At 69.4% G+C, this 56,145-nt stretch carries 52 protein-coding genes, 6 tRNA genes and 1 pseudogene (2 of these 59 running past the window's edge); 22 read left to right on the top strand and 37 right to left on the bottom strand.

All coding sequences use genetic code 11. From position 1 onward, the window contains the following. From FLP10_RS16605 to pdxS, 5 genes are all read right to left on the bottom strand, one after another. Positions 1-299 carry the beginning of a YebC/PmpR family DNA-binding transcriptional regulator gene (locus FLP10_RS16605; RefSeq protein ID WP_149161868.1) on the bottom strand. It extends 457 nt beyond the left edge of the window, so the window shows 299 of its 756 coding nt (coding positions 1-299); the start codon lies at positions 297-299; its stop codon lies off the left edge, out of view. 132 nt (positions 300-431) lie between these two features. Beyond that, positions 432-956: a DUF1697 domain-containing protein gene (locus tag FLP10_RS16600; RefSeq protein ID WP_149161867.1), complete on the bottom strand. Its 525-nt coding sequence runs from the start codon at positions 954-956 to the stop codon at positions 432-434. A gap of 53 nt (positions 957-1,009) precedes the next feature. After that, positions 1,010-1,723: a hemerythrin domain-containing protein gene (locus FLP10_RS16595; RefSeq protein ID WP_210418432.1), complete on the bottom strand. Its 714-nt coding sequence runs from the start codon at positions 1,721-1,723 to the stop codon at positions 1,010-1,012. 66 nt (positions 1,724-1,789) lie between these two features. Beyond that, complete coding sequence (pdxT, locus tag FLP10_RS16590; protein ID WP_149161866.1) at positions 1,790-2,449, bottom strand: pyridoxal 5'-phosphate synthase glutaminase subunit PdxT; 660 nt, start codon at positions 2,447-2,449, stop codon at positions 1,790-1,792. Beyond that, complete coding sequence (pdxS, locus tag FLP10_RS16585; protein WP_149161865.1) at positions 2,446-3,336, bottom strand: pyridoxal 5'-phosphate synthase lyase subunit PdxS; 891 nt, start codon at positions 3,334-3,336, stop codon at positions 2,446-2,448. Before pdxS ends, pdxT begins: the two co-directional genes overlap by 4 nt. Before the next feature lie 109 nt (positions 3,337-3,445). Between pdxS and FLP10_RS16580 the strand changes: the two genes are divergently transcribed. Both FLP10_RS16580 and pdxY read left to right on the top strand, forming a co-directional pair. Continuing rightward, positions 3,446-4,807: an aminotransferase class I/II-fold pyridoxal phosphate-dependent enzyme gene (locus tag FLP10_RS16580; protein ID WP_149161864.1), complete on the top strand. Its 1,362-nt coding sequence runs from the start codon at positions 3,446-3,448 to the stop codon at positions 4,805-4,807. 7 nt (positions 4,808-4,814) lie between these two features. Next, on the top strand, positions 4,815-5,666 hold the full coding sequence (gene pdxY / locus FLP10_RS16575; RefSeq protein WP_149161863.1) for a pyridoxal kinase PdxY: 852 nt from the start codon (positions 4,815-4,817) through the stop codon (positions 5,664-5,666). Between the two features lie 48 nt (positions 5,667-5,714). Here pdxY and FLP10_RS16570 read toward each other — a convergent pair whose 3' ends face one another. Both FLP10_RS16570 and thrS read right to left on the bottom strand, forming a co-directional pair. Continuing rightward, positions 5,715-6,278, bottom strand: coding sequence for an HIT family protein (locus FLP10_RS16570; RefSeq protein ID WP_149161862.1), 564 nt, complete (start codon positions 6,276-6,278; stop codon positions 5,715-5,717). Further along, the gene (gene thrS / locus FLP10_RS16565) at positions 6,275-8,185 is read right to left on the bottom strand and encodes a threonine--tRNA ligase (RefSeq protein ID WP_246150438.1); all 1,911 of its coding nucleotides are present in this window, start codon (positions 8,183-8,185) and stop codon (positions 6,275-6,277) included. The genes FLP10_RS16570 and thrS overlap by 4 nt, the downstream gene beginning before the upstream one ends. Positions 8,186-8,513: 328 nt before the next feature. On the opposite strand from thrS, the gene FLP10_RS16560 reads away from it, so the two are divergent. Further along, positions 8,514-10,580 carry a glycosyl hydrolase family 28-related protein gene (locus tag FLP10_RS16560; RefSeq protein ID WP_149161860.1) on the top strand — a complete coding sequence of 689 codons (2,067 nt, stop codon included), beginning with the start codon at positions 8,514-8,516 and terminating at the stop codon, positions 10,578-10,580. A 129-nt stretch (positions 10,581-10,709) separates the two neighbouring features. Here the strand turns inward: FLP10_RS16560 and FLP10_RS16555 are convergent, their stop codons facing one another. Then, entirely contained in the window at positions 10,710-11,828 is a 1,119-nt protein-coding gene (locus tag FLP10_RS16555; protein ID WP_149161859.1) for an FAD-dependent monooxygenase, read from the bottom strand. Between the two features lie 366 nt (positions 11,829-12,194). Between FLP10_RS16555 and FLP10_RS17515 the strand changes: the two genes are divergently transcribed. From FLP10_RS17515 to FLP10_RS16540, 4 genes are all read left to right on the top strand, one after another. Beyond that, on the top strand, positions 12,195-12,350 hold the full coding sequence (locus FLP10_RS17515; RefSeq protein ID WP_168209224.1) for a hypothetical protein: 156 nt from the start codon (positions 12,195-12,197) through the stop codon (positions 12,348-12,350). Further along, positions 12,347-12,784 carry a hypothetical protein gene (locus FLP10_RS16545; RefSeq protein ID WP_149161858.1) on the top strand — a complete coding sequence of 146 codons (438 nt, stop codon included), beginning with the start codon at positions 12,347-12,349 and terminating at the stop codon, positions 12,782-12,784. The genes FLP10_RS17515 and FLP10_RS16545 overlap by 4 nt, the downstream gene beginning before the upstream one ends. A 225-nt stretch (positions 12,785-13,009) precedes the next feature. Further along, complete coding sequence (locus tag FLP10_RS17510; RefSeq protein WP_168209223.1) at positions 13,010-13,183, top strand: hypothetical protein; 174 nt, start codon at positions 13,010-13,012, stop codon at positions 13,181-13,183. A 434-nt stretch (positions 13,184-13,617) separates the two neighbouring features. After that, positions 13,618-14,367: a DUF3800 domain-containing protein gene (locus FLP10_RS16540; protein WP_149161857.1), complete on the top strand. Its 750-nt coding sequence runs from the start codon at positions 13,618-13,620 to the stop codon at positions 14,365-14,367. Between the two features lie 202 nt (positions 14,368-14,569). On the opposite strand, the gene FLP10_RS16535 is transcribed toward FLP10_RS16540, so the two are convergent. The 4 genes from FLP10_RS16535 to FLP10_RS16520 all read right to left on the bottom strand — a co-directional run bounded on the left by FLP10_RS16535 (position 14,570) and on the right by FLP10_RS16520 (position 15,889). Beyond that, the gene (locus FLP10_RS16535) at positions 14,570-15,466 is read right to left on the bottom strand and encodes a hypothetical protein (protein ID WP_149161856.1); all 897 of its coding nucleotides are present in this window, start codon (positions 15,464-15,466) and stop codon (positions 14,570-14,572) included. Positions 15,467-15,591: 125 nt separating this feature from the next. Beyond that, a tRNA-Val gene (locus FLP10_RS16530) sits at positions 15,592-15,666 on the bottom strand. 23 nt (positions 15,667-15,689) lie between these two features. Continuing rightward, a tRNA-Cys gene (locus FLP10_RS16525) sits at positions 15,690-15,763 on the bottom strand. 53 nt (positions 15,764-15,816) lie between these two features. Next, positions 15,817-15,889, bottom strand: a tRNA-Gly gene (locus FLP10_RS16520). Positions 15,890-16,208: 319 nt separating this feature from the next. Between FLP10_RS16520 and FLP10_RS16515 the strand changes: the two genes are divergently transcribed. Then, positions 16,209-16,284, top strand: a tRNA-Val gene (locus FLP10_RS16515). A 47-nt stretch (positions 16,285-16,331) separates the two neighbouring features. On the opposite strand, the gene FLP10_RS16510 is transcribed toward FLP10_RS16515, so the two are convergent. From FLP10_RS16510 to zapE, 4 genes are all read right to left on the bottom strand, one after another. Continuing rightward, positions 16,332-17,888 (bottom strand): PKD domain-containing protein, encoded by a 1,557-nt coding sequence (locus FLP10_RS16510; RefSeq protein WP_149161855.1) that lies wholly within the window; start codon positions 17,886-17,888, stop codon positions 16,332-16,334. Between the two features lie 93 nt (positions 17,889-17,981). Next, complete coding sequence (locus tag FLP10_RS16505) at positions 17,982-18,557, bottom strand: type II toxin-antitoxin system PemK/MazF family toxin (protein ID WP_212392672.1); 576 nt, start codon at positions 18,555-18,557, stop codon at positions 17,982-17,984. 42 nt (positions 18,558-18,599) lie between these two features. Further along, complete coding sequence (locus FLP10_RS16500; protein ID WP_149161854.1) at positions 18,600-19,820, bottom strand: ammonium transporter; 1,221 nt, start codon at positions 19,818-19,820, stop codon at positions 18,600-18,602. A 215-nt stretch (positions 19,821-20,035) separates the two neighbouring features. Beyond that, positions 20,036-21,091, bottom strand: coding sequence for a cell division protein ZapE (zapE, locus tag FLP10_RS16495; RefSeq protein WP_149161853.1), 1,056 nt, complete (start codon positions 21,089-21,091; stop codon positions 20,036-20,038). A gap of 139 nt (positions 21,092-21,230) precedes the next feature. Here zapE and FLP10_RS16490 point away from each other — a divergent pair, with 139 nt between their 5' ends. Both FLP10_RS16490 and FLP10_RS16485 read left to right on the top strand, forming a co-directional pair. Continuing rightward, positions 21,231-22,130, top strand: a complete 900-nt coding sequence (locus FLP10_RS16490) for a sulfurtransferase (RefSeq protein ID WP_149161852.1) — start codon at positions 21,231-21,233, stop codon at positions 22,128-22,130. 64 nt (positions 22,131-22,194) lie between these two features. Beyond that, positions 22,195-22,641 (top strand): SufE family protein, encoded by a 447-nt coding sequence (locus tag FLP10_RS16485; RefSeq protein WP_149161851.1) that lies wholly within the window; start codon positions 22,195-22,197, stop codon positions 22,639-22,641. 21 nt (positions 22,642-22,662) lie between these two features. Here the strand turns inward: FLP10_RS16485 and FLP10_RS16480 are convergent, their stop codons facing one another. Further along, a complete protein-coding gene (locus FLP10_RS16480; RefSeq protein ID WP_168209221.1) occupies positions 22,663-23,862 on the bottom strand; it encodes an alpha/beta hydrolase family protein in 1,200 nt (399 codons plus the stop codon). Between the two features lie 139 nt (positions 23,863-24,001). Here FLP10_RS16480 and FLP10_RS16475 point away from each other — a divergent pair, with 139 nt between their 5' ends. From FLP10_RS16475 to FLP10_RS16450, 6 genes are all read left to right on the top strand, one after another. After that, positions 24,002-24,589 carry a DUF3000 domain-containing protein gene (locus FLP10_RS16475; RefSeq protein ID WP_149161849.1) on the top strand — a complete coding sequence of 196 codons (588 nt, stop codon included), beginning with the start codon at positions 24,002-24,004 and terminating at the stop codon, positions 24,587-24,589. Next, a complete protein-coding gene (locus tag FLP10_RS16470) occupies positions 24,582-25,778 on the top strand; it encodes a ribonuclease D (protein WP_246150063.1) in 1,197 nt (398 codons plus the stop codon). Before FLP10_RS16475 ends, FLP10_RS16470 begins: the two co-directional genes overlap by 8 nt. 79 nt (positions 25,779-25,857) lie before the next feature. After that, a complete protein-coding gene (locus FLP10_RS16465; RefSeq protein ID WP_149161848.1) occupies positions 25,858-27,063 on the top strand; it encodes a thiolase family protein in 1,206 nt (401 codons plus the stop codon). Positions 27,064-27,068: 5 nt separating this feature from the next. After that, positions 27,069-29,213 carry a 3-hydroxyacyl-CoA dehydrogenase NAD-binding domain-containing protein gene (locus FLP10_RS16460; protein ID WP_149162319.1) on the top strand — a complete coding sequence of 715 codons (2,145 nt, stop codon included), beginning with the start codon at positions 27,069-27,071 and terminating at the stop codon, positions 29,211-29,213. Between the two features lie 84 nt (positions 29,214-29,297). Continuing rightward, complete coding sequence (locus FLP10_RS16455) at positions 29,298-29,978, top strand: TetR/AcrR family transcriptional regulator (protein ID WP_149161847.1); 681 nt, start codon at positions 29,298-29,300, stop codon at positions 29,976-29,978. Further along, a complete protein-coding gene (locus tag FLP10_RS16450) occupies positions 29,975-30,532 on the top strand; it encodes a hypothetical protein (RefSeq protein ID WP_149161846.1) in 558 nt (185 codons plus the stop codon). Before FLP10_RS16455 ends, FLP10_RS16450 begins: the two co-directional genes overlap by 4 nt. Before the next feature lie 3 nt (positions 30,533-30,535). Here FLP10_RS16450 and dxs read toward each other — a convergent pair whose 3' ends face one another. The 5 genes from dxs to dut form a co-directional block, all read right to left on the bottom strand. Continuing rightward, a complete protein-coding gene (gene dxs, locus FLP10_RS16445; protein WP_149161845.1) occupies positions 30,536-32,482 on the bottom strand; it encodes a 1-deoxy-D-xylulose-5-phosphate synthase in 1,947 nt (648 codons plus the stop codon). 108 nt (positions 32,483-32,590) lie between these two features. Continuing rightward, a complete protein-coding gene (gene acnA / locus FLP10_RS16440; RefSeq protein WP_149161844.1) occupies positions 32,591-35,425 on the bottom strand; it encodes an aconitate hydratase AcnA in 2,835 nt (944 codons plus the stop codon). Positions 35,426-35,582: 157 nt separating this feature from the next. After that, positions 35,583-36,368, bottom strand: a complete 786-nt coding sequence (locus FLP10_RS16435) for a DUF3159 domain-containing protein (RefSeq protein WP_149161843.1) — start codon at positions 36,366-36,368, stop codon at positions 35,583-35,585. Between the two features lie 9 nt (positions 36,369-36,377). Continuing rightward, entirely contained in the window at positions 36,378-37,004 is a 627-nt protein-coding gene (locus tag FLP10_RS16430) for a DUF3710 domain-containing protein (protein WP_210418431.1), read from the bottom strand. After that, complete coding sequence (gene dut / locus FLP10_RS16425; RefSeq protein WP_149161841.1) at positions 37,001-37,459, bottom strand: dUTP diphosphatase; 459 nt, start codon at positions 37,457-37,459, stop codon at positions 37,001-37,003. The genes FLP10_RS16430 and dut overlap by 4 nt, the downstream gene beginning before the upstream one ends. 38 nt (positions 37,460-37,497) lie before the next feature. On the opposite strand from dut, the gene FLP10_RS16420 reads away from it, so the two are divergent. After that, positions 37,498-37,962, top strand: coding sequence for a DUF3093 domain-containing protein (locus FLP10_RS16420; RefSeq protein ID WP_149161840.1), 465 nt, complete (start codon positions 37,498-37,500; stop codon positions 37,960-37,962). Here the strand turns inward: FLP10_RS16420 and FLP10_RS16415 are convergent. Beyond that, positions 37,959-38,252, bottom strand: a complete 294-nt coding sequence (locus tag FLP10_RS16415; protein ID WP_149161839.1) for a DUF4193 domain-containing protein — start codon at positions 38,250-38,252, stop codon at positions 37,959-37,961. The genes FLP10_RS16420 and FLP10_RS16415 overlap by 4 nt on opposite strands. 200 nt (positions 38,253-38,452) lie before the next feature. On the opposite strand from FLP10_RS16415, the gene sepH reads away from it, so the two are divergent. Together sepH and FLP10_RS16405 are read left to right on the top strand one after the other, a co-directional pair. Next, entirely contained in the window at positions 38,453-39,580 is a 1,128-nt protein-coding gene (sepH, locus tag FLP10_RS16410) for a septation protein SepH (RefSeq protein WP_149161838.1), read from the top strand. A 58-nt stretch (positions 39,581-39,638) separates the two neighbouring features. After that, the gene (locus FLP10_RS16405; RefSeq protein WP_149161837.1) at positions 39,639-39,923 is read left to right on the top strand and encodes a hypothetical protein; all 285 of its coding nucleotides are present in this window, start codon (positions 39,639-39,641) and stop codon (positions 39,921-39,923) included. A gap of 46 nt (positions 39,924-39,969) precedes the next feature. Here the strand turns inward: FLP10_RS16405 and clpX are convergent, their stop codons facing one another. The 6 genes from clpX to FLP10_RS16375 form a co-directional block, all read right to left on the bottom strand. After that, on the bottom strand, positions 39,970-41,244 hold the full coding sequence (gene clpX, locus FLP10_RS16400) for an ATP-dependent Clp protease ATP-binding subunit ClpX (protein ID WP_149161836.1): 1,275 nt from the start codon (positions 41,242-41,244) through the stop codon (positions 39,970-39,972). A 212-nt stretch (positions 41,245-41,456) separates the two neighbouring features. After that, positions 41,457-42,125 (bottom strand): ATP-dependent Clp protease proteolytic subunit, encoded by a 669-nt coding sequence (locus FLP10_RS16395; protein ID WP_149161835.1) that lies wholly within the window; start codon positions 42,123-42,125, stop codon positions 41,457-41,459. 17 nt (positions 42,126-42,142) lie between these two features. Then, a complete protein-coding gene (locus tag FLP10_RS16390) occupies positions 42,143-42,730 on the bottom strand; it encodes an ATP-dependent Clp protease proteolytic subunit (protein ID WP_149161834.1) in 588 nt (195 codons plus the stop codon). 74 nt (positions 42,731-42,804) lie between these two features. Then, positions 42,805-43,353, bottom strand: a complete 549-nt coding sequence (locus FLP10_RS16385; protein WP_149161833.1) for a tetratricopeptide repeat protein — start codon at positions 43,351-43,353, stop codon at positions 42,805-42,807. Between the two features lie 92 nt (positions 43,354-43,445). Beyond that, a complete protein-coding gene (gene tig, locus FLP10_RS16380; protein ID WP_149161832.1) occupies positions 43,446-44,858 on the bottom strand; it encodes a trigger factor in 1,413 nt (470 codons plus the stop codon). Between the two features lie 49 nt (positions 44,859-44,907). Then, positions 44,908-44,982, bottom strand: a tRNA-Pro gene (locus FLP10_RS16375). A gap of 197 nt (positions 44,983-45,179) precedes the next feature. On the opposite strand from FLP10_RS16375, the gene FLP10_RS16370 reads away from it, so the two are divergent. Then, positions 45,180-48,929, top strand: a complete 3,750-nt coding sequence (locus FLP10_RS16370) for an SCO7613 C-terminal domain-containing membrane protein (RefSeq protein WP_149161831.1) — start codon at positions 45,180-45,182, stop codon at positions 48,927-48,929. Between the two features lie 22 nt (positions 48,930-48,951). On the opposite strand, the gene FLP10_RS16365 is transcribed toward FLP10_RS16370, so the two are convergent. Then, positions 48,952-49,326 (bottom strand): nuclear transport factor 2 family protein, encoded by a 375-nt coding sequence (locus FLP10_RS16365; RefSeq protein ID WP_149161830.1) that lies wholly within the window; start codon positions 49,324-49,326, stop codon positions 48,952-48,954. Between the two features lie 100 nt (positions 49,327-49,426). On the opposite strand from FLP10_RS16365, the gene FLP10_RS16360 reads away from it, so the two are divergent. Beyond that, positions 49,427-49,497 (top strand) — tRNA-Gly (locus FLP10_RS16360). A gap of 76 nt (positions 49,498-49,573) precedes the next feature. Beyond that, positions 49,574-50,128: pseudogene (locus tag FLP10_RS17920) on the top strand (integrase core domain-containing protein); the annotation flags it as partial. 474 nt (positions 50,129-50,602) lie between these two features. Here the strand turns inward: FLP10_RS17920 and FLP10_RS16350 are convergent. The 7 genes from FLP10_RS16350 to FLP10_RS16320 form a co-directional block, all read right to left on the bottom strand. Further along, complete coding sequence (locus tag FLP10_RS16350) at positions 50,603-51,604, bottom strand: protein NO VEIN domain-containing protein (protein ID WP_149161829.1); 1,002 nt, start codon at positions 51,602-51,604, stop codon at positions 50,603-50,605. A 4-nt stretch (positions 51,605-51,608) separates the two neighbouring features. Continuing rightward, entirely contained in the window at positions 51,609-52,148 is a 540-nt protein-coding gene (locus FLP10_RS16345) for a hypothetical protein (protein WP_149161828.1), read from the bottom strand. Next, positions 52,123-52,791: a DUF5343 domain-containing protein gene (locus FLP10_RS16340; RefSeq protein ID WP_149161827.1), complete on the bottom strand. Its 669-nt coding sequence runs from the start codon at positions 52,789-52,791 to the stop codon at positions 52,123-52,125. The genes FLP10_RS16345 and FLP10_RS16340 overlap by 26 nt, the downstream gene beginning before the upstream one ends. Positions 52,792-53,527: 736 nt before the next feature. Then, a complete protein-coding gene (gene dhaK / locus FLP10_RS16335; RefSeq protein ID WP_149161826.1) occupies positions 53,528-54,523 on the bottom strand; it encodes a dihydroxyacetone kinase subunit DhaK in 996 nt (331 codons plus the stop codon). Then, complete coding sequence (dhaL, locus tag FLP10_RS16330; protein ID WP_149161825.1) at positions 54,523-55,164, bottom strand: dihydroxyacetone kinase subunit DhaL; 642 nt, start codon at positions 55,162-55,164, stop codon at positions 54,523-54,525. Before dhaL ends, dhaK begins: the two co-directional genes overlap by 1 nt. Next, on the bottom strand, positions 55,161-55,970 hold the full coding sequence (locus tag FLP10_RS16325) for an HAD-IA family hydrolase (RefSeq protein ID WP_149161824.1): 810 nt from the start codon (positions 55,968-55,970) through the stop codon (positions 55,161-55,163). The genes dhaL and FLP10_RS16325 overlap by 4 nt, the downstream gene beginning before the upstream one ends. A gap of 1 nt (position 55,971) precedes the next feature. Continuing rightward, positions 55,972-56,145 carry the 3' end of a class II fructose-bisphosphate aldolase gene (locus FLP10_RS16320; RefSeq protein WP_149161823.1) on the bottom strand. It continues 687 nt past the right edge of the window, so only the last 174 of its 861 coding nucleotides appear in the window; its start codon lies beyond the right edge, outside the window; its stop codon occupies positions 55,972-55,974.

The raw sequence follows: 56,145 nt of genomic DNA, 5'->3' as shown, positions 1-56,145 counted from the left end.
ACCATGAGAGCGACGCCGGCCGGGCCGTAGGCCTCGTAGGTGATCGACTGGTACTCGACCGCCTCGCCGCCGATGCCGGCGCCGCGCTTGATCGCACGGTCGATGTTGTCGTTCGGCACCGAGGTCTTCTTGGCCTTCTGCACCGCGTCGTACAAGGTCGGGTTGCCGTTCAGGTCGGCGCCGCCCATCTTCGCCGCGACCTCGATGTTCTTGATGAGCTTCGCGAACGACTTCGCGCGGCGCGCGTCGATGACGGCCTTCTTGTGCTTGGTCGTCGCCCACTTGGAATGCCCGGACATGCTGCTCCTGAATCCTGTCGTGGCGGGTGCACCCGCCGGCGACCCATTCTAGGGCAGGCCCCGCGCGGCGGTCGGGGCGGCGGGCGGTGCGGCGCCCGGGGCGAGGCGGCGAGGCGGCGCAGGCGGGCGGACTCAGCCGGCGAGCTTGGCCAGCGTGCGCAGGTTGCGATTCGTGGTCGTCGGCGTGAACCGGGCCCGCGACAGGAGCTTCGCGAACGGCGTGTCGGTGGTCGTGCCCTTCACCGGGTTCCAGTAGACGACGCCATCGCCGCGCGCGATCGGGTCGACGGCCGGGTCGAGGCCCTCGCCCCGCGCGAGTTCGTCGAGTACGGATGCCGCGGACGCGAACACCACCCACGGCTGACGCGACGCATCGGCGGCGTCGAACGGGAACGCGTCGATCACGGCGCGCACGTGCTCGGCCGTGGTGAGCACGATCCACGCGTCGTATCCGAACCGCTCGGCGAGCGCGGCCTCGATCTCGCGCTTCAGCGCGGCGGCATCCGCTCTGGGACTCTCGAACGCGACGTTCGCGCTCGCGAGCACCGTGCGCACCGCCTCGAATCCGAGCCCGTCGAACAGTTCGCGCAGCTCGGCCGACCGGATGGTGATGCCGCCGACGTTGACGCCGCGCAGGAGCGCGATGAACGAGGTCATGCGCCCAGCGTACGACCGGCCGTGCCGGCCGGGCCTCGGCCGCCGGCTCGTGCTCACACGAGTGCGGGCATGCCTGTCGGAAACGTCGCACGCTGCCAGGCCGTGTACTTGCGCTTGAGCAGCACGAGCCAGAGCAATCGCACCGGCGCCGGCAGGTTGCGTCGCGACCAGTCGTCGCGATCAGCGGCGGGCACCGCGTCGATCATGAGGCCGAGCTGGATGGGCACACGATCCTTCGGGAGGAGCGTGCGGCCGTGCTCGGCCATCTCGTCCCACTCGCGCTGACTGAGCTCCTCGGCGGCGACCGGCACGATGTCGGCCTCCTCCTGGCCGAGGTGCACACCGAGGGTCGCACCGATGTCATCGAGGGCGGCGGCCAGTCGTTCGCCCGATTCGATCGACGCATCCGCCCGCCAGGTCTCAACGAGCGGCGGCACCCGTTCGAGCAGCCCCGCGACGACCCGGTGCTGTTCGCGCATCAGGTCGACGGTGGCGCCGCACGCCGGCCGACGGTGCTCGAGGCGATCCCACATCGCCTCGTCCTCCCCCTCATGGTGCACGTGCAGGCCGAGGGTCATGAGGTCGACGGTGTCGGCCACGATCGCCGCACGCTCGGTGTCGCCGGGGCGCACCTCGCGCACGAGCCGCGGCGCTTCGCGGAACCCCCACCGGAAGATGCGGTGGATGATCAGGATGTCGGAGGTGTCGCAGCCGGCCGTCTCACCCGCGGGCAGCGGCCCCGAGGTGCTGGGCATTCGTGTCGTCATGACCGGTATCGAACCGGAGGCGGCACCCCGCGTCATCCGTGCTCGCCCTGAGCCCGCCGCTGGCCGTCATGCCCCGGCGTGCGATCGCACCATGCCGAGGAAGTACTCGTGGAACCGGTGCTCGCCGGTGATCTCGGGGTGAAAGCTCGTGCCCAGCAGGCTGCCCTGCTCGACCGCGACGACGCGCCCGTCGGGCAGGCTCGCGAGCGCAGTGGCGCGCCGGCCCACCGACTCGACGACCGGTCCGCGGATGAAGACCGCGTGCACCGGCCGCTCGCCGAGCTCGGGGATGTCGAGGTCGGTCTCGAACGACTGGTTCTGCGAGCCGAAGGCGTTGCGGCGCACCACGACGTCGAGTCCGCCGAGTGTCTGCTGCCCGTCGATCGCGTCGAGCACGGTGTCGGCGAGCATGATGAGGCCCGCGCACGTGCCGTAGACGGGCAGCCCGCCGGCGATCGCCGCCCGCAGGGGCTCAGCGAGTCCGTAGGCGCGGGCGAGCTTGCCCATCACGGTCGACTCGCCACCGGGGATGACCAGGCCGTCGATGCCGTCGAGATCCTGCGGTCGGCGCACCAGCGAGACATCCGCACCGAGGCCCGAGAGCACGTGCGCGTGCTCTCGGAAGTCGCCCTGCAGCGCGAGCACTCCGACGCGGGGGCCGCCGGCCGCGCGCGCGGCCGCCGACTCCCCCGCGTCGAGCGAGTCCTCGCGGAGGGTCGTGGTCACCAGCCGCGCTCGGCGAGCCGGTGCGGTGCCGCCAGGTCGCCGACGTTGATGCCGACCATGGCCTCGCCCAGCCCGCGCGACACCTCGGCGATCACGCTCGGGTCGTCGTGGAACGTGGTCGCCTTGACGATGGCCGCCGCCCGCTGTGCTGGATTGCCCGACTTGAAGATGCCCGAGCCCACGAACACGCCGTCGGCGCCGAGCTGCATCATCATCGCGGCATCCGCCGGGGTGGCGACGCCGCCCGCCGTGAAGAGCACGACCGGGAGCTTGCCGGTCTCGGCGACCTCGGCGACGAGCTCGTACGGGGCCTGCAGCTCCTTCGCGGCGACGTACAGCTCGTCCTTCGTCATCGAGCGCAGCGTGTTGATCTCGCTCGTGATCTTGCGGATGTGCTTGGTCGCCTCGGACACGTCGCCCGTACCGGCCTCGCCCTTCGAACGGATCATCGCGGCACCCTCGTTGATGCGGCGAAGCGCCTCGCCGAGGTTCGTCGCGCCGCACACGAACGGCGTGGTGAACTGCCACTTGTCGATGTGGTTGACGTAGTCGGCGGGCGAGAGCACCTCGGACTCGTCGATGTAGTCGACGTCGAGCGCCTGGAGCACCTGCGCCTCGACGAAGTGCCCGATGCGGGCCTTGGCCATGACCGGGATCGAGACCTCGGCGATGATCGCCTCGATCAGGTCGGGGTCGCTCATGCGGGCGACGCCGCCCTGCGCGCGGATGTCGGCCGGTACGCGCTCGAGGGCCATGACGGCGACGGCGCCGGCGTCCTCGGCGATGCGCGCCTGGTCGGGCGTGACGACGTCCATGATGACGCCGCCCTTCAGCATCTCGGCGAGGCCGCGCTTCACGCGGCTCGATCCGGTCTCGGCAGTGCTCATGTGGGATTCCTTCCGGAGGGGTCGTGGCGCGCGAGAAGGCGCGGAGACAACGGGGATGCTTGACCTAGGCCAAAATGTAGCATGGACCGGGCCTACACTCGGAGCTGCCATGGAACGTGATGTCACCCTCCAGATCTCGGGCCGATCGGCCGCCGAGATCGCCGCCAGCGTGCGCACCCTGATCGAGCGCGGCGAACTCGCTCCCGGTGAGCCGCTCCCGCCCGTGCGCTCCCTCGCCGAGACCCTCGGCGTCAACCGCAACACCGCCGTCGCCGCGTACCGGCAGCTCACGCTGGCCGGCATGGTCGTCACGCGCGGCCGCGGCGGCACGCACGTCGCCGACCCGTCCCCGGTCGCCCAGGAGGGCTTCGCCGCCGACAGCGTGCTGCGCGACGTCGCGACCGGCAACCCCGACCCCGACCTCATCCCCGACCCGTCGCGCGCACTCGCGAAGGTGGCCGGCCGGCCGGTGCTGTACGGGGAGCCGGTCGTCGACCCGGGTCTCGAACGGTGGGCCGCCTCGTGGATGCGCCCCGACCTCGCGCCGACCGATGTCCGGCTGACCATCACGAGCGGCGCGGCCGATGCCGTCGAACGGCTGCTCGCGCAGGCGCTCGTACGCGACGATGCGGTCGCGCTCGAGGACCCCTGCTTCCTGACCAGCATCCACACGGTCCGCGTCGGCGGGTACCGCGCGGTACCGGTGCCGGTCGACGACGAGGGCATGACGGTCGAGGGCCTGCGCTCGGCGCTCGAGCAGGGTGTGCGTGCGGTCGTGTGCACGCCGCGTGCGCAGAATCCGACCGGTGCGAGCCTCACCGAACGGCGGGCACGCGACCTGCGTGCCGTTCTTCGCGCCCACCCGTACGTGCTCGTCATCGAGGACGACCACTTCTCGATGCTGTCGCGCCGCCCGTTCCACTCGCTCATCGGCCCCGAGCACCGCCGGTTCGCGCTCGTGCGCTCGGTGTCGAAGTTCCTCGGCCCCGACATGTGCCTGGCGGTGACGGCCTCCGACCCCGAGACGGCCGACCGGCTCGCGATGCGATTGAGCCCCGGCACCACGTGGGTGAGCCATCTGCTGCAGCGACTCGTGCTCGCGCTCGTCACCGACCCCGAGGTCGTCGACGGCATCGAGACGGCCGGGGCGCACTACGCCGACCGCAATCACGCGTTCGCCGAGCGGCTCACCGCACTCGGCGTGCCGACCGACGCCGGCGATGGGCTCAACCTCTGGGTCGCGCTGCCAGTGCCGGCCCGCGACGTGTCCGAGCAACTCATGCGCCGCGGCTGGCTGGCCCGCGCGGGCGATGCGTTCGCGCTCGACGAAGCCACCGACGCACCCGCGGCCCGCCGGCTGCGGCTCACCGTGCACGACCTCGCCGGCCACGACGCCGATCGACTCGCCGCCGACATCGCCGCCGCGGTGCGCGCCGCGGGTGGACGGCTCGTCGCCGCCGGAGTGGGATGATCGATCGGTGAAGATCCTCTCGATCCAGTCGGCGGTCGCCTACGGGCACGTCGGCAACTCCGCGGCCGTGTTCCCCCTGCAGCGCATCGGCGTCGAGGTGCTGCCCGTCTACACCGTGAACTTCTCGAACCACACCGGCTACGGCGCGTGGCGCGGGCCGCTGATCAGCCCCGACGATGTGGCCGCGGTGATCACGGGCATCGAGGAGCGCGGCGTCTTCCCGCAGATCGACGTCGTGCTGAGCGGATACCAGGGCGGCGAGGGCATCGGCGACGTCATCCTCGACGCGGTCGCGCGTATCAAGGCGGCCAATCCGTCGGCCATCTACGCGTGCGACCCGGTGATGGGCAACGCGAAGAGCGGATGCTTCGTGGCGCCGGCGATCCCCGTACTGCTGCGCGACCGGGTCGTGCCCCAGGCCGACCTGATCACGCCGAACCAGTTCGAGCTGGGCTACCTGACCGACACCTCCCCCGACACGCTCGAGTCGACGCTCGCGTCGGTCGACCTGGTGCGCGCGTCCGGCCCTCGCACGGTGCTCGTCACGAGCGTCGAGCGCCCCGACCGCGAGGAGGGCACGATCGAGATGATCGCCGTCGACGACGCGGGCGCGTGGATCGTGCAGACGCCGCTGATCCCGATGAAGGCGAACGGCTCGGGGGATGTCACGGCCGCGCTGTTCACCGCGCACTACCGCCGCACGGGCGATGCCGCAGATGCGCTCGCCCGCACGACGTCGAGCGTGTTCGACCTGCTCGAGCGCACGCACGCCTCGGGCGAGCGCGAACTTCAGCTCGTCGAGTCGCAGGAGGCCTACGCCAACCCGCGCCTGCAGTTCACCGTGCACCAGGTGCGCTGAGCGCGACGGCTCGCGAGGTCTCGCGACACGTCGCCGTTCTGCTGCCGGCTATGCCGGCCAGGCCTCGGCGATCTCCTGCCTGACCTCGCCGAGCAGGCGCGGCAGCGCCTTCGTCTTCGCGATGATCGGGAAGAAGTTCGCGTCGAGCGCCCACCGGGGCACGATGTGCTGATGCAGGTGCTCGGCGATGCCGGCGCCCGCGATGCGCCCCTGGTTCATGCCGATGTTGAATCCGTCGCAGCGCGAGACGTCCTTGACGACCCGCATCGCCGTCTGCGTGAGCTCGCCGATCTCGGCGACCTCCTCGGGGGTCGCCTGGTCGTAGGTCGCGATGTGCCGGTACGGGCACACCAGCAGGTGGCCGCTGTTGTACGGGAACAGGTTCAGCAGCACGTACGCGTGCTCGCCGCGCGCCACGATGAGCGACTGCTCGTCGCTCAGCTCGGGCGCCCGGCAGAACGGGCAGGAGTGCTCGTCGGGCTGCTGCCCGTCCTGGATGTAGACCAGCCGGTGCGGGGTCCACAGTCGCTGGAAGGCGTCGGGCACGCCCGCGAGCTCTGACGAGACATCCGTCTGGATGCCCTCGAACTCATCGGCGCCGTAGCTGGTCATGCGAACAGGTCGTCCCGCGTGGTCACCTGGCGATGGTCGGCGATCGCCTCGCGGACCTTGGCGATCGCGTCCGCGATCGGCACGCCGTTCTCCTGCGTGCCGTCGCGGAAGCGGAAACTGACCGTCTCGGCGCTGCGGTCGTTCTCGCCCGCGATGAGCTGGAACGGCACCTTCTGGGTGGTGTGCGTGCGGATCTTCTTCTGCATGCGGTCATCACTGGTGTCGAGTTCGGCGCGCACGCCCGCACCCTTCAGCTGCTCGACGATCGCACCGAGGTACGGCGCGTACTCGTCGGCGACGGGGATGCCCACGACCTGCACCGGCGCGAGCCACACGGGGAACGCACCGGCGTAGTGCTCGGTGAGCACCCCGAAGAACCGCTCGATCGAGCCGAACTTCGCCGAGTGGATCATGACCGGCTGCTGGTGGGTGCCGTCGGCCGCGGTGTACTCGAGCCCGAAGCCCTCGGGCTGGTTGAAGTCGTACTGGATCGTCGACATCTGCCACGTGCGACCGATCGCGTCGCGCGCCTGCACCGAGATCTTCGGGCCGTAGAACGCGGCGCCCCCGGGGTCGGCGACGAGTTCGAGTCCGGACTCCTCGGCGACCTCGCGCAGCACGTTCGTCGCGACGTCCCACTGTTCGTCGGAGCCCTTGAACTTGTCGGAGTCCGCGTCGCGCGTCGACAGCTCGAGGTAGAAGTCGTCGAGTCCGAAGTCGCGCAGCAGGCTCAGGACGAAGTTCAGCAGGTGCTTGACCTCGCCCGGCGCCTGCTCGGCGGTGACGTAGCTGTGCGAGTCGTCCTGGGTGAGGCCGCGGACGCGGGTCAGGCCCTGCACGACACCCGACTTCTCGTAGCGGTAGACGGTGCCGAACTCGAAGAACCGCAGCGGCAGTTCGCGGTAGCTGCGCCCGCGCGACCGGTAGATGAGGTTCTGCATCGGGCAGTTCATCGCCTTGAGGTAGTACTCGCTGTTCTCGAGCTCCATCGGCGGGAACATCGTGTCGGCGTAGTACGGCAGGTGCCCGCTCGTCTCGAACACCCCCGACTTCGTGATGTGCGGGGTGGAGACGTACTGGAACCCCTCCTCGATGTGCCGACGGCGGACGTAGTCCTCCATCTCGCGCTTGATCACGCCGCCCTTCGGGTGGAAGACCGGCAGGCCCGAGCCGATCTCCTCGGGGAAGCTGAACAGGTCGAGCTCCGCGCCGAGCTTGCGGTGGTCGCGACGCGCGGCCTCCTCGAGCCGGTGCTGGTACGCGCGGAGCTCGTCCTTCGTGGGCCACGCGGTGCCGTAGATGCGCTGGAGCTGGGGGTTCTTCTCCGAGCCGCGCCAGTAGGCGGCGGCGACGCGCATGAGCGCCCAGCCATTGCCGATCATGCGGGTGTTCGGCAGGTGCGGCCCGCGGCAGAGGTCCTTCCAGACGGTCTCGCCGGTCTTGGGGTCGACGTTGTCGTAGATGGTGAGCTCGCCCGCACCGACCTCGACCGACTCGTGGTCGTCGCCCGTGCCCTCGCCGTGGCCGGCCGAGCCCTTCAGTCCGATGAGCTCGAGCTTGTAGGGCTCGGATGCCAGCTCGGCACGCGCCTCGTCGTCGGTGACGACCCGGCGCATGAACCGCTGCCCCGAGCGGACGATGCGCGCCATCTCTTTGTCGAGCGCCTTCAAGTCCTCGGGCGTGAACGGCTGCGCGACGTCGAAGTCGTAGTAGAACCCGTCGGTGACGGGCGGGCCGATGCCGAGCTTGGCCTCGGGGTTGATCGCCTGCACCGCCTGCGCGAGCACGTGCGCGGTCGAGTGCCGCAGGATGCTCAACCCGTCGGGCGAGTCGATCGTGACCGGCTCCACCACGTCGGCGTCCGTGACCGTCGTGGCCAGGTCCTTGAGCTCGCCGTTGACGCGCATCGCGACAACGGATCGGTCGGTGAAGAGCTCGAACCCGTCGGCCACCTGATCCACTCCTTGTTCGTGGGAAACAACCCTTCAACTGTAGTCCGCTGTGGCGGCACGGCTCGTCGTCGCATCGTCTTCCCGGCACCGGCTGCGAATCATCCGCTTGCACTGCGACTTGCGCCGCGCTTGCGCTCGCTTCCGCTCGCTTTCGCAAGAACTGAGCAATTCTCCGACAGTTCGCCACGAAGCCTTGTGGATGCCTCGAGCCCACCCCTACCGTCAGGTGCAATCGCGCTGGCGCGAGGCATCCACTGGTGCTGATCGAGAGGACCCGTCGACGATGACATCCCCGAACTCCGAGGCACGGCCCGGCCGCCGCCTCATCCCGCGACCGGCCGCGCTGGCCGTCGCCGTACTCGCGACGGGCGGCCTGCCGCTGCCCGCACTGCCCGCATCGGCGGCCCCCGCCGTACCCGCGCCGGTCGTCACCCGAGCCGCGATCGACCCGGCGTTCGTGGCCGGGCGCGGCGCCGACGTACCGTTCCTCGAACAGGAGGCCGAGCACGCCCGCACCAACGGCACCGTACTCGCGCCGAGCCGCGACGCCTACACGCTCGCGGCCGAGGCATCCGGTCGAAGCGCAGTCCAGCTCGCGCCCACCCAGTGGGTCGAGTTCACTCTGCCCGCGAAGACCAACGCCATCACGGTGCGCTACAGCATCCCCGACGCGCCGAACGGCGGCGGCATCACCTCGCCGCTCGAGGTGACCGTGAACGGCAAGGACAAGCGCACCATGACGCTCACGAGCGAGTATTCATGGCTGTACAACCAGTACCCGTTCACGAACGACCCGAACGCGGGCCTGCTGCACCCCGACTGGTGGCTCGCCGAGTGCGGCTGCGTACCGGGCGAGGGCTACGAGGTGCAGGCGCCGTTCCGGCCGATGCACTTCTACGATGAGCAGCGCCTGCTGCTGGTCAAGACGTATCAGCCGGGCGATGTCATCCGGCTCACCGTGCCGAGGGGCGCGAAGGCCGACCTGACCACGATCGACCTGCTCGATACCGAACAGGTGGGCCTCCCCCATGTGCGACTCCTCGCGGCGAACGTGCTGCTGTTCGGCGCCGACCCGCTCGGCAAGAAGGACTCGGCCAACGCGTTCGACAAGGCCATCGCCGCCGCGAAGAAGCTGAAGGTGCCCGTCTACGTGCCGCCGGGTGTGTACCAGGTGAACCGGCACGTCATCGTCGACAACGTCACGATCGAGGGGGCCGGCACGTGGTACACGGTCATCCGCGGCAAGGAGGTCGCGCTCGGCGAGCCCGCGCCCGACGGTTCGGTGCATACCGGCGTCGGCTTCTACGGCAAGTCGGCGGCCGAGGGCGGCAGCCGCAACGTGCGCCTGTCGGGCTTCACCATTCGCGGTGACGTGCGCGAGCGCATCGACACCGACCAGGTGAACGGCATCGGCGGCGCGATGAGCGACTCGGTCATCGAGGACCTCTACATCGAGCACACCAAGGTCGGGCTCTGGTTCGACGGACCGATGAACAACACCGTGGTGCGCAACCTGCGCGTGGTCGACCAGATCGCCGACGGCCTGAACTTCCACACCGGCGTGACGAACTCGCGCGTCGAGCACACCTTCGTGCGCAACACCGGCGACGACGGGCTCGCCATGTGGGCCGAGGGCGTGACCAATGCGGGCAACACCTTCAGCCGCAACACCGTGCAGACCCCCACGCTCGCGAACGGCATCGCCATCTACGGCGGCACCGACCTCACGGTGTCGGGCAACCTGGTCGCCGATCCGATCCGCGAGGGCAGCGGCATCCACCTCGGGTCGCGCTTCGGAGCCGAACCGTTCGCCGGTACCGTCTCGGTCGCCGACAACACCACGGTGCGCGCGAGCACGCTCGATCTGAACTGGAACATCGGCCTCGGCGCGATCTGGTTCTACGCGCTCGACCGGTCGATCGACGGCGCAGACATCCAGGTGACGGGCGACCACTTCCTCGACAGCACGTACAGTGCGATCATGCTGGTCACCGAGTGGGGCGTGAAGGACGCGTACCGCATCGAGAACGTGCACTTCCGCGACCTGCGCGTCGACGGCGCCGGAACCAATGTGGTGAGTGCTCGCACGGCCGGCTCCGCGACCTTCGAGAACGTCGACGTGCGCAATGTCGGCCACTGGGGCGTGAACAACTGCGGCGCCTTCAACTGGGACTGGGAGAACGGTTCCGAGTTCTCGCTGCAAGACCTGGGCGGCAATGACGGCGTCGACACGAACGAGTTCCATCTCGGCACGCCGTGGCTCGCGCCCTACCTGCCGAACCTCATCACCTGCAACGACCGGCCGCCGCTCACGGCTCCGCCGGCTCCGTCACCCTGGGTGCAGCCCTGAGCCGATCAGGACGGATGCATCGGTTCCGGATGCGTCGCTACCGGATGCGGCGCAGGTGACGGATGCCCCGGGCGGGCGTGTGCGGCTTCGGCCGCCGCGCCCGCCCGAGTCCGTCCGAGAGGCGGCGTGCTACGGCGCGGTCCACCGCTGGAGACGCCGTGTCGCTCGCCCCATGATCGCGGGCGGTGTCGCCCGCAGGAGCGCGTCCCGGACGCCCGCGGCGAGCGGCAGGGAGGCTTGGGCCACCTTCCCCATCTGACGCGACCGTCGCCAGATGGCTCGGGTCCGTTTCGTCCGCAGGTCGTCGTATCTGGACAGCGCCGCGTCCGGATCGCCACGCCGGAGCAGCAGTGTCAGGGTGGCGGCATCCTCGATGGCTTGCCCCGCGCCCTGCCCCAGATTGGGCGTCATGCCGTGGGCGGCGTCACCGAGCAGCACTGTACGGCCCTTGGTGAACGCGACGGGGAGCCGAGCGAGGTCGAAAATGTCGTGACGGAGCACCGCGTCTGCGGGCGTCGCGTCGATGCACGCCCGGATCGGCGCATGCCAGTGGCCGAAGCGCTCGCGCACCGCGGCCTGCTCATCGTCAGCGCGCCGGCCCGCGGGCGAGGATTCGGTGGCGAACCAGTAGACCCGATCGTCCGGCAGCGGCACGATACCGAATATGCGCCCCCGCCCCCAGGTCTCTCCGGCTTCGCCCTGGACGTCGACCCCCGAGGCCGTGATCCCGCGCCAGGCGGTGTACCCGGCGTAGCGAACGCCGCGGTCTAGACCGAGGTGCGCACGGGCCTCGCTGCGCAGCCCGTCGGCCGCGACCACCAGATCGAACCCCTGCTCGCGGTCGGCCACGGTCACCACCGGCCGGCCGTCTCCTGAGATCTCGGCGCGCTGCCCGAGGCGGAGACTCCCGGTGGGCAGGGCGGCCACGAGGACGCGATGCAACTCGGCTCGGTGCAGGCTGCGCAGCGTCGACACCGCCGAAGACGGCATCGACACGAGCCAGTCGCCTGACGGCGTGCGCTGCCCCGCCCGCATCCGAGCGATCGCATCGCTGCTGGCCTGACGCACCGTGTCGCCCAGCCCGATCGCAGCGAGCGCGCCGAAGGCATTGCCGAACAGGGTCAGCCCCGCCCCGACCGCGCCCGGCTCGTCGCGGCGCTCGTAGACGACGACCTCATGCCCGTCCGCGCTCAGCCCCGCCGCGACCGTCAGCCCACCGATTCCGGCACCGATCACCGCGACCCGCATCCGACTCCCCTGTTCTCCTGTTCGGCTCGAGTCTCCCAGACACCGGAACCTTCCGGAGGTCCGAGCGGTCGGGTAGGCGGGAACCGAGGCTATAGGCACGAAAGTGTGGATGGGATCTTGATCTGACCGCGGAATGACGGGTAAAACGGGGTTCGGTATGGTCCGCGACGCTTGGCACCTCTCCGGCTGGATCGGCGAGCACTGACACGCCCGAACTCGCGACGTGGTGCGCGCTCCGGTTCGGCGAGCTGACCGAGCTTCGCCGAGGAGACATCGAGCTGAAGAAGGGTGTGATCCACGTCCGCCGCGCCGTCGTTCTCGCAGGCGAGAGACGAACTCGCCCGCGCGGTCATCGAGGCCGACGCGATGCTCACGAACACGCCGTTCGAGGACGACGACGCGCAGCCTGGGAACGCTCGAGGCGATCATGTCGGCGCCGCCCTCAACCGGCTCACCGCCGCGGTCGAGACTCAGACCCGTCTGCTGCTCGCGCGGTTGGACCGATGGGAGGAACGTAGATGAGCGAGCGCGTGATGATCGACCACGAAGGCACGCTGCGCGGGCTGTACGGCCCCGAGAACTGGCGTCACGGGTGGGGGCTCATCTCGCCGGAGGAAGACGCGCACCGTCACCGCGTGATCACCGAGGGCACGCTGTGGCTGCCTGATGGGCAGAAGATGCCACTTGCCGCGGCCAAGCGCGTGAAGGCTCGTCTGATGCAGACTTCCTCGGATGGTTCCGAGCCCGGCCACACGCCCGGAGGGGAAAGCCGCTGCCTGATCCCCGACGTCTTGTGCTGGGATATACATCCCGATGCTCAGTGGGCAGCCGAGAGCAGGCAAGTCCACGCTCGTGGTCGACCTGATCGCGGCGATCCTCACGCCGGGGCGGAGCTTTCTCGACCACTGCCTCACGCCGACCTCGTGGTCGACGAACGGAACAGGTCGTCTGGCTGATGAACGCCGAGAATCCCGAGCCGGAGCTGCGTGAGCTGATCGAATCGGCCGGCCCTGAGTTCGACCAGTCGGTCACGAACGACGGAGGCGGGTACTTTCCACCGGGCGACTACGGAGGCCGGCTGATGGTCGACCACCCCCGAAGCGCTCGGCGGGGGCGTCGCTGTTCGACCTTCGAGTGCCGGAGAACTACGACATGTGGGCGGGCCGGATCATGGATCTGACGTGCGCAGTCTGCGACGGCCGCGACGAGGCTCCCCCGCTGGTGGTCACGGCCACACGCCCGGGTGCCCGGCGATCCTCGAGGGGGCAGACCTGCAGTGGTTCGCACCAGAGCCGACCGACACCGAGCCGACCGACACCGAGCCGACCAACACCGACACCGAGGAGTCCCGATGACCCTCACGATCAGCGCCCCTGCCCCGGCGCGCTCACTCTCGCCAACGGGCGGAGCAGCGCCGCCAGGTCACCGACGCCGCGCAGCGCCGCTCCGCCGCTCTCGGCGGCCACGCCGCCCGGACGCCAGTCGAGGGCTACCTGTGCCCGGTCTGCGACCGCGCCGTCGCGGACGCGGGCTCGATCGGGCCGAGCGCGATGGAGGCGAGCGTGCGCCGTCACCTCGGGGTCGCCCGACGCGGCGCGAGCGAGCTCGACGGCCCGATCGGCTGGGGTGCGCTGCCGTATGGAACAGCGCCCAACACGCGTCCGTGGGCGCACTTGGCGCTCGATCAGGTGGCTCTCCTCGCCGCAGGGTGATTCGAGACCGCGAGTGTCAGCACGACTTGCCAGACTCGATGGGAGGGCCGCGAGACCGTTCGACAGAGAGGTGAAACATGCGAGTTGCGTTCGGGGATGACACCAAACAGGCCGGTCTGCGAACCGGCATGGGGAAACTGCTTGGGTTGGGGGCGGTCATCTTCCCTGAGAGCCAGTTGCGGCCATTCAGCTCGTCCATGAAGGCGCTCCGCACGGAGCACGGCATCCCGGCGAACGTCGAGTTCAAATGGTCGATGCCCACGCCCAACTACTTCAAGCAGCGAAACGAGGCGGGGCTCCAAGACCTGGTCCGGCGCCGCATGATCGAGTTGGCGATCCAGCACGAGGCGAGCGCGGTGGTCGTCGTGTGGGACTTGGGCCGTACGACGCTGCAGGATGAGAAAGCCGAGGCAAAGGTTCTGGAGTACCTATACGAGCGGATCACCGGCGCACTCCGGAATGAACTCGGCATCCTCGTGTTCGACAAGCCGGGCGGCGGCCACCAGCAAGAGGACACGTGGATCGCGAGAACTCTCTCGATGACCAACTACGGAACGAGCTACGTAAAGCCCGACGCGATCGTGCTCCCGGTGCTCACTGCACCGTCACACCACCATGAACACCTTCAACTCGCTGACCTCGTGACGGGCGCGACCGTCGCCGCCGTCGCGGGGAACCGGTACGGCATGGAGCTGATCCCGATCCTGCGCGGCCTCTTCCACCGCAACTACTACGGCACTATCGGCGGAACCGGCCTCAAGCTCTCCCCGACGAACTCACGAATCTCTACCTTCACGTTCTCGGCGAGGATACCTTCACGAAGGTGATGCAGGCAGCTGGCTACCCGCTCCCCTTCCACCACTACCCCTACACGTCAGACGACGGGCTCAACCCACCTGCCGCGGGCGTCACCGCGTGAACACGGCTGAGATGCCGACGCCGGGCGCCTGACGATCTGGAGGGGGCGTTCGTCGTCTAATCAGCCGCTGGGGTCGCCGACACACTCGACGGTTGAGCCGCGGCTGCGGCTCACCCGCCCGCGGGCATCTCGCTTCCCGTACCGATCTTGTACAGCTCGGCCGATGTGAGTGTTCCGAGGCTTGTTCCGTCCACGAGTAAGGTCTCGACCGAGGTCACAGCAGTTCGGAGATGCTGGCCCTCGTCGTCCGCGAACGCGATGGGAGTTCCGGCGAACTCTGCGAGGTTGTCAAAGGGGCTGAGCGACTGGAACGTCGCCGTGTCAAGCCCTGCGAGAGCAGGGTCGAAGACGACGCGCACCACACCGGCGTCGAACGTCACACTCGACACGGCCTTCGCAATCACAACGCCAGCGCTTGCGCGCTCGCTGAGATAGCCCTGGAACGCACTTACGACCTCTTCGTTCGTAGCGACCACGGCGGCCGCGGGCGATGGCTCAGGAGCCGGCGATGCCGGCGATTCTGTCTCCGCTTCGCTCGCCTTTGGCGAGGGCGTCGGGGTGGAAGTTGCCGCCGGAGTTCCGTCACGGCCTCCGCCGAACGCGTATCCGATGACGCCGATGAGCAGGAAGACACCGATCGCCCACACCCACCACTTCATGTACCAGGGCTTCTGCGCGCCTGTAGTGGCTGCAGGAGGCTGGCTCGTCGACGATGGAGATGAGAGAGGACTCGCCTCCGGCCCGGCAGGCGGCACAGTCGCCGCCACTGCCGCGACGGGTTCGCCCGGCGGAAGCGTCGACGCAGACCTGGGCTGCGGACCGGTCCTGCTGGCTGAACCGACGTACTTCGGATTCGGACGCCGGAGCAAAGCCTTGTAGTCCGACCCCCAGACCCAGTTCTCTTTACCGGATGACTCGACCAGCTCCCACCCCTTCTCGAGGTACCGCTGAAGATCTTTCATCCTCCGAACGGTCTGATACTCGAACTCGTCCTTCTTGCTCACCATGATTGCCCCCAGGGCCGAGTCTGGCAGCGATGCGCGGAGATGGAAAGCCGTGCAAGACGTGCACATAGTGGGCACAAATGAAAAAGGGTCAGGCCGGGAAACCCGGCCTGACCTGCATTTTCTCGTGGTGGGCGATACTGGGATCGAACCAGTGACCTCTTCCGTGTCAGGGAAGCGCGCTACCGCTGCGCCAATCGCCCAAAACCGACTGCGAGGATCGGTTTGGAGGTGGATACGGGATTCGAACCCGTGTATACGGCTTTGCAGGCCGCTGCCTCGCCTCTCGGCCAATCCACCGCGTTAGGGTTCACCACCAACGAACAGAAGGGGCTTACGCCCCTGCTGATCAGAGCGGATGACGAGACTCGAACTCGCGACCCTCACCTTGGCAAGGTGATGCGCTACCAACTGCGCCACATCCGCGTTGTCGCTCGCTTGCGACGTAGTGACTCTAACGGATTCGGCGCACGAATCACAAACCGAGGCCGACTCATCGGGTCTTCCGCCCGGTCATCCGAGCTTTCGCCCCAATCACCCGGGCGTGTCGCCCGGCACGCAATTCAAGTCCGGAGGCGTGTCGGGCGGATGCGCGGCACCGACAGCGGCCGACACGCCGTGCGCGGCCCTGAATTGCGTACCTCGTCGGGACCGCAGGACGCGAGGCTCCCTCGATGTGCATTCGGCCCTCGCGATCGGCTACGATCGTTCAGGCGGCCGACGCGAGTCGGCCGCGAATCCTGATGGGCGATTGGCGCAGCTGGTAGCGCGCTTCCTTCACACGGAAGAGGTCGTCGGTTCGAGCCCGGCATCGCCCACCATCACGAAGGCCCCGGCATCACGCCGGGGCCTTCGTGTTCCGTCCGGTTCAGCGACGTGCGCGCCGGCGCTGCGTCGCGACCAACGCGATCGCACCGATGAACAGCAGCGCTGCGGCCACCGCCGCGATCCACGCACCGTCGAATCCGGTCGCCGGCAGCGTGCGCGGCACCGTCACGACGACCGTTGCGATCGCCGACGGGTCGCCGTTGCGCAGCAACTGCTGCCCGGTGAAGACATCCTCGGTCGAGGTGCCGCCCGAGCTCGTCAGCCGCACCGTCGCCGTGTACTGCCCGGCCGACGCGTACTCGTGCTGCACCACGGGGGTCGACGTGACGGTGGTCGTGCCGTCGCCGAAGTCCCAGGCGTACTCGGCGATGGTTCCGAACTCGACCGACGACGCCGACGCATCGAAGGTCACCGGCGAATGCGGTTCGCTGGCGGTGAGCCGCGCGACGGGGGCCTGATCCGGCGTGACGGCCACGTGCACCCCGATCCCGTCGAGGGGCGTCTCCGCGAGCCCGGCCAACGAACCTGCGTCTCGGGTCGAGATCCCGCTGATCGGTGTCCCCTCCACCTGCTCGTACGTCACGGCGTGGATGCGAGCGCCGTCGGGGGTGACGACCGGATTCGCGTCGTAGTTGGCGAATGCGGACGAGACCGGGATGGTCATCGCCGCGACGTCGATCGCGTGCAGGGCTCCCGCGCCGGGTTCGGCGTGGGGAGCCACCGCGTCGGGCAGCGCGATCACGCTCGGGTTCGGCTCCGCGGCGGGGAGTTCGCTCGCAGTGCCGACGTACGCCCGCGTGCCGTCGGGCGAGATGGAGATCGTGCCGTCGGTGTGCTGGTCGAGCGCGGTGAGTTCGCCGGTGGCGAGCTCGACGCGCACGACCTGTTGCGAGGGCCATCTCGCCGACCCGGCGAGCACCGCCGTCGCACCGTCCGGGGTGATCGCGATCGCCGCCACGTCGGCGGAGGGAATCTGCATCGACCCAACGAGTTCGAGCGTCGCCACATCGAACGCCCGCAATTCCGCACCCGAAGGAGTTCCCGGTGCCGCGCAGACGAACCATGCCGTGCGACCGTCGGGCGTGATCGCCACCCCCGACGCGATCGACTCGGCGCAGGCCGAGAACCGCTCGACCGCCTGCGTGGCGAGGTCGATCCTGGCTTCGCCCCTCCCGGTCGTCATGGCGAGGGCGCCGTCGGGGGTCAGCGCGACGCTCATGTACCACGACGCAGCCTCGCCCGCTTCTCCTGGGATCGTGGCCCAGAGCAGCTCACCCGTCGACGCATCGTGGGCGGCGAAGACCCCCGGTCCGCCGCGGCCGACCGAGAAGCCGACGGTGTAGAGCGTGCGCGCGTCGGGCGCGTACGCGATGCCGTACGGCAGGTAGTCGAACGGCATCTGCTGGATCGAACCGTCACCCGTGTTCAGGAATCCCAGGGCTCCGGTCGCCTCGAAGGCCTCCTGCCCGGGCACGTACACAGTCGCGGCGACCTCCCACGGGCGCCCCGTCGGATCCCCCTCGGCCGCGCCAGCCGCAGGAGCCGCGCCGAGCACCGCGAGAGCGGCCAGCGCCAGTATCGATCCGATCCTCCGCACGACTGTCCCCCTCCAGTCCCGCCGACGCTCGTCACCGTATCGTCAGTGGTCCGGGGAGGCAAGGATTCGTGTGGGCGGCAGCACTGGCCCCGTTCAACTCCAGCCGTAGCGCTCCTGCAACGCCTGGGTGAGCTGTGCGTAACGCGCCGCGTCGAGCCCGGCGGCCTCTCGGCGCATCCCGCCGGTGCGCACCCGGAAGACCCGGTCGATGCGCGCCCAGCTGGGTCGCCCCTCGGCGTCCCAGCCACCCGAGCCGAGTGCGAGGTAGTCGCGGTGGCCGTCGTGCGGCTTGCTCGTCAATTCCACTGCGAGGTAGTCCCCGTTTCGACCGGCCGCGACGATCACGACCGGGCGGTCCTTGCCGCGACCGTCCCGCTCCGCGTACGGCACCCACGTCCACACCACCTCGCCCGGGTCGGGGTCCCCGTCGCGGTCGGGCGCGTACGACAGGCGCACGCCGCGCAGCCGGTCGGGATCGATCTCGAGCGTCGCGTCGTCGCCGAAGCGGCCGGGCGAAGCATCCGTCTCGTCGACCGGCGAGCGCTGCGCGCTCGACGCCGGCTTCGAGGCATCCGTTGGCTTCGCATCACCCGCTCCCTGCGATGCGGGCCGACCCGCCGAACGGATGACACGCCGAAGGGCGGTGAGGAAGCGGCTGGTGTTCGGCACACCGGCACACTATCCCCACCGCCCTCGCGGTGTCGGACGGGGCTACACCGTCTCGAGCTTGTAGCCCTCCTCGCCGTGCACGACGGTGTCGATGCCGGCGATCTCGTCCTCGTTCTTCACGCGGAACCCGATCGTCTTCTCGATCGCGAACCCGAGCACGAAGGCGATCACGAAGGAGTAGATCGCCACCGCGAACGCCGCGATCGCCTGCACGGACAGCTGACCGAGGTCGCCACCGGTGAAGAGGCCCGTGTCGATGGCGAAGAAGCCCAGGTACAGCGTTCCGATGAAGCCGGCGACGAGGTGGATGCCCACGACGTCGAGCGAGTCGTCGAAGCCGAGCTTGAACTTCAGCTCCACCGCCAGGGCGCTGATGGCACCCGCGATGATACCGAGCAGCAGCGCCCAGCCGGGCTCGAGGTTCGCACACGACGGGGTGATCGCCACGAGGCCCGCGACGGCGCCCGAGGCCGCGCCGACAGCGGTGGGCTTGCCGTCCTTCAGCTTCTCGACGATCAGCCAGCCGATGATGGCCGCAGCGGTCGCGCCGAGCGTGTTGAGCACGATGAGGCCGGTGTTGGCGAGCTCGTTGAGGAACTCCGCGCCCGCGTTGAAGCCGAACCATCCGAACCAGAGCACCGACGCGCCGAGCAGGGTCAGCGGCACGTTGTGGGGCTTGTCCATGCCCTTCTGGAACCCGACGCGCTTGCCGAGCACGATGGCCAGGGCGAGAGCCGCGGCACCCGCGTTGATGTGCACCGCGGTACCGCCCGCGTAGTCGATGACGGCCGGCAGGCCGAGCGTGTCACCGAGGTTGAGGATCCAGCCGCCGCCCCAGACCCAGGCCGCGACCGGGAAGTAGACGAGCGTGGCCCACACGCCGGCGAAGACCAGCCACGAGCCGAACTTGGCACGGTCGGCAATCGCGCCCGAGATGAGCGCGACGGTGATGATCGCGAACGTGGCGCCGAACGCGACGCCGATCAGGTCGGTGTTGGCCGTCTCACCGGTCGCCAGCGAGCTGAGTGCGAAGTCCGAGAACGGGTTGCCCGCGAACTCCCAGGTGCCGCCGACGGCGCTCATGTTGTAGCCGTAGAGCACCCACAGCACGCCGACGAGCGCGAGTGCTCCGAAGCTCATCATCATCATGCTGACGACGCTCTTCGCTTTCACGAGTCCGCCGTAGAAGAAGGCGAGACCGGGCGTCATGAACAGCACGAGCGCCGTTGCAGTGATCGCCCATGCGATGCTTCCGGTATCCATACGTTTTCCTCACACCTCGAGTTCTGCAGGGGGCGTACTCGAGGGGCGGGAGCCGGTCTCGGGTACGGGTTCAGAATGGGCCGGTGAGGTTTCGGCGAGGATGCCGCGTTCGTTTCTGGTCGGTTACGAGAATCGGCGTTGTGTAACGAATCTGTTTCCGGGTGCGCAGGATCGCCCGGGAATCCGGTGGGAGCAGGTTGCGGATGCCGCGGCGCTCAGTCGTGCGGCGGCAGCTCGCCGGTCGTGAGTGCGATCATGCGGCTCATGGCGCGCAGGTACTTCTTGCGGTAGCCGCCGGCCATCATCTCGTCGTCGAACACCTGATCGAGCGGCACCCCGCCCTGGATGATCGGCACCTCGGCGTCGTAGACACGGTCGATGAAGGCCACGAGCCGCAGCGCGGCGTTCTGGTCGTGCAGCTCGTGGACGCCGTCGAGCGCGATGAACTCGACGCCGCCGATGAGCTTCACGTACTTCGACGGATGCACCGTCGCCAGGTGGGCGACGAGCGCGTCGAACCCGTCGAGCGAGACCCGGTGCCCGCGCACGGCGAGCGAGACGGCCATGCGCTCGACGGCGCCGTCGCCCTCGACCACCGCGGCGCGGCCGTCGGTGTCGCGGCGGCGGTAGTCGAGCCCGTCGATGCGCAGTGTCTCGAAGTTCGAGCTCAGCGCGTGGATCTCGCGGAGGAAGTCGGCGGCGGCGAACCGCCCCTCGCCGAGCGCGTTCGGCGGCGTGTTGCTGGTGGCGGCGACCCGGGTGCCGCTCGCCATGAGCTCGCCGAGCAGACGCGTCATGAGCATCGTGTCGCCCGGGTCATCCAGCTCGAACTCGTCGATGCAGATGAGGCGGGCGCCGCGCAGCAGCTCGAGCGCGCCCGCGTAGCCGAGCGCGCCGACCAAGGCGGTGTATTCGATGAACGTGCCGAAGTACTTCGGCCCGTGCGCGACGTGCCAGAGTGCGGCGAGCAGGTGCGTCTTGCCGACACCGAAGCCGCCGTCGAGATAGACGCCCGGCAATTCGATGCGCGCCGGGCGTCGACGCGAGAAGAATCCGCCGGGCCGTTGGGCCGCACGCCACGCGCCTGCGAACTCCTTCAACCGCTCGAGGGCAGCCTGCTGCGACGGGAAATCGGGGTCGGGCCGATACGAGTCGAACGACGCGTGCTCGAACTGCGGCGGCGGCGTGAGCTCGGAGGCGAGCTCGGCGGCGCTGATCACCGGGTTGCGGTCGACGAGGCGGATGGGGCCGGCGGCCGCTGATGAGCTCATGTGTCGGTGGACTCCCGTGTTGCAGCGCGTGACGGGACCGGTGGCGTCGACCGGTGCGCCGCGTAGATTCGTGGGGGGACGGACCCAGCCTAGTCCGCTCCGAACTTCCCGATCACCCGGGCGATCCCCAGGAGGAGCCATGTCCGTCGAGTTCGATTCCGCCGCCAAGTTCGCCGAGTACGCCCACCCCGAACGGCTCGTGAGCACCGCCTGGCTCGCCGAACGCCTCGGCACGCCGGGACTGGTCGTGGTCGAGTCCGATGAAGACGTGCTGCTCTACGAGACGGGCCACATCCCCGGCGCGGTCAAGATCGACTGGCACACCGACCTCAACGACCCGGTCGTGCGCGACTACCTCTCGGGCGAGCAGTTCGCCGCCCTGCTGGGCTCGAAGGGCATCGCCCGCGACACCACGGTCGTCATCTACGGCGACAAGAACAACTGGTGGGCCGCGTACGCGCTCTGGGTGTTCACGCTGTTCGGACACGAGGACGTGCGCCTGCTCGACGGCGGCCGCGACCTGTGGATCGCCGAGGGCCGCCCCATCACGACCGAGGTCGCCGAGGTCACCCCCGTCGAGTACCCGGTGGTCGAGCGCGACGACGTGGCGATCCGCGCCTTCAAGGAGGACGTGCTCGCTCACCTCGGCAACCCGCTCATCGACGTCCGCTCCCCCGAGGAGTACTCGGGCGAGCGCACCACCGCCCCGGCCTACCCCGAGGAGGGCACGCTGCGCGCCGGTCACATCCCCACCGCGGCGTCCGTGCCGTGGGCGCGCGCCGCCGCCGGCGACGGCACCTTCAAGACGCGCGCCGACCTCGACGCCATCTACCGTGACGAGGTCGGACTCGAAGACGGCGACGAGGTCATCGCGTACTGCCGCATCGGCGAGCGGTCGAGCCACACCTGGTTTGTGCTCACGCACCTGCTCGGCTTCGAGAAGGTGCGCAACTACGACGGCTCGTGGACCGAGTGGGGCAGCGCCGTGCGCGTGCCGATCGTCACCGGCGCCGACCGCGGCGAGCTTCCGACGCGCTGAACGCAGCCGTGAGCCGGGCGGCGGTGCGGTCGGTCGCTTCGCGCGGCATGGGAGAATCGACGTGATGGATGCCACGTCGGATGCCACGCTGCCCGCCCCGCTCGCCGAGATCCGGGACGAGTTCCTCGCGCTCGAGGTGCGCGACCGCCTGCAGCTGCTGCTCGAGTTCTCGAACGAGCTCCCCGAGCTGCCCGAGCGCTACCGCGACCATCCCGACCTGTTCGAGCGCGTGATCGAATGCCAGTCGCCCGTGTTCATCTTCGTCGAGGTGACCGACGGGCGCGTGCACGTGTACGCAACGGCGCCCGCCGAGGCGCCGACGACGCGCGGCTTCGCCTCGATCCTGGCGCAGGGGCTCGACGGGCTCACGGCCGACGAGGTGCTCGCGGTGCCGGCCGACTATCCGCAGTCGCTCGGGCTGGCCGCCGCCGTCTCACCGCTGCGGGTGCGCGGCATGACGGGCATGCTCGGCCGGGTCAAGCGCCAGGTCGGCGAACGCGCCGCGGCCTGACCTCGCTCCCCCGCCCGGGTCTCAGCCGACGATCTCGTCGTCGATGAGGTCCTCGGCCGGCGCCGCGTCGGCCTGCCGGTCGAGGAAGCGACGCAGCAGTGCCATCCACCGCTCGGGGTCGTGGTTCCAGAGCTTCGTGTGCCGGGCGCCCTCGAACACCTCGAAGTCGACGAGGTCGGGGCGGGCGGCGGCGAGCCGTCGCGAGCCGTCGATCGGCACGAACCCGTCGTCGACGCTGTGCATGAGCAGCATCGGCACGTCGAGTTCGTCGGCGTGCGCGATCACGTCGAGCCCCTCGAGGTCGATGGGCGCGGCGAGGCCGGTGAGCATCACCGCGGCGTCGGTGCCGAGCAGGCGCGTCGTCAGGTCGCCGATCGGGTGCGGGAGCCGCTGCAGGGTGCCCTGGAAGCGCAGGATGTCGCTCCAGTCGATCGCGGGCGAGTCGAGCACGATGCCGACCAGCCGCTCGCGCACCTCGTCGGAGCGCAGCACCGCCTGCAGCGAGATGGCCCCGCCCATCGACCAACCCATCAGCACGACGCGCTCGGCGCCGTGCTCGACTGCGTACCGCACCGCGGCGACGACGTCGGCCCACTCGGTGCCGCCGAGCCCGTAGCGGCGATCGACGCTGTCGGGGGCCTCGCCGTCGTTGCGGTACGAGACGAGCAGCGAGTCCCAGCCGGCCTCGCGCGCGGTGTCGACGGCGCGCAGCGCCTCGTGCCGCTTCGCGCCGCGACCGTGCACCTGCACGATCCAGTTGGGGCCGGGCGTCTCGGCGGGGATGTGCCAGGCCGGCGCCGGCCCGAGTGCGGTCTCGACCAGCACGTTCTCGTATCGGTGCCCGAGTTCCCACGGGCCGAGGTAGTACCAGCCGTTCATCCGGCCGCGCCGGGCGCGGTCAAGCCGGCCGAAGTCGACCGAGGGCACCGCGCGGCGCACCGTCCGGCCGTCGTCGGCCAGCACATCGCCGAGGCGGGCATGCCCGGACTCCCGGTCGAACCAGAACCCGTACCGACCCGTCATCGCCGACTCGGGACTCGACTCCAGCCGGATCTCGCCGGCGGCGAGGTCGACCGATACGACGCGCACATCCTCGTCGCGCACGGCCACCGGCGTCACGACCCGTCGAGCCATCAGCACGGTCACGACCGCCGCGGCGGCGGCCGTGGCGGCGGTGACTCCGGCGACGACCAGACCGGCCGCCGCAGCAGCCGTGGCCACAGCCGATCGGGCGTCTTCACCGCGTCCGAGTCGTGACCTGCCCCGCGTCATCCGAATCCGCTCCCCTCGTCGCCGGCCGCATCGAGGCGGCCCGGCGCGCCGCCTGCCCGCGCCCTGACCGAGACTCTAGTCTGCACACGTGCCCGACCGAGCGACACCCCAGTCACACGAGTTCGAGGCCGCACTCACGTCCCTCCGTGCGGCCGCGCCGAGGCCCGAGCTGCGTGTGGAGGAGATCCCCGCGCCGGGCTCGCTCGCGCCGGACGCGGTCGCCCTGGCGGGCGACGTCTCGCTGAGCGGGCACGGCGACGACTCCGAACTCGGTACCGGCCGATTCGTGCTGCTGCACGACCCCGACGGCCAGGAGGCCTGGGGCGGGCGCTTCCGCGTCGTGTGCTTCGCGCAGGCTCCGCTCGAGACTGACATCGGCCTCGATCCGTTCGTCGCCGACGTGGCGTGGTCGTGGCTCGTGGACGCGCTCGACGCCCGCGGCGCCCGGTACATCGCAGCATCGGGAACGGCGACGAAGATCCTTTCGACGGGGTACGGCGAACTCGCCCGGCAGTCCGATGGCGCGCAGCTCGAGCTGCGCGCGTCGTGGTCGCCGCTCGATGCCGAGATCGCGCCGCATGTGGAAGGCTGGAGCGAGCTCCTGTGCATGCTCGCGGGGCTCCCGCCCCGCTCGGAAGGGGTGACCGCCCTACCCAGACGGAGGAAACGTGGATGAATTCCGGGTGATCGCGTCCGACGACGCGTTCGCCGATGCCGTGGCGCACCTGGCCGACGGCGACGGACCGGTGGGCGTCGACGCCGAACGCGCGAGTGGGTTCCGCTACTCGCAGCGCGCCTATCTCATCCAGATGTTCCGCCGCGGGTCGGGCACATTCCTGTTCGACCCGACCGAGATCTCCGACTTCGCTCCCCTGGCCGACGCGATCGGCGGCGAGGAGTGGGTGCTCCACGCCGCCAGTCAAGACCTGGCCTGTCTGCGCGAGGTCGGGCTCGACCCGTCGAGCATCTTCGACACCGAACTCGCTGCGAGACTGCTCGGGATGCCTCGGGTCGGGCTCGCGACCGTCGTCGAGGAGCTGCTCGGCGTCAAACTCGCGAAAGAGCACTCGGCGGCCGACTGGTCGACTCGGCCGCTCCCTCAGCCGTGGCTCACGTACGCCGCGCTCGACGTCGAACTCCTGATCGACCTGCGCGACCAGCTCGGCGAGCGACTCGTCGAGGCCGGCAAGCACGAGATCGCGGGTCAGGAGTTCGACGCCGTGCTGCACCGCGAGCCGAAGCCCCCGGCCGCCGATCCCTGGCGGCGCCTCTCGGGCATTCACGCGTTGCGATCCGGACGCAATCTGGCGGTCGCACGCGAACTGTGGCTGGCCCGCGACGCCCGCGCGATCGAGCTCGACATCGCGCCGGGCAGGCTGGTGCCCGATGCCTCGATCGTCGCGGTCGCCCGCAACCTGCCCGGAACCCGGCGCGCGCTCGCCGACCTCAAGGAGTTCACCGGGCGGGCGAGCCGTTCCGAGCTCGATCGCTGGTGGGCCGCCGTCGACGCCGGCTTGCACGCCGCCGACCTGCCGCCGGCGCGGGTGCCGAGCGACGCGCTGCCGCCGCCCCGCGCGTGGGCCGCGAGGCATCCCGATGCCGACGCCCGCCTCCGGCTCGCCAAGCAGGCCGTGGTCGACGCGGCCGAGCGATTCGGCATGCCGGTCGAGAACCTGCTGACCCCCGACCATCTGCGCCGTGTCGCGTGGAAGCCGCCCGTCGACGCATCGGTCGAAGGCATTCGAGCCGCACTCGCCGACCTCGGCGCGCGCCCATGGCAGATTGACGCGACCGCACAGATAATCGCCGACGCGTTTGTGACCGCCGCACAATCCGTGGAAGACGCGACGGGCGCCGCTTCGTAGGTTCCGGCAAGCGATTCAGGCCGCTTCAAGCCGCGTCCGTAGGATCGGGGGCGATCCTCATCCGAAAGGGAGCTGCAGCGTGGCTGAACGAGCTGACGTCGTATTCGTCGACGGGGTCCGAACCCCGTTCGGGCGGGCCGGCGAAAAGGGCATGTACTGGAACACCCGGGCCGACGACCTGGTCGTCAAGGCGATCACCGGACTTCTCGAGCGAAACCCGAATCTGCCGAAGGAGCGGGTCGACGAGGTCGCCATCGCCGCGACGACGCAGACGGGCGACCAGGGGCTGACCCTCGGCCGTTCGGCCGCGATCCTCGCGGGCTTGCCGATGACGACGCCCGGCTACGCGATCGACCGCATGTGCGCCGGCGCGATGACCGCGGTGACCACCTCGGGCTCGGGCATCGCCTTCGGCCAGTACGACGTCGTCATCGCCGGCGGCGTCGAGCACATGGGCCACCACCCGATGGGCGAGGGCGCCGACCCCAACCCGCGGTTCGTCGCCGAGAAGCTCGTCGCCCCCGATGCCCTCAACATGGGCAACACGGCCGAGCGGCTGCACGACCGGTTCCCCGAGCTCACCAAGGAGCGCAGCGACCGGTTCGGCATGCTGAGCCAGCAGAAGGTGCAGGCCGCCTACGATCGCGGCGACATCCAGCCCGACCTCGTACCGGTCGCGCTGCGCACCGAGCAGGGCTGGGGTCTCGCCACCGAAGACGAGGGCCGTCGCCCCGAGACCACGCTCGAGGGTCTCGCCACGCTGAAGACCCCGTTCCGCCCGCACGGCCGCGTGACCGCGGGCAATGCGTCGCCGCTGACCGACGGCGCCACCGCTGCGATCCTCGCCAGCGGGACCGCCGTGAAGGAGCTCGGCCTCACCGCCAAGATGCGCATGGTGAGCTTCGGCTTCGCCGGCGTCGAGCCCGAGGTGATGGGCATCGGCCCGATCCCCTCGACCGAGCGCGCGCTGAAGAACGCGGGCCTGAAGATCGAGGACATCGGCCTCTTCGAGCTCAACGAGGCGTTCGCGGTGCAGGTGCTGAGCTTCCTCGACCACTTCGGCATCGCCGACGACGACCCCCGAGTCAACCCGTGGGGCGGCGCGATCGCGATCGGCCACCCGCTCGCCGCGTCGGGCGTTCGCCTCATGACCCAGCTCGCCCGCCAGTTCCAGCAGCACCCCGAGGTTCGCTACGGCCTCACCGCGATGTGCGTGGGCCTCGGCCAGGGCGGCTCGGTCATCTGGGAGAACCCGCACCACAAGCACTACGGAAAGGGCCGTTGAGCGCGATGACCGACTACTCGAAGATCGACTTCTCCGACCTGGCGGCCGCATTCGAGGGCGACGAGGTCGTCACGCACTCGTACGTGCGCGACATCCGCCTCGCCTCGGGCAAGACGCTGGCCCTCATCACCCTCGACAACGGTCGCGACCACACGCGCCCGTCGACGCTCGGCCCCGTGACGCTGCTCGAGCTGAACGAGAAGCTCGACGAGCTGAAGGCGCGCGCCGCTGCCGGCGAGATCCAGGCCGTCGCGATCACGGGCAAGCCGTACTTCCTCGCCGCCGGCGCCGACCTCTCGAAGGTCGGCGAGATCCCGAGCCGCGACATCGCGCTGAAGATGGGTCAGCTCGGTCACTTCGTGCTCGGCAAGCTCGGCGAGCTCGGCGTGCCGTCGTTCTGCTTCATCAACGGGCTCGCGCTCGGCGGCGGGGTCGAGATCGCGCTGAACAGCGACTACCGCACCCTGGATGCCTCGGCGCCGGCGATCGCCCTGCCCGAGGTGTTCCTCGGGATCATCCCGGGCTGGGGCGGGGCGTACCTGCTGCCGAACCTCATCGGCATCGAGAACGCGCTGAAGGTCGTCGTCGAGAACCCGCTGAAGAACAACCGCATGCTGAAGGCGAAGGAGGCGTACGACCTCGGCATGGCGGACGCCATGTTCGCCCCGGTGAACTTCCTCGAGGAATCGCTGAAGTGGGCCGACGGCGTGCTCAGCGGGTCGGTGACGGTGAAGCGCCCGAACGCGCCCGGCAAGCTCGAGAAGCTCGCCAAGTGGGACGTCGCCATCGGCATCGCCCGCAAGGCGATCGAGGGCAAGCTCGGCACCACGGCCAAGTCGCCGTACCGGGCGCTCGACCTGCTGAAGGCCGCCAAGAGCGGCACCAAGGCCGAGGGCTTCGAGCGCGAGGACGAGGCGCTGGCCGACCTCGTGTCGGGCGACCAGTTCGTGGCATCCATCTACGCCTTCAACCTCGTGCAGAAGCGCGCGAAGCGACCCGCCGGCGCACCCGACAAGTCGCTGGCCCGCAAGGTCACGAAGGTCGGCATCATCGGCGCCGGGCTCATGGCGAGCCAGTTCGCGCTGCTGTTCGTGCGCCGCCTGCAGGTGCCGGTGGTCATCACCGACCTCGACCAGGCGCGCGTCGACAAGGGCCTCGACTCCATCCGCACCGAGATCGGCAAGCTCGAAGAGAAGGGCCGCATCGACGCCGACGAGGCGAATCGTCTGCGCGCGCTGGTCTCGGGCACGACCGACAAGGCCGACTTCGCCGACTGCGACTGGGTCATCGAGGCGGTCTTCGAAGACCTCGCGGTGAAGCAGCAGGTGTTCGCCGAAGTCGAGCCGCACCTCTCCGAGACAGCGATCCTCGCGACGAACACGTCGTCGTTGTCGGTCGAGCAGATCGGTGCGAACCTGGCGCACCCCGAGCGTCTGGTCGGATTCCACTTCTTCAACCCGGTCGCGGTCATGCCGCTGCTCGAGATCGTGAAGGCGCCGAAGACCGACGACGAGACCCTCGCGACCGCGTTCGCGACCGCGGCGAAGCTGCGCAAGAGCGCGGTGCTCACGGCGGATGCCCCGGGCTTCGTGGTGAACCGGCTGCTCGCGAAGGTCATGGGCGAAGCGGCGCGCGCCGTCGACGAGGGCACCCCGGTGCCTGTCGTCGAGAAGGCGCTCGCGCCGATCGGCCTGCCGATGGGCCCGTTCGAGCTCATCGACCTCGTCGGCTGGGCGGTCGCCGCGCACGTGCAGGACACGATGGTGCGCGAGTTCCCCGAGCGGTTCTACTCGTCTGAGAACCTGCACGCGCTCGCGAAGCTCAGCGGCCCCGTCGTCGAGAAGGACAAGCACGGCAAGGTCACCGACCTCACGAAGGACGCGAAGAAGGCCATCACGATCGGCAAGACGCCGGTCGACGAGGCGACGATCCTGCGCCGCGTCGAGGACGAGCTGGCCCGCGAGATCAAGCTCATGCTCGACGAGCAGGTCGTCGCTGCGGCCGAGGACATCGACTTGTGCCTGGTGCTCGGCGCCGGCTGGCCGTTCCAGGCCGGCGGAGCGACGCCGTATCTCGACCGCGTCGGTGCCTCCGAGCGCGCGTTCGGCGACACGTTCCACCACCCGGTGATCCGCGGCGTCGGCGCGTAATCGCACCATCTCCCGGAGGGCCCGTGACCTCGTCACGGGCCCTCCGTCGTTGTGTCGGCGCCACACCGGTGCTAGTTTCTGAACATGTTCAGTTCTGAGACGCATGCCCCGCCGCCGAAGCGCGAACGCACCCGCGCGCAGCTGCGCGAGATCGCCCTGCGCTCGTTCCGCGAGCGCGGCTACGACGCGACGACGATCCGGCTCATCGCCGACGAGGCCGGTCTGTCGGTGGGCACCACCCACTACCACTTCCCGTCGAAGCATCACCTCGTGCAAGAGCTCTACCTCGACGTGCAGGAGTCGCACCGGGCCGCGGCCCTGCCTCTCCTCGCGGATACCGACGACCTCGTCGAGCGGCTTCGGATCGTCTTCCTCACCGGGCTCGACGGGCTGGGGCCGTTCCATCCGTTCGCGCCCGAGTTCCTGTCCGCCGCGGTCTCGCCGCGCTCCCCCATCAACCCGCTGTCCGCCGACTCGGCGCCCGCGCTCGGTATCGTGCGCGAGCTGTTCGCGACCGCGGTGACCGGTAGCTCGCAGCAGTTGCCCGACGAGTTCGCCGAGCGACTGCCCGACGCACTCGTGCTCGCGCACCTGCTGCTGGCCCTGTTCTGGGTCTACGACCGCTCCCCCGGGCAGGAGCGAAGCCGACGACTCGTCGACCGCGGGCTGCGACTGCTGAAGACCGCGCTGCCGCTCGTACGCGTGCCGTTCCTGCGCGCACCGCTGCGGGAACTGCTCGACCTCGTCGGCGAGGTGCGGGCATGAGCGACCAACTCGACCGGCGGTACGGCCGGATCGACCCCAGGACGCCCGACGAGCCGATGGCGTTCACCTTCGGCGAGTTCACTCGCGGTGCGTTCGGTGCGTGGGGGTGGTTCCTGCTCCTCGCGGTGCCCGCGCTGCTGCTGTACCTCGGCCTGTCGGGCTCGTCGGGATTGGGGGCCCTCCCGCTCGCGCTCATCTTCGGGTGGCCGCTCTACGTGCTGCCCGCGTCGATCGCGGCGCTCCTCGCGGGTGCGCCGCCCGCCTGGCTGCTCGGGTGGAGCCTTCGACGCGTCGGATCCGCCTCGGCGCACGTCGTCGCGTTCGGCGTCTACGGCACGGTCCTCGGCATCGCCATGACCTGGGCGACGTTCGCCGTGCTGTGGCCCTCGACCAGCTCGGCCGCTTTGGCGGCGATGACGATGCCCGCGGCGCCGTTCGTCGCGGCGTCGGCGATCTCGGTCGCGCTCGGACGGCACGGCGCGATCCTCCGCACGCGGCCCGCGCCGATCACCCCGCCCGCGGATGAGATCACCGAGGCGGCCGCCGACGGGTGACGCCTACTTCTTCGCGTGCTCGATGATCGGCTGCGCGCCCGTGTCGCCCGAGGCGCCGCGGGCGTGCGGCAGCTTCGTGCCCAGCACCATCGCCGTGACATCCTGCGCGATCTGCTGCGGGGTGAGCCCGACCCGCTCGAGGATGTCGCCACGCGAGCCGTGATCGAGGAACTCGTCGGGCAGGCCAAGCTCGGTCACCGCGGTGTCGACGTTCGCCCCGCGCAGGTCTTGCCGGATGCGGGTGCCGATGCCGCCCACGCGCACGCCGTCCTCGAGGCTCACGACGATGCGATGGGCGGCCGCCAGGTCGACGACGCTACGTGGAACCGGCACCACCCAGCGCGGGTCGACGACGGTCGCGCCGATGCCCTGCGCTTCGAGGCGTTCGGCAACTTCGAGACCGATGCCGGCCATCGGGCCGACGGTGACGAGCAGCACGTCGCGGCGGTCGGACTCGACGAGGACGTCGACCCCGTCGTCGGTGCGCCGCACCGCCGGAAACTCGACGCCGACCGCCCCCTTCGGGAAGCGCAGCACGGTCGGAGCGTCGTCGACGGCCACGGCCTCGCCGAGCTCTTCGACGAGCCGCACCGAGTCGCGCGGAGCGGCGATGCGGATGCCGGGCACGACCTGCAGGATCGCCAGGTCCCAGACGCCGTGGTGGCTCGGGCCGTCGGGGCCGGTCACGCCGGCCCGGTCCAGCACGAACGTGACGCCCGCACGGTGCAGCGCGACATCCATCAGCACCTGATCGAACGCGCGGTTCATGAACGTCGCATAGACCGCGACGACGGGATGCAACCCGCCGAACGCGAGCCCGGCCGCGCTCGTGACCGCATGCTGCTCGGCGATGCCGACATCGAAGACCCGCTCGGGGAAGCGTTCGGCGAACCGGTGCAGCCCGGTCGGGCGCAGCATCGCCGCCGTGATACCGACAAGGCTCGGGTTGCGTTCGGCGAGGGCGACCAGGGCGTCGCTGAACACGCTCGTCCAGCTCGTTGCGCCCGAGGTCTCGAGCGACTCGCCCGTCTCGGGGTCGATCTGCCCGACGGCGTGGAACTGGTCGGCCACGTCTCGCAGCGCCGGCTCGTAGCCGCGCCCCTTCTCGGTGATCGCGTGCACGATCACCGGCGCGCCGTAGTTCTTGGCCTGGCGCAGCGCCGACTCCATGGCGTGTTCGTCGTGCCCGTCAACCGGGCCGACGTACTTGATGTCGAGGTTCGAGTAGAGCGCTTCATTGCCGCTGAACCGGGACAGGAAGCCGTGCAGACCGCCGCGAACGCCGCGGTACAGCGCCTTCGCCGGGGATCCGAGCTTCTCGAACGCCCGGCTGCTCGAAAGGTGCAGGTTGCGGTAGGAGCGGTTGGTGCGCACCGAGTTGAGGAACCGCGCCATGCCGCCGATGGTCGGCGCGTACGAACGCCCGTTGTCGTTCACCACGATGACCAGGTTGCGGGTGTTGTCGTCGGAGATGTTGTTCAGCGCCTCCCACGTCATGCCGCCGGTCAGCGCGCCGTCGCCGACCACCGCGACGACGTGACGGTCGTCCTGGCCGGTCATCTCGAACGCCTTCGAGATGCCGTCGGCCCAGCTCAGCGAGCTGGAGGCGTGCGAGGACTCGACGATGTCGTGCTCGGACTCGGTGCGCTGCGGGTACCCCGAGAGACCCCCCGTCTGGCGCAGGGTGGAGAAGTCCTGCCGGCCCGTGAGCAGCTTGTGCACGTACGACTGATGCCCCGTGTCGAAGACGATCGCGTCTTTCGGCGATTCGAAGACCCGGTGGATCGCGATCGTCATCTCGACCACCCCGAGGTTCGGCCCCAGGTGCCCGCCGGTCTTGGCGACGTTGCGAACGAGGTGCTCGCGGATCTCGTCGGCGAGTCGGTCGAGCTGCTCCCTCGTGAGTGCGTCGAGGTCGCGAGGACCGGCGATCGTCTCGAGGAGGGTCATCGCCACCGCCTTTCCGGAGCTCCGTCGGAGCGCCATCGATTCTACGCGACCGGCATGCGGCGAGGCCGGGCCCGCACGGGCCCGGCCTCGCCGTCACGGGATCGGAACTCAGACCAGTGAACGGAGCACGTACTGCAGGATGCCGCCGTTGCGGTAGTAGTCGGCCTCACCCGGCGTGTCGATGCGCACGACCGCGTCGAACTCGACGGTCTGCTTGCCCTCGGCCGAGAACTCGCTCGGCTCGGCGACGACGCGCACGGTCTTCGGCGTGATGCCCTCGTTCAGCTGCTCGAGGCCCGTGATCGACACGATCTCGGTGCCGTCGAGGCCGAGCGACTTCCAGCTCTCGCCGGCGGGGAACTGCAGCGGGACGACGCCCATGCCGATCAGGTTCGAGCGGTGGATGCGCTCGAAGCTCTCGGTGATGACCGCCTTGACGCCCAGCAGGCTCGTGCCCTTGGCCGCCCAGTCTCGGGATGAACCCGAACCGTACTCCTTGCCGCCGAACACGACCAGCGGCGTGCCCTGGGCCTGGTAGTTCATGCACGCGTCGTAGATGAACGACTGCGGGCCGTCGGGCTTGGTGAAGTCGCGGGTGTAGCCGCCCTCGACGACCTGCCCGTCGTTGACCGCCGCCACGAGCTCGTTCTTCAGGCGGATGTTCGCGAACGTGCCGCGAATCATCACCTCGTGGTTGCCGCGGCGCGAGCCGAAGGAGTTGAAGTCCTTCTGGGCGACACCGTGCTCGGTGAGGTACTGCGCGGCCGGGGTGCCGGCCTTGATGCTGCCCGCAGGCGAGATGTGGTCGGTCGTGACCGAGTCGCCGAGGGTCGCCATGACGCGCGCGCCCGAGATGTCGGCCACGGGAGTGAGCTCCATCTGCATGCCCTCGAAGTACGGCGCCTTGCGCACGTAGGTCGAGTTCGCGTCCCACTCGAAGACCGGGCCGGTCGGCGTCGGGAGGTTCTTCCAGCGGTCGTCGCCGTCGAAGACGGTGGCGTACTGCGTGATGAACTGGTCGCGCGAGATCGAGGAGTCGATGATCTCCTGCACCTCGTCGGGCGAGGGCCAGATGTCCTTCAGGTAGACGTCGTTGCCCTCGAGGTCCTTGCCGAGCGTGTCGGTCTCGAAGTCGAAGTGCATCGAGCCGGCCAGCGCATACGCGACCACGAGCGGCGGGGAGGCGAGGTAGTTCATCTTCACGTCGGGGCTGATGCGGCCCTCGAAGTTGCGGTTGCCCGAGAGCACCGCGGTGACGGCGAGGTCGTTGTCGTTGATCGCGGTCGAGACCTCTTCGATCAGCGGACCCGAGTTGCCGATGCAGATCGTGCAGCCGTAGCCGACGGTGTAGAAGTCGAGGCCCTCGAGCGCCTTGTCGAGGCCCGACTTCTCGTAGTAGTCGGTGACGACCTTCGAGCCCGGGCCGAGCGTGGTCTTGACCCACGGCTTGCGCTTCAGGCCCTTGTCGACCGCCTTCTTGGCGAGCAGGCCCGCCGCGATCATGACCGAGGGGTTCGACGTGTTGGTGCACGAGGTGATCGCCGCGAGGGTGACCGCACCGTTGTCGAGGATGTACGGGCTGCCCTCGGGCGGGGTGACCTTGACCGGCTTGGACGCCGCCGCGGGCGCTCCGCTCGAGATGTGCACCTCGCGGGTGTCGGGCTCTTCGTCGCCGGGCACCGCACCCGGGTCGGAGGCCGGGAACGAGTGCTTCGACTCGAGGTCGACGATGTCGTGCGAGGTCGTCGGCGTCGTGTAGTTCAGGATGTCCTGCTCGAACTGCGTCTTCGCCTCGGAGAGGAGGATGCGGTCTTGCGGGCGCTTCGGGCCGGCGATCGACGGCACGACCGTGCCGAGGTCGAGCTCCATGTACTCGCTGAAGTTGGGCTCGTGGTCGGCGTCGTGCCAGAGCGTCTGCTCCTTCGCGTACGCCTCGACGAGGGCGACGGTCTGCTCGTCGCGGCCCGTGAGTCGCAGGTAGTCGAGCGTGACGTCGTCGATCGGGAAGATCGCGGCGGTCGAGCCGAACTCGGGGCTCATGTTGCCGATGGTGGCGCGGTTGGCGAGCGGCACCGACGCGACGCCGGCGCCGTAGAACTCGACGAACTTGCCGACCACGCCGTGCTTGCGCAGCATGTCGGTGATCGTGAGCACCACGTCGGTCGCGGTCACGCCGGCGGGGATCTCGCCGGTGAGCTTGAAGCCCACGACCCGCGGGATGAGCATCGACACGGGCTGGCCGAGCATCGCGGCCTCGGCCTCGATGCCGCCCACGCCCCAGCCGAGCACGCCGAGGCCGTTCACCATGGTGGTGTGCGAGTCGGTGCCGACGCACGTGTCGGGGTAGGCGCGGAGCACGCCGTCGACCTCGCGGTCGTAGACGACCTTGGCCAGATGCTCGATGTTGACCTGGTGCACGATGCCGGTACCGGGCGGCACGACCTTGAAGTCGTCGAACGCGGTCTGGCCCCAGCGAAGGAACTGGTAGCGCTCGCCGTTGCGCTCGTACTCGATCTCGACGTTGCGCTCGAGCGCGTTCTCGGTGCCGAACAGGTCGGCGATGACCGAGTGGTCGATGACCATCTCGGCAGGCGAGAGCGGGTTGATCTTGTTCGGGTCGCCGCCGAGGGCGGTCACCGCCTCGCGCATGGTCGCGAGGTCGACGATGCAGGGCACGCCGGTGAAGTCCTGCATGACCACGCGCGCAGGCGTGAACTGGATCTCGGTGTCGGGCTCAGCACTGGGCACCCACGAGCCGAGGGCCTCGATCTGCTGCTTGGTGACGTTGGCGCCGTCCTCGGTGCGGAGCAGGTTCTCGAGCAGCACCTTCAGGCTGAACGGGAGCTTCTCGTAACCGGGGACGGTGTCGATGCGGAAGATCTCATAGGCCTTCTCGCCGACCTGGAGCGTGTCCTTCGCCCCGAAACTGTTCACTGCAGACACGATGTCCTCTCCTTCGCGGGGTCCGCCTGCGCGGCACGGCGGACACCTCGATCATGCGTCGTCAGACAGGCGCGTTTCCAGCAAGGCTAGCCTAAGCGGATGCCTCGCGGCCGGGGCCGAGACGTCGATGATTTATCTTGATGTCGAGATAACTCTATCACTCGGTGGCGTTGCCGGCCGACCGCCGGGTGGCGCGCACGACGAGCCACGTGAAGACGAGCATGAGCGCGTACAGCGGCACGCCCATCAACAGTCGCGTCGCGCCGAGCGCGGGCACGTTGTCGGCGAGGTAGAGCGGCACCTGCACCACGAGCCGCGCCACGAAGAAGCCGGTCCATACGAGGGTGAGGAACTGGGCGATGCGATACTCGCGTCGATCGCGGCGCCACGCCGTGCCCTCGCCGGTGAGAAACCCGACGACGAGGCCGACGACCGGCCACTTCACGAGCATCGACACCCCGAGGCCGATCGCGTATGCGGCGTTCGTGATGAACCCGAGTACGTAGTTGTCGCGCGCGTCGCCGGTCCACAGTGCGAGCGCGGCCGACAGCAGCACTCCGACCAGGCCCGCGATGGCCTGCGTCGGTTGCCCTTTCACGACGACGCGCGCGATCGTGAAGACGACCGCGAGACCGACCGACGAGGCGAGCGCCGGGACGAGCGCCTGCTGCGAGTCCTGCCCGGCGAAGCTCGTCAGCACCGAGTAGACGACGAGGAAGACGAGGCCGGGCAGCAAGGCCTCGAGGATGCCGCGCACACCGCCGACCGCACCGAGCACGTCGCGCGCGCTCAGCTTCTCGTCGCGTGCGAGCGCCCCCAGGCCCGATCGCTCGGCCGCCTCCTGGAACTGCTTGGCCAACTCGGCCTTGGGATCGGGCTCGCGCGCGGGCTGCGATTCGGATGAGGCATCCGCCGTCCCCGGCCGGATCTCGTCGTCGGCCATGCGGACCCGCTAGCGCACCGGGCCGCCGGCGGCGCCGGTCGGCATGCGGAGCGGAATGAGGTCGCGCGGGGGCATGGGGGTGGTGCCGCGCACCACGACGATCGAGCGGAAGAGGTCTTCGACCTGAGCGGCCGCGTTCGGCTCGACCGCCGCCTCGCCCGCGATGACACCGCGGAGGAACCACCGCGGACCGTCGACGCCGACGAATCGCGCCAGCCGCATGTGGCCGGGGGCCGAATCGGTGGCCGCAACCGGAACCTGGGCGAGCAGTTCGGGACCGAATGCACCCTCGCGCACCGTCGTCGTGCCGCCCTGCCGCGCGATCTGCTCGGCGATCTGCAGCCGGATCTCGTGCCACAACCCGCTCGATCGCGGTGCCGCGAACGGCTGCACCTGCAGGGTGGAGTTGGCGTAGTCGAGTCCGACCGCGACGACGCGCTTGGACCCCTCCTCCACCTCGAGGCGCAGGTGCAGGCCCTCGCGGGGCAGCACCTTCACCCCGCCCAGGTCGACGTACGGCCGCACCGGATTGGCCTCGGACTCGTCGAGCGGACCTGCGGTCGCCCGGTCGGCCGGAGCCGACTTGGGCTGTTCTGCGAGGGGCTCCGAGCCCGCCACGTTCTCGATATCGCTCACGCGTTCACTTCCTTTGCATGCTCCCCGAAACCGGTCGAGCCGAATCCCCCCTCGCCACGGTGGCTGCCCGGCAGCCGTTCCACCTCGATGAACCGCGCCCGCGACACCGGCATCACCACGACCTGGGCGATGCGGTCGCCCGCCTCGATGGCGTACGGCTCGGTGCGGTCGGTGTTCAGCAGTGCGACCTTGATCTCACCGCGGTACCCGGCGTCGACGGTGCCCGGCGCGTTCACGATCGTGATGCCGTGCTTGAACGCGAGCCCCGAACGCGGAACCACGAAGGCGACGTAGCCGTCGGGCAGCGCGATGGACACCCCCGTGCCCACCGTCGCGCGCTCCCCCGGCTGCAGCACCAGTGATTCGGCGGCGTGCAGATCGGCGCCGGCATCGCCCGGGTGGGCGTACGTCGGCACGCGGTCGGCCGTGATGAGCACCTCGACGGAATCGGTCACCGTTCGAGGGTAGTGCAGAAGTCTGGTCGAATAGAGCCATGCCCGACTACCGCGAACGGCTGTGGCCGACGCCCTGGATCTACCTCGTCAGCCTGCTCCTGGTGCCCGCCGGCATCCTGGTGCTCGCACCGGTCTCGCTGCCCGCCGGCATCGTGACCGGCATCGTGATGTACCTCGCCACCGTCGGCGCGCTCACGCTCACCGCGCCCGTGATCGAGGTTGCCGACGGGCGCCTGCGCGCCGGCCGCGCCCAGATCGACCTCGCGCTCACCGGCGAAGCGATCGGCTTCGGTCCCGAGCGTGCCCGCGTCGAGCGCGGCACCGGGCTCGACGCCCGCGCGTTCCTCGTGATCCGCGGGTGGGTGCAGCCCGTCGTGCGCATCCCCATCATCGACCCCGCCGACCCGACGCCGTACTGGCTCGTCTCGACGCGGCATCCCAACGAAGCGGCCGCCGCGATCAACGGATCACGACGGCCGAGCGGTGCTGAGTCGGAAGCCTAGGAGGCGCACTCCAGGCAGATCGGCCCGAGCTTGGTCTCGTGGTCGATCTGCGAGCGGTGCTTCACGAGGAAGCAGTTCACGCAGGTGAACTCGTCGGCCTGGGGCGGGAGCACGACCACGTCGAGCTCCACGTCGGACAGGTCGGCGCCGGCGAGATCGAAGCTGCCGGGATTGTCGGCGTCCTCGACGTCGACCACGCCGGACATCTTGTCGGGAACGCGCTCCTTGAGGGCCTCGATCGACTCGGACTCGTCGTCGGTCTTCCGCGGTGCGTCGTAATCCGTTGCCATGCCCATCCGTTCCGTGTGTTGCTGCGCCGTTGAATCGGCGCGCCATAGTTTGCATGAAAAGCCGGTCGTTGGCAAACCACCTCGCGGCGGTTCGACCGGCTGATCGTGCAACTTCCGGCGCGCCCGCGCTATTCCCGGGCACGGCGGCCGCCACGTGGCATCCTTGGGCGGAAGCGAACCGCACGGAAGGTCATGTCGCGATGCAGGAACTGAAGGTGATCGGAGTCGAGGGCGGTGCACTCGTGGCCGCCTCCGAGGATGGCGCACGCTTCCGGATCGAGATCGACGAGGTGCTGCAATCGCGCATCCGCCAGGTCCAGCCCGAGGCCAACCAGGGGCCGAAGCTCTCGCCGCGCGAGGTGCAGGCCCAGATCCGCGCCGGCCTGTCGGCCGACGAGATCGCACGTCTGACCGGTGCGTCGGTCGACTACATCCGCAGGTTCGAGGGCCCCGTGCTCGCCGAACGCGAACACGTCGTGTCGTCGGCGCTGGCCGTGCCGGTGCACCTGCCCGACGACCTCGACCCGGCGGCCGAGGAACCCGCGTCGTTCGGCTCCGTCATTCGCGACCGACTGCAGAAGCTGGATGCGCACGCCGAACGTTGGGCGGCCTGGAAAGACGATGAGCTCGGGTGGGTCGTCAAGCTCGAGTTCACCGCCGACACCATCGATCACGACGCCCGATGGACCTTCGACCCGAAGCGGCAGTCGTTGCAGCCCGTCAACTCCGAGGCGATCACGCTGTCGCAGCAGCGCGAGCTCGACGGCGGCATGATCCCGCGCCTGCGCGCGGTCGGCAACGATCCCGAGCCGTCGAAGTTCGACAGCGGCGCGTTCGACTTCGACGACGGGCCGGCCGAGCGCGAGGAGGACACCGCGCCGCAGCCCGAGTTGCTGCCGTACGGTCGTCCGGCACCGCTCGCACCCGCGGTCTCGAGTCCCGCCGTCGCCCGCGCGGCGATCAAGCGCGCCGATGAACCGACTCCTCCGCAGGGCGAGACCGCCGACCTGCTCGAGGCGCTGCGTCGCCGCCGAGGAGAACGTGAGGCGGTGACCGACGAGCAGACACCGCTTCCCATCCCCGTCACGACGAACGGTGCCTCGACTACGTCCACGTCGTCAGAGGCGCCTGCAGCGCCTCGGGCGGCCTCGGACCCGAAACCCGACGCCGAGCCCGCGACCGCCGAGGACAAGCCTGGCGCGGCCGCACGGGCGCTCTGGGGCGGTCGCGGCGGCGGCTCGTCGAACCGTGGCCGCAAGGGTCGGGCGTCGATGCCGAGCTGGGACGAGATCGTCTTCGGCGCGCGACCCGACGACGACCTGGCCTGACCAGCGCGCTGCGGGCGGTGCTACCATTCGAACAGGTGTTCGAATGCGAGGGTCGCCCATGCCGCAGCTCCAGGAGTACGTCGAGGTCTGGACGGATGACGCGGGGTCGCCGCGTCGACTGGTGTGGCGCGCCCGACGGTTCCGCGTGACCGATCGGCCGACGACTCTCGTCGGGCCCGCCGAGTGGTGGGCGCCGTTCAGCGAGCACGACGTCTCCCCCGGCCGTGCGCCGCTGGCGATCTCGGGCTGGCGGTTCCAGGCCAGCTCCGACGACGGCGAGACGCACGTGTTCGATGTCGCGCGCGACGACGGCCGCTGGCGACTGCTGCGCGTCTTCGACTGACGGAGGCCCCCGGTCGGTCGTGGCCGAGCCGTTCCGCTCGTTCGGCTCAGGCCGACTTCTCGGCGCGACGCGGCTTGTGGGGCACGATCGTGGGCGCGGCGTTCTCGAGCACGGCGGCCTTCGTGATGACCACGCGCGCGACCCCCGTCGACGAGGGGATCTCGAACATGATCGGCCCCAGCACCTCTTCCATGATCGCGCGGAGCCCGCGAGCACCGGTCTGGCGTAGCACCGCGAGATCGGCGATCGCCTGCAGCGCCTCGTCGTCGAAGTCGAGCTGCACGCCGTCGAGCTCGAACATGCGCTGGTACTGCCGCACCAGCGCGTTCTTCGGCTCGGTGAGGATCTCCATCAGCGCGTCGCGGTCGAGAGGCGAGACCGTCGCCACCACGGGGAGGCGGCCGATGAACTCGGGGATGAGCCCGAACTTGTGCAGGTCTTCGGGCAGGACGTCGGAGAACAGGTCGGCGTGGTCGAGTTTCGAGTGCAGCGGCGCCCCGAACCCGATGCCGCGCTTGCCGACCCGCGACGAGATGATGTCTTCGAGCCCGGCGAACGCGCCGGCGACGATGAACAGCACGTTCGTCGTGTCGATCTGGATGAACTCCTGGTGCGGATGCTTGCGCCCGCCCTGTGGCGGCACCGAGGCGACCGTGCCTTCGAGGATCTTCAGCAGCGCTTGCTGCACGCCCTCACCCGAGACATCCCTCGTGATCGACGGGTTCTCGGCCTTGCGGGCGATCTTGTCGACCTCGTCGATGTAGATGATGCCCGTCTCGGCACGCTTCACGTCGTAGTCGGCGGCCTGGATGAGCTTCAGCAGGATGTTCTCGACGTCTTCGCCGACGTAGCCCGCCTCGGTGAGCGCGGTCGCGTCGGCGACCGCGAACGGCACGTTGAGCTGCTTCGCCAACGTCTGCGCGAGATAGGTCTTGCCGCAACCGGTCGGCCCGATCAGCAGAATGTTCGACTTCGCGATCTCGACGTCGTCGCGGTGGTCGGCCGAGGTGATGGCCGTGCGGGCGCGCACCCGCTTGTAGTGGTTGTAGACGGCGACCGCGAGCGCGCGCTTCGCATCGTCTTGGCCGATCACGTACTCTTCGAGGAACGCGAAGATCTCTTTCGGCTTCGGCAGTTCGAACTCGCCCGACTCGGTCTCGTTGGCCTCGGCGAGTCGCTCCTCGATGATCTCGTTGCACAGCTCGACGCACTCGTCGCAGATGTAGACGCCCGGGCCGGCGATGAGCTGCTGCACCTGCTTCTGGCTCTTTCCGCAGAACGAGCACTTGAGCAGGTCGGCGCTCTCCCCGATGCGTGCCATCGCTGCCTCCCTCTTGCGGCGTCTGCACCGAGCCTAACCCGATCAGCGGCAGGTTCGGCGGACCTGCGCGTTTTGGGTGCGGGCGCGTCTTCGCTCTGGGCGAACCGGGCGTGAAAGGGCTCCGGGCACGGGCGCGGCGCCGCCCGCGTCGTCGCCGGACGCACGGATGCCTCGCCGACACGTGGTCGGCGAGGCATCCGTTGCAGCGCGGTTCAGCTCGCGATCGCGGGCACCGTCTTGCGCGAGGTCAGCACCTGGTCGATGAGCCCGTATTCGAGCGCCTCCTCGGCCGACAGGATCTTGTCGCGGTCGATGTCGTCGTGCACCTGCTGCTGGTAGCGCTTGGAGTGGCGTGCCAGGGTCTCTTCGAGCCACGTGCGCATGCGCATGATCTCGGCCGCCTGGATCTCGATGTCGGAGGCCTGGCCGTGGCCGGCCTCGCCCATCGCAGGCTGGTGGATCAGGATACGCGCGTTCGGCAGTGCGAGGCGCTTGCCCGGTGTGCCGGCGGCGGCGATCACAGCGGCCGCCGAGGCGGCCTGACCGAGCACGACCGTCATGATCTGCGGGCGGATGTACTGCATCGTGTCGTAGATCGCGGTCATCGCCGTGAACGAGCCACCGGGCGAGTTGATGTACATCATGATGTCGCGGTCGGGGTCCATCGACTCGAGCACGAGCAGCTGCGCCATGATGTCGTCGGCGGACGCGTCGTCGACCTGCACGCCGAGGAAGATGATGCGGTCCTCGAAGAGCTTCGCGTACGGGTCCTGTCGCTTGTAGCCGTAGGCCGTGCGCTCTTCGAAGCTGGGCAGGATGTAGCGCGAGCCGGGCATCTGCATGCCGCGGTTGGCGAGCCCGCCGAATTCGGGGATATTCATTCGATCGATCTCTCTTCCTACGCCTGGTCGGTTCCGCCGCCGCCGGACACGTCGAGCGCCGACTCGCGGATGTGGTCGACGAAGCCGTACTCGAGGGCCTCCTGCGCGGTGAACCAGCGGTCGCGGTCGCCGTCGCGGTTGATCTGCTCGACCGACTTGCCGGTCTGCGCCGCGGTGATCTCGGCGAGCCGCTTCTTCATGTCGAGGATGAGCTGCGCCTGGGTCTGGATGTCGCTCGCGGTGCCGCCGAACCCGCCGTGCGGCTGGTGCAGCAGGACGCGTGCGTTCGGGGTGATGTATCGCTTGCCCTTGGTGCCCGCGGTGAGCAGCAGCTGACCCATCGAGGCGGCCATGCCGATGCCGACGGTGACGATGTCGTTCGGCACGAACTGCATGGTGTCGTAGATCGCCATGCCGGCCGTGATCGAGCCACCCGGCGAGTTGATGTAGAGGTAGATGTCCTTCTTCGGGTCTTCCGCAGCGAGGAGCAGCAGCTTCGCGGCGATCTCGTTCGCGTTGTCATCGCGCACCTCGGAACCGAGCCAGATGATGCGGTCCTTCAGCAGTCGATCGAACACACTGGGCTGCAGTGTCGGTTCGGCCATGGATGTCGCTCCGTTTCGTTGTCGCGTTGAATCGAATCTATCCGGTGCAACACGCGCGAACGGGGCTGTTCGCCCTAGGCGGATGACGCGTCGGATGACGCGTCGGGACCCTGCTCGGACGACGACTCGTCGGCGGCGAGGAGGTCGGCCGCGTACGCCGTCACCGACCGCGTGTAGCGGCGCAGGTGCGGTGCCAGCGCCGTCAGCGCGACGGATGCCCCACGGCGGGCGTCGCCCGCGCTCACGAGCACCAGCGCGAGGAAAGCCGCCACCTCGTCGCGGTACGGGGCCTCGGGGTGGTCGCGGTGCTCGGCCTCGATGAGCCGCAGCGCCTCGTCGACGTCGCCGAGGTTGCGGATGCTACTGGCCAACTGCACGATCGCCTGCGGCCGGTGCTCGTCATCGAGGCCGAGCTCGAGCGAGCGCCGGTACAGCGGCACGGCCTCGTCGGGGCGGCCGGCGGAGTCGCGTGCGCCCGCCCGCTCGAAGACGGCCCGGGCGTCGTCGTCGCCGCGTTCGGCAGCGATCGCGTCGATCCGGGCGATCACCTCGTCGTCGACGAGTGATCCCGCCGCGAGGCGCCAGACCTCGTCGATGCGCTGTTCCCAGTCGTCGGTCGTCATGGGCTCGGCCTCTCGGTGGCGTGGTGATCGGGTGGGGATGCGGAAGGGCCGGATGCGAGGCATCCGGCCCTTCTGCGCGGTCGTGCTCGAGCCTACTCGGCGTCAGCCTTCTTGGCCGCGCGCTTGCGCGCCGGCTTCTTGGGAGCTTCCTCGGCGGGCTCGGTCTCGGCCGCCGTCTCGACGACCTCGTCCTGGACCGACTCGGCGGCCTCGGGCTCGTCATCGCCGGCGACGGCGGTGAACTCCGACAGGTCGACGGCGTTGCCCGAGGCATCCGCCACCTTGGCCTTGCCGAGCGCGATCGCGAGCGCCTTGTTGCGCGCGACCTCGCCGACCATGGCGGGGATCTGGCCGTTCTGGCTGAGGACCTGGACGAACTCGTTCGGGTCCATTCCATACTGGGCGGCACCCTGAACGAGGTACTGGGTGAGCTCGTCCTGGCTGACCTTCACGCCCTCGGCCTCGGCGATCGCATCGAGCACGATCTGGGTCTTGAAGGCCTTGGTGCTCGCCTCGGTGACCTCGGCGCGGTGCTCGTCGTCCTCGAGGCGACCCTCGCTCTCGAGGTGGCGGTGCACCTCGTCCTCGATGACGGAGTCGGCGACCGGCACCTCGACGAGCTCGAGGAGCTTGTCGACGAGCAGATCGCGGGCCTGGGTGCCCTGACCGAACGTCTTGGTGCGCGCGACCTGCTCCTTCAGGCTCTCGGTGAGCTCGGCGAGGGTGTCGAACTCGCTCGCGATCTGTGCGAAGTCGTCGTCGGCCTCGGGAAGCTCGCGCTCCTTCACGGCCTCGACGGTCACGGTGATCTCGGCCGTCTCGCCCTCGTGGTCGCCGCCGAGCAGCTTCGAGGCGAAGGTCGTGGTCTCACCCGCGGTGAGCGAGTCGATGGCGTCGTCGATGCCCTCGAGCAGCTCGCCCGAACCGAGCTCGTACGAGATGCCCTTGGCGGTGTCGACCTCGGTGCCGTCGATCACGGCGACCAGGTCGAGCGTGACGAAGTCGCCGGCCTTGGCCGGGCGGTCGACGGTGATGAGCGTGCCGAAGCGGCTGCGCAGGCGCTCGAGCTCGGCGTTCACGTCGTCGTCGCCGGCGACCGCGTCGTCGACGGTGATCTCGATGCCGTCGTAGGAGGGCAGCTCGACCTCGGGACGCACGTCGACCTCGATCGCGAGCAGCAGGTCGCCCGAGAAGTCCTTCTCGTTCGGCCACTCGACGATGTCGGCCTCGGGGCGGCCCAGGGGGCGCAGCTCGTGCTCGGCGACGGCGGCACGGTAGAAGCCGTCGAGACCCTCGTTGACCGCGTGCTCGAGCACCGCGGCCTTGCCGACCCGCTGGTCGATGACGGGCGCGGGCACCTTGCCCTTGCGGAAGCCGGGCACGTTGATCTGCTCGGCGATGTGCTCGTACGCGTGCGCGATGCTCGGCTTCAGCTCCTCGGGCGTCACCGAGATGGTGAGCTTCGCACGGGTGGGGCTGAGCTTCTCGACCGAGGTGGTCGGCATGGAGGATCTCCTGTTCGATGGAAAAGTTCGTGTCGAGCCGGTCGACTCGTCGGGGCGACAGGATTCGAACCTGCGACCTCCCGCTCCCAAAGCGGGCGCTCTAGCCAAGCTGAGCTACGCCCCGAGTCGCTGACTCAACTCGCAGGCCACGCCGCGTGGGCACGCCGGAGCGCGCCGAATGCGGGATGGACCCCCGAAAGTCTACTGCACCGCCCGGTGCGCTCGATCTGAGTGCGACACGTACCGTCTCGGGGTGCGACACGCATCGCCTCGATGTGGATGACTCGACACACGGACGGGCGCGACTGGCAGAGTGTGCGCATGACCGACCGATCCGCCGCCGCACCCGCGGGCGACCTGCGCCGTTGGCCCGCCGATCCCTCGTGGTTCCTCGACACCTCGCGGTGCCCTGCGTGCTTCGCACCGCTCGGCTCGGCCGTGTGCACGGTCTGCGGACTCGATCTCGCCGCGCCGGACGGCGCGGACCTGGCCGCGCACGGTCGGGCGGTGGCCGAGGCCGAGCGCGAACGCCAGGGGGTGATCACGCGCATGCGAGCGGCGCAGGCCGAGCGTGCGGCCGCCTCCGCCGCGCAGGCTGGGCCGGTCGCACGCGTCGCCGCAGCCGCACCGGTCGCATCCGCTGCGCCCGTTGCGCCGGCTGCCGCTCCCGTTGCGCCGGTCGCTTCGGCTGCGACGGTGCCCGACACGGGGATGCCGGTGGCGGATGCTCCGCCGGCGCCGCTGCCGCCGCTCGATGCCCCGGCGGCAGGCGTGGCATCCGGACCCGCGCGACCGAAGCGATCGGGCGTGCAGGTGCTGCTGCTCACCCTCGGCGTGGTGCTCGTCTCGGTGACGGCGATCGTGTTCCTGCTCGTCGCCTACCTGGTGGCGAGCCTCGAGGTGCGATCGATCATCATCGCGGCGGGCAGCGCGGTCGTGCTGGGCGTGGCCGTGCTGCTGCGGCGCGGGCGCCTGCCCGGCACCGCGGAGGGCGTGGCATCCGTCGCCGTCGTCCTGCTGCTGCTCGATGTCTGGATCGTGCGCGCGAACGCGCTGTTCGGCAGCGACCGCCTGGACGCGGCGCTCTACACCGGCATCGCGTTCGCAGTGCTCGCCGTCGTGCTCGGCGTGGTCGCGCGCATCAGCGGGCTGCGCGCCGCCGGATTCGCCGCGGCGCTGCTCGCCCCGGCCGCGGCGTGGGCGCTCGGCCTCGCCGTCGACGGCGGGGCGACGGGGTGGTGGCTGGGCAGCCTCGGCGCCGCGGTCGTCGGCGTGGGCATCGCTGCCCGCCGGCGTTCGGGCGAGGCGCTCGCCTCGCGCATCGCCGGGTCGGTCGGGCTCGCGACGGCGTTCTGCGTCGCGGCGCGGGCACTGCCCGATGTCGTCGTCGGAGCGGGCTGGGCGTTCCTCGCCGTCTCGGCGACCAGCGCCGTGCTGTGGGCCGTCGTCGGTCGCGGACGAGCGCTGTCCCCGTGGTCGGCGGCCTTCGCCGGCGTCGGTGCCGCTGCGGCGGCCCTCGCCCTCGCCAGCGCGATCGCCATGGAGACCACCGGCGAGGTCGGCTCGTGGGCGGCGCCGGCGCTCGCCGGGGTGGTCGCGGTGATCGGGGCGGCCGCCGTTCGCCGCGCGGCGCGCAGCGACACGATCGCCGCACTCGCCGCGGCATCCGGCGTCACGCTCCTGGCGGCCCTACCGGGTGCGCTCACCGGCATCGCCCTGATCGCGGCCGCAGGGCTCCCCGGTCCGGCCTTCACCGCGAGCGCGACCGACGCGCCGAACTCGGCCGCCGCCTCGGACGGCGTGCTCGCCGCCTTCGGCATCCCGGGGTGGTCGGCCGCCCTCGCGCTCGTCGCACTCGCCGCCGTGACGGCGACCGTGCTGGCGATCGTGCGCCGATTCCGCGGACTCGGTGCTGCGGCGATCGCCGCGATCGCCGCAGCCGCCCTCGTCGGCGCCGTGTCACTGCCCACCGTGCTCCTGGTCGCGGCCGCGCTCGTCGTGCTCGGGGTGATCGGGCTCGCGATCGCCCCCGGCCTGCGCGCACTGCCGATCTCGGGCCTGCTCGGCACGGTCGCCACGGGCGGCCCGCTCGCCGCCGCGCTGGCGGTGCCGAGCGCGCTGCCCAGTGCCGCGGTGTGGCCCTGGGTCGTTCTCATCGTCATCGTGACCGCGATCGCCGGGCGCGTGCTCGCCGCACGCATCTGGCCGGCGACCGCGGCGCCGGTGGTCGGCGCGCTGCACGTGGGCGTCGCCGCGGTGCTCGCCATCGCGCTCTCCGCGACCGCGCCGATCTGGCTCGCTGCGGCCGGCGCCCGGCTCGACGGGCCGTGGGCGCACGGCGGAATCTGGCTCGCACTCGTCGGCGCGGCGCTGGCGGTCGCCGCCGCCTACGCGCCCCGCCTGACCGGCGCCGACCGCGGCATCGCGCTGCCGGTCTTCCTCGCCGCCTCGGCCGTCGGCGCGCTCACGACGGTCGCCGGCGAACTCGGGTGGTTTGCCGCCTCGGCGGCGACGGTCGCCGGAGCGGTCGTGGTCGCGACCGGACGACCGGAGTGGACGCGAGCGGTCGCGGCCGTCGGCACTCCTCTGCTCATCGCGCTCACCGCCTGGTCGATCGCCGAGGCGCTCGATCTCGAGCACGCGATCGTCGTCGCGGGTGCGGTGCTGCTCACCGCCGCCGCGGGGCTGGTGCTCGCCGGACGTGCGACACCGCTCACGCGCAACATCTGGTCCGGCGCGACCGGGCTCGTCGGGGTGCTCGTCGTCGCGGCATCCGTCGCCGCACTCTCGACGTGGCCCGCCCTGCTCATCCTGGTGCCCGTGCCGATCCTCATCGCCGCCGCGAGCGGCGACCCGATCGGCGGCACCTCGCCCACGCGCCACGTCTCGTGGGCGAGCCTGCCGATCGGCATCGCCGCCGTGTGGTCGTGGCTGGGCGAGGCATCCGTCGACGTCCTCGAGCCGTACACGCTCTCGCTCGCGGCCGCCCTGCTCATCGCGGCCGGCCTCATCGCCTGGCGGCGGCCCGCGGGCGATCGGCGCCTCGCCTCCGGCCGCACCGCGCTCATCGCCTCGGCCGCCGCCGTCGCCGCACTGCCGAGCGCCGCCGCAGCCGGCGAGAGCGAGCTGCGCACCCTCGTCGTCGTGCTCGCGGGCGCGGTCGTCGCGATCGCGGCGCCGTTCCTGCCCGATACGGCCGCGGGGGTTCCCGCACGACTCATCGCGACGCTCACCGGGTGGGGCGCGGCCGCGCTCGCCGCGGCGGTGCGGGGCAGCGCGGTCGCCATCGGCGCGGCATCGGGCGGCCTGCCGTTCGAGGTCTGGTCGCTCTTCGGATTCGCCGTCGGCGTGTGGACGGCAGCCGCGTGGGCACGCGATCCGGCGCGGCCCGAACGTCTCGGCGCCTGGGTGCTCGCCGCATCGACGACGCTGGCGGTCGTCCCGAGCTGGCTCGAGATCGCTCGCGGCGGCGACCAGTCGGTGCGCGCCGGCATCGTCGTGGGCGCGCTCGCCCTCGTGCACGTGCTCGCCATCGTGGTCTCGCGGCCCCCGCTCGTCGGAGCTGCGCTCGAGTGGGTCGCATTCGGGCTCGCGACGCTCATCGCCGTGACCGCGCTCGCCGTGGGTGCCGTCGACCCGTACGACCTCGTCGTCGCGCCGCTCGGTTCGGCGCTGATCATCACCGGCGCGGTGCGGCTGCACCGTACCCCCGCGCTTCGCTCGTGGCCCGCGCTCGGCGCCGGGCTCGCACTGCTGCTCGTACCGCCGCTCATCGCCGACTTCGTCGGCCCCGAACTCTGGCGCATCATCGTGCTCGGCGTCGTCGCCGTGGCATCCGTCGTGATCGGACTCGTGCTTCGGCTCCAGGCGCCGTTCGTGTTCGGCGGCGCGGTGCTGCTGGTGCACGCCGTCCAGCAGCTCTGGCCGTGGATCACCTGGCTCTACGAGGCCGTCTGGTGGTGGCTGTGGCTCGGGATCGCGGGCGTGCTGCTCATCGTGCTCGCGGCGACCTACGAGCGCCAGCTGCGGCTCGCGCGGCGCACGGTGCGATCGATCGGCGAACTGCGCTGAGCGCGGTCACGACGTCTCGGGCTCAGGCCATGCGCTCCACCCACGGCGCGCGCCACTCGGGCGCCTCGAACGGGCCCGGCCAGTACGCGACCTCCTTCGCGATGCGCCCGTCGCGCACCTCGAAGACGAACACGCCGAGCACCGGCAGGCCGTCGCCGTAGTCGAGCGTGCCCTGCATCACCCAGTGGTCGCCCTCGCCGGTGATGGAGCGCACCTCGATGTGCGGCAGCTGCGGGAACCTCGTGTAGACGGCCCGCCGGTTGTCGCCGCCGACGATGCGCTCCCCCGACTGCGGCCACTCCATCACCGCGTCCTCGTGGAACAGTTCGTCCATGCCGGGCACGTTCCCGGCGTTGATCGTCGCGACGAGCGCGTCGACCAGCTCTCGTCCGTTCATCGACTCCCCTTTGCGTGGGAGCGCGTGCGAGGCGGCGCTTCGTCGTCGGGACGCGCTCGCGGTCTGTACTACGATGATCCGGGTGCCCAGAACGGGCCTCGGGGATGTAGCTCAATGGTAGAGCCTCAGTCTTCCAAACTGATTACGCGGGTTCGATTCCCGTCATCCCCTCCGATGATCCTCCCTTGGTATCTCGCGGCTCCCGAGAGATCCCACACGTGTTGATGTGCGCGTGGCTCGTCTGGAGCCGAAGAAGAAGCCGCGCGCGGCGTACCGGCGGTTCGTGTATCCGGCGCCGAACGCGTGTTGGCAGGTCGACGCGACTGAGACCGTACTGACGAAGGGGCGCAAGTGCGTGATCTTCCAACTCATCGACGATCACTCCAGATATGCGGTCGCGTCGCACGTGGCGGGGGGTGAGACCGCGGACGCGGCGATCAGACTGCTCGACAAGGGCATCGCAGCGCACGGTGTCCCGCAGCGGCTCCTCAGCGACAACCGGGCCGCGCTCAACCCCGCTCGTCGCGGCTACGTCGGCCAACTCGTCGCGCACGTGTCCCGGCTCGGCGTCGAGGCGATCACGGGGAAGCCGTACAAGCCGACCACGCAGGGCAAGAACGAACGCTTCCATCAGACCCTGTTCCGGTACCTCGACAAGCAGCCGTTGGCCGACTCGCTCGAGGAGCTCCAGGCCCAGGTCGACGCGTTCGACCGGATCTACAACACCGAACGCCCGCATCAGGGACTACCTGGCCGGGTGACCCCGGAAGTCGCGTGGCTGGCGACGCCGAAGGCAGACCCGCCGCGACCCAAGCCCGACCGGCCCAGGTCGCGGACGCTGCCGAACGATTCGCCCGTCCGCGCGGTTCCGACCAGCGACAGCTTGCGGGTCCTCAAGCTGCGATCCAACGGCAGCATCCGGCTCAGAGAGGTGACCTACATGATCGACGGGCAACGCGCCGGCGAGGACGTGATCATCATCGAAGACGGCGACGTCATCCTCGTTGCCGACCTCGACGGCACCGTCCTCATCGAGCACACCCGACCCGCGCCCGACATCAGATAAATCGGCAACGGCAGACGACGCGGTCGACGGCCGAAAAGCATCGCACTGTCACCGAAGTCCTGACACACGAAGTGTCACCGATGTTCTGATGCAGAACTGTCACCGATGCCCTGAGACATCACACCCCGTGCGGTTCGTGACATTCGCGCCCATAAAAGGGTCTCATTTCTGTCATAGCATTGTCGCAGTCACGGCAGGTGGAATCCAGGTTCAGGCGTGAGCGGTCGGCAGCGAATATCGCAGGTGAGTCGGACGCAGGGCGCGGTCTTCCGGCGTCCAATCGACCCAGAATCGGATCTCACCGCCAGACGCGACGATCGTGCCGTCGTAAGCGCGACGTGCAACGATGCGGTCGACAACGAACAGGTCAGTCGCGTGGTGATCTCGCGCGTGGTCGACTTCCCCCTGCGTGAGTTGAACGCTCTCGACGTCGATGCCGATCGATCCTTTGACCTCGACGTGTCGTTCGATGCCGTCGAGAACGACGAGCAGATCGTAGGGTTTCCCGCGTTCTTCGATGTGAGTCGCGCCGAGCGCTTCGTAGTGTGAGATCGCGATGCGCACGGAGTGACGTTCGATCGCGGAACGCTTCTCTGCATCAGAGAGATAGCCCTGCGATGACGGTACGGGTGTCGACCGACGGGTCGACGTTGACGCGTCAGCGGCGAGTCCGCCGAAGAAAAGTGCGACGAGCGCGGCGGGGAACTTGGTCAGATATCCCTGCGCGGCCCGAATGTCGGTCGAGTTGTACTCGTAGAACGGTGCGTACGGGCGACCTGTGATGCCGCCCGCTACCTCATTGAGCACAGCAACGACCTCAGCATGACGCGCGTTGATGATGTCGCGCGTGACCGGAGAGTCAAGTGGGGTGTAGTTCGCGAGTGGCATTCGCCACGCGGGGCCTTCGGTCGGGACGCCGCGCTCACGACCTCTTGTGCCGCGCGCCTGCCAAGACCACTTCTCAACGACTTCGAGCGGGCCGACGGCTTCTGACCACCCGACGATCGCGGGCGCGTTTCGACCGCGCTTGTCCCAGTGAAAGATTCGATCGCCGGGTTGCACGTGTGAGACGAGCGTGTACGTCCACTTCGGGTTACCGCCACCATCGAACTGCGGAGCCAGCAGATACTCACCGAACCCGATCGGTTCAGTGCGCACTTCCATCCAGTAGCGCTCGGCTGGGTCGCTCTCCCACCAGTTGTTGATAGGCATACTGCTAACTCTTCGCCGCTTGCAATGCGGAGATGCGCTTCATCAACTCATCGATGTAGCCGAGCGTGTCGTTGACCGTGGGCGTGTAGTCCTCGGGATGAGCACACTCATTACGCTTGTTCAAGAGGCCGTGAAGCGCTTTCATCGTTGTCTTCGTGATGAGGCCTGCGAACTTCAAGCCCTCGATGAGCGCGTAGTCGGTGATCTCATGAAGATCGCCAGCGTCATTCAACGTCCAGTTCGGGCGCACACTCTTCAGTTTCGCCAGTCGCGACGCATCCCACGTCCACTCGTGTACGAAGTCGACAAAGCCCGCCCACGTCGCAACGTGCGCGGGTCGGTACAGCCCGTACTCGACGCAGCGAAGCCCCTCGTTGATAAGAATGTCTTGCTTCAGACTGAGGGCGCTCAGTTTCGCGTAGGACTCCTGCAATGTGATGACGCGGTGAGCCGATTTCTCCCGCATAGCAAGGTGACTTGCGAGATCAGCCTGCACCGCCGCGGCCCACTGCGCTACTTCATGTGCGGTCCGCGGTGCTGCCATCGAGAACTCTCAGGTGTTTCGCCATCGCTGCGAAGAATGCGTCGTACACGGCCGGATCGCTCGTTGCATCAACCGAGAGCGCTATGTTCACGTTGATCGTCACCGAACCGCCGCCCGACTGCGGCGCGCCGGTGTCCGAGCGCCGCGGGGTCTGAATGTCGCGGTCACCTGATTCGACTTCGGAAGACCCCTCATCCCAGGTTGACGTTGGGGCAGGAAAGTCACCGAACTTGCAAAGCGTTTCAAAGGTAGCAACCGCCGACTTGAGCGCCTTGTCGCCGAGATCAGAGTGCGCCTTCATGAAGGTCGTAAGTTCGGCAGTGCTCCGCGCGTTCGCATCTGGGTAGGTCGCGAAGAGCGAGGCGTAACCCTCTCTGATGCCGTCGGCGACTAACGCTCGTCCCGCCGTGCCGCCTCGAAGACCTTTTCGGTATCGATCTGTCGGTTTTCCCTGGCTATCGAGCAGGCCAACGAACTTCATGATCGGGATGAACACACGATGATTCGCTGACGCGTAGCCAATCTGCGAAAGATATGTGCGATCGATCTTCTCGGGAACACCAATGTCTTGAAGTTTCTTGAGGAAACTTGAGAACGGCACCGGAGTGATCGTGTAAGGGAACGCTTGAGCGACCATAATCATGAGATGTAGTGCAAGCACTACGGATCGATGTCGCGACACGCCGCGCGGCCGGGTTCGTTCGTTCTGTGACACATAGCTTCGTGAAGTGGGGCTCGTTCGGGAGGACGATGAGCGTTGCTCAGGACACTTTCCGGCGACTTGACAGGGGTGGGGAGTCGTGAGTCGAGGGCTCCTCAGAAGAGGGCCCTCCTGGCGACGTCAATGAAGATTCGCGGGTGAGTCTCTCGTGTCAGGGCCCTCGTTCTTCTTCGTGAGGGCCTGTTCGTCGTGAGTAAGGGCCCGCTCACGTCAATCAACGGGCCGACCGCCGCCAGATTCACGCGCGTCAGGTGACGTTCTGAGCCGTTGACGAGCGCGATGAAGCATTGATTCGCGCTCATCTCGATCGTGTCTGTACCAGGCGCACAACGCGTCCCGACGTTGACACGGCGATGTCACGAGCGCTGTGGAGAACCTGCGATTTCGTGCATCGATCGTGCAGGGCCCTCGCGCCTGAGCGGCGTCATCACGTGCTGATCACGCGACGTTTCCGTGCACGATCATGTCTTACTCTCGGGGAGAATCCACAGTTCTTCCAAACTGATTACGCGGGTTCGATTCCCGTCATCCCCTCCAGAGCACCGAGCAGGTGCGCTCGAACGGCCGGCTCCGCATCCGCGGGCCGGCCGTTCGCATCTCCTCGCCTCGAGCCCGAGGCCGAGCCAGAGCCCCATTCAGAGCGCGAGCCGAGCCCCGCTCAGAACACGCGGTACCCGATCTCGGCCGGCGCATCCAGCAGTCGCTCGATCTCGTCGTCGAGCTTCACGAGCGTGACCGAGGCGCCCGCCATGTCGAGCGAGGTGCAGTACTCGCCGACGTAGCTGCGCACGACCTCGATGCCCTTCGCGGCGAGCGCCTCGTGGGCGTGGCCGTACGCGATGTACAGCTCGCTGATCGGCGTGCCGCCGAGGCCGTTCACCATGAGGGCGACCCGGTCGCCGCTGGCGAACGGCAGGTCGGCCACGACGGGCTCGAGCAGAATGTCGACGAGTTCGTCGCTCGGCGCGATCTTCGCGCGCCGCCGACCGGGCTCGCCGTGGATGCCGACGCCGATCTCGATCTCGTCGTCGCCGAGCTCGAACAGCGGGCCGCCCTTCGCGGGCGGGATGCAGGCGGTGAGCGCCAGACCCATCGTGCGGGTGACCGAGTTGACCTTCTCGCCGATGCGCACCAGTTCGTCGAGGTCGGCACCCTCTTCAGCGGCCGCCCCGATCGCCTTGATGACGAAGAAATTGCCCGCCACGCCGCGGCGGCCGACCGTGTACGTCGAGTCCTGCACGGCGACGTCGTCGTCGATGAACAGGGTGCGCACGTTCACGCCGTCGGCGAGGCTCATCTCCTGCGCCATGTCGAAGGCCATCCGGTCGCCGGTGTAGTTGTTCACGAGCAGCAGCACGCCCTTCGGCGAGTTCAGCAGCTTCGTGGTCTCGTACACGTAGTCCATGGGCGGCGCCGCGAACACGTCGCCCGGACACGCGCCGTCGAGCATGCCCTTGCCGACGACCATCACGTGGGCGGGCTCGTGGCCCGAGCCCGAGCCCTGGATGATCGAGACCTTGTCGTCGTTCGGCGCGTCGGCGCGCATGATCAGGTTGTACTCGGGCACGTACTTCAACGTGTCGGGGTTCGCCAAGGCGAGTCCCTTCAGCATCTCGGGTACGTACTGCTTCGGGTCGTTGACGAACTTCTTCATCAGCCTTCCTCTCTGTTCGGCCACGTCGAGGCGAGCGCCTCGAAGATGACGGCGACGGCGACGGCGCCCGCGTCGGGAGACCCGATGCTGCGTTCGCCGGTGTATGCGGCTCGGCCGCGTTTGGCGATCATGGGGGTGGTCGCGTCAGCCGAGGCTCGCGCGGTGGTCGCGGCGATCGCGACGATCTCGTCGCTCGTCTTGCCGTCGGCGAGCGCGGCCTCGATGGCGTCAGTCGTCGGCACGAGTGCGTCGAGCAGGGTCTTGTCACCGACATCCGCCTGGCCTCTGGCCTTGATGCCCTCGATCGCGGCGCGCAGCATCGCGACCGCGTCGGCGCCGTCGAGGTCGTCCTTGCCGCGCACCGCTCCGGCGGCCCGCAGGAACGATGTGCCCCAGATCGGGCCGGAGGTGCCGCCGATGCGCCCGGTGATGGCCATGGCGACCTTCTGCAGGAACGTCGAGATGTCGGTGCGGTCGTACGAGTCCCAGTCGCTCAGCACGATCTCGAAGCCGCGGGCGAGCGAGTATCCGAAGTCGCCGTCGCCGACGACCGAGTCGAGGTCGCCGAAGTAGGTCTCGTTGTCGACGGCGGTCTGCGCGATCGTGCGCACCACGAACTCCACGTCGGGCATGCTCGTCATCGGTCCTCCTGGGTCGCGTCGGTCGTGGGGTGCGGAAGCGGGTGGTCGAGTACGGCGACGAGGTCGGCGAGGCCGACCTCGGGTCCCGGCGCGATGCCGAAGGGGTCGGCGAGCACGCGCGCGGGTTCGTGATCGTCGCCGAGGGAGGTCAGCACGAGGGATGCCTCGGAGAAGTCCTCGTCGACGGTGTACGCGCTGACGGTCACAACGGTGCGAAGGCCTGCGGCCACGGCCGCTTCGACCCCGTTGCCGCTGTCCTCGATGACGACGGCGTCGGCGGCGGCGATGCCGAGTTCGCGCAACGCGAGTTCGTAGATGTCGGGGGCGGGCTTCTTGTGCGCGACGATGTCGCCCGCGAATACCCGGAAGCCGGCGGCGGCTTCGGCGCCGACGGCGTGCTCGAGCACGGCCCGCACCGATGGTTCGGCCGAGGTGGAGGCGACGGCGAGCAGCCATCCGGCCTCGGCGGCCTGGCGGCTGATGCGGGCGATGCCGGGTCTGGCGGGAAGGGCGCCGGATGCCACGAGTTCGGTGTAGATCGCGGTCTTGCGCCGATGCCAGTCGGCGAGGAGCTCGCGCTGCCCCTCCTCGTCGGTCGGCAGGCCGTTCGCGGCGACGAACTCGGGCGTGAGCAGGCTCGCCATGCGCTCCTTGCCGCCGCCGATGCGCACCTTCACGGCGTAGTCGGCGTCGCTCCATTCGACGGGCAGGCCCACGTCGGCGAAGGTGCGGTTGAAGGCGGGCAGGTGGCCGTTGCGTTCGGTGTCGGCGAGCACGCCGTCGCAGTCGAAGATGAGGGCGGGCATGTCACCACGCCTTTCCGGCGCTGCCGAACTTCGCCGCAAGACCCGTCGTGAGATCGACGATGTGCTGGCGCACGTCGCGGAACAGCGATGGCGGATCCCACTTGTCTTGCTCCTCTGCTCCGCGGAGGAACGCGAGGTTCGCCTTCATGAACTCGATCTTCAGCGCGGTCGAGAT

The organism is Agromyces intestinalis, assembly GCF_008365295.1.
Taxonomy (GTDB): domain Bacteria; phylum Actinomycetota; class Actinomycetes; order Actinomycetales; family Microbacteriaceae; genus Agromyces; species Agromyces intestinalis.
The sequence above is the reverse complement of the archived record's forward strand: the minus strand, read 5'-3'. Positions and strand labels throughout refer to the sequence as shown.

Excerpts from the sequence above, each read along its gene's own strand:
- FLP10_RS16600 (WP_149161867.1), bottom strand. The coding sequence starts at position 956 with ATGACCTCGTTCATCGCGCTCCTGCGCGGCGTCAACGTCGGCGGCATC.
- FLP10_RS16595 (WP_210418432.1), bottom strand. The coding sequence starts at position 1,723 with ATGACGACACGAATGCCCAGCACCTCGGGGCCGCTGCCCGCGGGTGAG.
- pdxS (WP_149161865.1), bottom strand. The coding sequence starts at position 3,336 with ATGAGCACTGCCGAGACCGGATCGAGCCGCGTGAAGCGCGGCCTCGCC.
- FLP10_RS16580 (WP_149161864.1), top strand. The coding sequence starts at position 3,446 with ATGGAACGTGATGTCACCCTCCAGATCTCGGGCCGATCGGCCGCCGAG.
- FLP10_RS16570 (WP_149161862.1), bottom strand. The coding sequence starts at position 6,278 with ATGACCAGCTACGGCGCCGATGAGTTCGAGGGCATCCAGACGGATGTC.
- thrS (WP_246150438.1), bottom strand. The coding sequence starts at position 8,185 with ATGCGCGTCAACGGCGAGCTCAAGGACCTGGCCACGACGGTCACGGAC.
- FLP10_RS16560 (WP_149161860.1), top strand. The coding sequence starts at position 8,514 with ATGACATCCCCGAACTCCGAGGCACGGCCCGGCCGCCGCCTCATCCCG.
- FLP10_RS16555 (WP_149161859.1), bottom strand. The coding sequence starts at position 11,828 with ATGCGGGTCGCGGTGATCGGTGCCGGAATCGGTGGGCTGACGGTCGCG.
- FLP10_RS17515 (WP_168209224.1), top strand. The coding sequence starts at position 12,195 with ATGCTCACGAACACGCCGTTCGAGGACGACGACGCGCAGCCTGGGAAC.
- FLP10_RS16545 (WP_149161858.1), top strand. The coding sequence starts at position 12,347 with ATGAGCGAGCGCGTGATGATCGACCACGAAGGCACGCTGCGCGGGCTG.
- FLP10_RS16540 (WP_149161857.1), top strand. The coding sequence starts at position 13,618 with ATGCGAGTTGCGTTCGGGGATGACACCAAACAGGCCGGTCTGCGAACC.
- FLP10_RS16535 (WP_149161856.1), bottom strand. The coding sequence starts at position 15,466 with ATGGTGAGCAAGAAGGACGAGTTCGAGTATCAGACCGTTCGGAGGATG.
- FLP10_RS16500 (WP_149161854.1), bottom strand. The coding sequence starts at position 19,820 with ATGGATACCGGAAGCATCGCATGGGCGATCACTGCAACGGCGCTCGTG.
- zapE (WP_149161853.1), bottom strand. The coding sequence starts at position 21,091 with ATGAGCTCATCAGCGGCCGCCGGCCCCATCCGCCTCGTCGACCGCAAC.
- FLP10_RS16490 (WP_149161852.1), top strand. The coding sequence starts at position 21,231 with ATGTCCGTCGAGTTCGATTCCGCCGCCAAGTTCGCCGAGTACGCCCAC.
- FLP10_RS16485 (WP_149161851.1), top strand. The coding sequence starts at position 22,195 with ATGGATGCCACGTCGGATGCCACGCTGCCCGCCCCGCTCGCCGAGATC.
- FLP10_RS16460 (WP_149162319.1), top strand. The coding sequence starts at position 27,069 with ATGACCGACTACTCGAAGATCGACTTCTCCGACCTGGCGGCCGCATTC.
- FLP10_RS16455 (WP_149161847.1), top strand. The coding sequence starts at position 29,298 with ATGTTCAGTTCTGAGACGCATGCCCCGCCGCCGAAGCGCGAACGCACC.
- FLP10_RS16450 (WP_149161846.1), top strand. The coding sequence starts at position 29,975 with ATGAGCGACCAACTCGACCGGCGGTACGGCCGGATCGACCCCAGGACG.
- dxs (WP_149161845.1), bottom strand. The coding sequence starts at position 32,482 with ATGACCCTCCTCGAGACGATCGCCGGTCCTCGCGACCTCGACGCACTC.
- FLP10_RS16435 (WP_149161843.1), bottom strand. The coding sequence starts at position 36,368 with ATGGCCGACGACGAGATCCGGCCGGGGACGGCGGATGCCTCATCCGAA.
- FLP10_RS16420 (WP_149161840.1), top strand. The coding sequence starts at position 37,498 with ATGCCCGACTACCGCGAACGGCTGTGGCCGACGCCCTGGATCTACCTC.
- FLP10_RS16415 (WP_149161839.1), bottom strand. The coding sequence starts at position 38,252 with ATGGCAACGGATTACGACGCACCGCGGAAGACCGACGACGAGTCCGAG.
- sepH (WP_149161838.1), top strand. The coding sequence starts at position 38,453 with ATGCAGGAACTGAAGGTGATCGGAGTCGAGGGCGGTGCACTCGTGGCC.
- FLP10_RS16405 (WP_149161837.1), top strand. The coding sequence starts at position 39,639 with ATGCCGCAGCTCCAGGAGTACGTCGAGGTCTGGACGGATGACGCGGGG.
- clpX (WP_149161836.1), bottom strand. The coding sequence starts at position 41,244 with ATGGCACGCATCGGGGAGAGCGCCGACCTGCTCAAGTGCTCGTTCTGC.
- FLP10_RS16395 (WP_149161835.1), bottom strand. The coding sequence starts at position 42,125 with ATGAATATCCCCGAATTCGGCGGGCTCGCCAACCGCGGCATGCAGATG.
- FLP10_RS16390 (WP_149161834.1), bottom strand. The coding sequence starts at position 42,730 with ATGGCCGAACCGACACTGCAGCCCAGTGTGTTCGATCGACTGCTGAAG.
- FLP10_RS16385 (WP_149161833.1), bottom strand. The coding sequence starts at position 43,353 with ATGACGACCGACGACTGGGAACAGCGCATCGACGAGGTCTGGCGCCTC.
- tig (WP_149161832.1), bottom strand. The coding sequence starts at position 44,858 with ATGCCGACCACCTCGGTCGAGAAGCTCAGCCCCACCCGTGCGAAGCTC.
- FLP10_RS16370 (WP_149161831.1), top strand. The coding sequence starts at position 45,180 with ATGACCGACCGATCCGCCGCCGCACCCGCGGGCGACCTGCGCCGTTGG.
- FLP10_RS16365 (WP_149161830.1), bottom strand. The coding sequence starts at position 49,326 with ATGAACGGACGAGAGCTGGTCGACGCGCTCGTCGCGACGATCAACGCC.
- FLP10_RS16350 (WP_149161829.1), bottom strand. The coding sequence starts at position 51,604 with ATGCCTATCAACAACTGGTGGGAGAGCGACCCAGCCGAGCGCTACTGG.
- FLP10_RS16345 (WP_149161828.1), bottom strand. The coding sequence starts at position 52,148 with ATGGCAGCACCGCGGACCGCACATGAAGTAGCGCAGTGGGCCGCGGCG.
- FLP10_RS16340 (WP_149161827.1), bottom strand. The coding sequence starts at position 52,791 with ATGATTATGGTCGCTCAAGCGTTCCCTTACACGATCACTCCGGTGCCG.
- dhaK (WP_149161826.1), bottom strand. The coding sequence starts at position 54,523 with ATGAAGAAGTTCGTCAACGACCCGAAGCAGTACGTACCCGAGATGCTG.
- dhaL (WP_149161825.1), bottom strand. The coding sequence starts at position 55,164 with ATGACGAGCATGCCCGACGTGGAGTTCGTGGTGCGCACGATCGCGCAG.
- FLP10_RS16325 (WP_149161824.1), bottom strand. The coding sequence starts at position 55,970 with ATGCCCGCCCTCATCTTCGACTGCGACGGCGTGCTCGCCGACACCGAA.